The 57,187-nt window shown below is 67.8% G+C and carries 52 protein-coding genes (2 of these 52 running past the window's edge); 28 read left to right on the top strand and 24 right to left on the bottom strand.

Annotation, left to right across the window (positions count from 1 at the left end):
* Window positions 1-1,586, top strand: the 3' portion of a protein-coding gene (locus tag IM543_13610) for an EAL domain-containing protein (protein QOY92650.1). Its footprint begins 49 nt before the window's first position; 1,586 of the gene's 1,635 nt are visible here — the last part of the coding sequence; the start codon falls outside the window, past its left edge; its stop codon occupies window positions 1,584-1,586.
* Here IM543_13610 and IM543_13605 read toward each other — a convergent pair.
* From IM543_13605 to IM543_13560, 10 genes are all read right to left on the bottom strand, one after another.
* Complete coding sequence (locus IM543_13605; GenBank protein ID QOY92649.1) at window positions 1,583-1,858, bottom strand: hypothetical protein; 276 nt, start codon at window positions 1,856-1,858, stop codon at window positions 1,583-1,585. The two genes, IM543_13610 and IM543_13605, sit on opposite strands and share 4 nt — an antisense overlap.
* A 41-nt stretch (window positions 1,859-1,899) precedes the next feature.
* Window positions 1,900-3,807, bottom strand: coding sequence for a CocE/NonD family hydrolase (locus tag IM543_13600; protein QOY92648.1), 1,908 nt, complete (start codon window positions 3,805-3,807; stop codon window positions 1,900-1,902).
* 198 nt (window positions 3,808-4,005) lie between these two features.
* A complete protein-coding gene (locus IM543_13595) occupies window positions 4,006-5,394 on the bottom strand; it encodes an amino acid permease (GenBank protein QOY92647.1) in 1,389 nt (462 codons plus the stop codon).
* A gap of 302 nt (window positions 5,395-5,696) precedes the next feature.
* Window positions 5,697-6,062 carry a hypothetical protein gene (locus IM543_13590; GenBank protein ID QOY92646.1) on the bottom strand — a complete coding sequence of 122 codons (366 nt, stop codon included), beginning with the start codon at window positions 6,060-6,062 and terminating at the stop codon, window positions 5,697-5,699.
* A 248-nt stretch (window positions 6,063-6,310) separates the two neighbouring features.
* Complete coding sequence (locus IM543_13585; protein ID QOY92645.1) at window positions 6,311-6,721, bottom strand: YjbQ family protein; 411 nt, start codon at window positions 6,719-6,721, stop codon at window positions 6,311-6,313.
* A 43-nt stretch (window positions 6,722-6,764) separates the two neighbouring features.
* Window positions 6,765-9,068, bottom strand: coding sequence for an EAL domain-containing protein (locus IM543_13580; GenBank protein ID QOY92644.1), 2,304 nt, complete (start codon window positions 9,066-9,068; stop codon window positions 6,765-6,767).
* A gap of 147 nt (window positions 9,069-9,215) precedes the next feature.
* Window positions 9,216-9,917: an MBL fold metallo-hydrolase gene (locus IM543_13575; protein ID QOY92643.1), complete on the bottom strand. Its 702-nt coding sequence runs from the start codon at window positions 9,915-9,917 to the stop codon at window positions 9,216-9,218.
* A 76-nt stretch (window positions 9,918-9,993) separates the two neighbouring features.
* Window positions 9,994-10,800, bottom strand: coding sequence for a TlpA family protein disulfide reductase (locus tag IM543_13570; protein ID QOY92642.1), 807 nt, complete (start codon window positions 10,798-10,800; stop codon window positions 9,994-9,996).
* A 57-nt stretch (window positions 10,801-10,857) separates the two neighbouring features.
* Window positions 10,858-12,183: an HlyC/CorC family transporter gene (locus IM543_13565; GenBank protein QOY96677.1), complete on the bottom strand. Its 1,326-nt coding sequence runs from the start codon at window positions 12,181-12,183 to the stop codon at window positions 10,858-10,860.
* Window positions 12,184-12,326: 143 nt separating this feature from the next.
* Entirely contained in the window at window positions 12,327-13,646 is a 1,320-nt protein-coding gene (locus tag IM543_13560) for a homogentisate 1,2-dioxygenase (protein QOY92641.1), read from the bottom strand.
* Between the two features lie 153 nt (window positions 13,647-13,799).
* On the opposite strand from IM543_13560, the gene IM543_13555 reads away from it, so the two are divergent.
* The 4 genes from IM543_13555 (at window position 13,800) to IM543_13540 (ending at window position 17,093) form a co-directional block, all read left to right on the top strand.
* Window positions 13,800-14,705, top strand: a complete 906-nt coding sequence (locus IM543_13555; protein QOY92640.1) for a LysR family transcriptional regulator — start codon at window positions 13,800-13,802, stop codon at window positions 14,703-14,705.
* Between the two features lie 105 nt (window positions 14,706-14,810).
* Complete coding sequence (gene hppD / locus IM543_13550; GenBank protein ID QOY92639.1) at window positions 14,811-15,899, top strand: 4-hydroxyphenylpyruvate dioxygenase; 1,089 nt, start codon at window positions 14,811-14,813, stop codon at window positions 15,897-15,899.
* A gap of 89 nt (window positions 15,900-15,988) precedes the next feature.
* Complete coding sequence (locus IM543_13545; protein QOY92638.1) at window positions 15,989-16,354, top strand: CidA/LrgA family protein; 366 nt, start codon at window positions 15,989-15,991, stop codon at window positions 16,352-16,354.
* Entirely contained in the window at window positions 16,347-17,093 is a 747-nt protein-coding gene (locus tag IM543_13540; protein QOY92637.1) for an LrgB family protein, read from the top strand. The genes IM543_13545 and IM543_13540 overlap by 8 nt, the downstream gene beginning before the upstream one ends.
* A 118-nt stretch (window positions 17,094-17,211) precedes the next feature.
* Here the strand turns inward: IM543_13540 and IM543_13535 are convergent, their stop codons facing one another.
* Complete coding sequence (locus IM543_13535; protein QOY92636.1) at window positions 17,212-17,808, bottom strand: hemerythrin domain-containing protein; 597 nt, start codon at window positions 17,806-17,808, stop codon at window positions 17,212-17,214.
* 379 nt (window positions 17,809-18,187) lie between these two features.
* Between IM543_13535 and IM543_13530 the strand changes: the two genes are divergently transcribed.
* Together IM543_13530 and IM543_13525 are read left to right on the top strand one after the other, a co-directional pair.
* The gene (locus IM543_13530) at window positions 18,188-19,222 is read left to right on the top strand and encodes a manganese catalase family protein (GenBank protein ID QOY92635.1); all 1,035 of its coding nucleotides are present in this window, start codon (window positions 18,188-18,190) and stop codon (window positions 19,220-19,222) included.
* Between the two features lie 70 nt (window positions 19,223-19,292).
* A complete protein-coding gene (locus tag IM543_13525) occupies window positions 19,293-20,216 on the top strand; it encodes a ZIP family metal transporter (GenBank protein ID QOY92634.1) in 924 nt (307 codons plus the stop codon).
* On the opposite strand, the gene IM543_13520 is transcribed toward IM543_13525, so the two are convergent.
* Both IM543_13520 and IM543_13515 read right to left on the bottom strand, forming a co-directional pair.
* Window positions 20,213-21,235 (bottom strand): CapA family protein, encoded by a 1,023-nt coding sequence (locus IM543_13520; GenBank protein QOY92633.1) that lies wholly within the window; start codon window positions 21,233-21,235, stop codon window positions 20,213-20,215. The two genes, IM543_13525 and IM543_13520, sit on opposite strands and share 4 nt — an antisense overlap.
* Window positions 21,232-21,864, bottom strand: coding sequence for a dienelactone hydrolase family protein (locus IM543_13515; GenBank protein QOY92632.1), 633 nt, complete (start codon window positions 21,862-21,864; stop codon window positions 21,232-21,234). The genes IM543_13520 and IM543_13515 overlap by 4 nt, the downstream gene beginning before the upstream one ends.
* A 129-nt stretch (window positions 21,865-21,993) precedes the next feature.
* Between IM543_13515 and IM543_13510 the strand changes: the two genes are divergently transcribed.
* Window positions 21,994-22,590 (top strand): TetR/AcrR family transcriptional regulator, encoded by a 597-nt coding sequence (locus IM543_13510; protein QOY92631.1) that lies wholly within the window; start codon window positions 21,994-21,996, stop codon window positions 22,588-22,590.
* A gap of 93 nt (window positions 22,591-22,683) precedes the next feature.
* On the opposite strand, the gene IM543_13505 is transcribed toward IM543_13510, so the two are convergent.
* Complete coding sequence (locus IM543_13505; GenBank protein ID QOY92630.1) at window positions 22,684-22,839, bottom strand: hypothetical protein; 156 nt, start codon at window positions 22,837-22,839, stop codon at window positions 22,684-22,686.
* Between the two features lie 168 nt (window positions 22,840-23,007).
* Window positions 23,008-24,351, bottom strand: coding sequence for an MFS transporter (locus IM543_13500; protein ID QOY92629.1), 1,344 nt, complete (start codon window positions 24,349-24,351; stop codon window positions 23,008-23,010).
* A gap of 186 nt (window positions 24,352-24,537) precedes the next feature.
* On the opposite strand from IM543_13500, the gene cyoA reads away from it, so the two are divergent.
* Genes cyoA through IM543_13455 form a run of 9 tightly spaced genes read left to right on the top strand, consistent with a single transcriptional unit; the run spans window position 24,538 to window position 32,438 of the window.
* Entirely contained in the window at window positions 24,538-25,557 is a 1,020-nt protein-coding gene (gene cyoA, locus IM543_13495) for a ubiquinol oxidase subunit II (protein ID QOY92628.1), read from the top strand.
* A gap of 2 nt (window positions 25,558-25,559) precedes the next feature.
* On the top strand, window positions 25,560-27,563 hold the full coding sequence (gene cyoB / locus IM543_13490; GenBank protein ID QOY92627.1) for a cytochrome o ubiquinol oxidase subunit I: 2,004 nt from the start codon (window positions 25,560-25,562) through the stop codon (window positions 27,561-27,563).
* On the top strand, window positions 27,556-28,206 hold the full coding sequence (gene cyoC / locus IM543_13485) for a cytochrome o ubiquinol oxidase subunit III (GenBank protein QOY92626.1): 651 nt from the start codon (window positions 27,556-27,558) through the stop codon (window positions 28,204-28,206). The genes cyoB and cyoC overlap by 8 nt, the downstream gene beginning before the upstream one ends.
* Window positions 28,203-28,604 (top strand): cytochrome o ubiquinol oxidase subunit IV, encoded by a 402-nt coding sequence (cyoD, locus tag IM543_13480; GenBank protein ID QOY92625.1) that lies wholly within the window; start codon window positions 28,203-28,205, stop codon window positions 28,602-28,604. Before cyoC ends, cyoD begins: the two co-directional genes overlap by 4 nt.
* Window positions 28,605-28,610: 6 nt before the next feature.
* The gene (locus IM543_13475) at window positions 28,611-29,411 is read left to right on the top strand and encodes an SURF1 family protein (GenBank protein QOY92624.1); all 801 of its coding nucleotides are present in this window, start codon (window positions 28,611-28,613) and stop codon (window positions 29,409-29,411) included.
* 29 nt (window positions 29,412-29,440) lie between these two features.
* Complete coding sequence (locus IM543_13470) at window positions 29,441-30,793, top strand: HAMP domain-containing histidine kinase (GenBank protein ID QOY92623.1); 1,353 nt, start codon at window positions 29,441-29,443, stop codon at window positions 30,791-30,793.
* Window positions 30,777-31,343: a response regulator transcription factor gene (locus IM543_13465; GenBank protein QOY92622.1), complete on the top strand. Its 567-nt coding sequence runs from the start codon at window positions 30,777-30,779 to the stop codon at window positions 31,341-31,343. Before IM543_13470 ends, IM543_13465 begins: the two co-directional genes overlap by 17 nt.
* A gap of 8 nt (window positions 31,344-31,351) precedes the next feature.
* On the top strand, window positions 31,352-31,738 hold the full coding sequence (locus IM543_13460) for a c-type cytochrome (protein ID QOY92621.1): 387 nt from the start codon (window positions 31,352-31,354) through the stop codon (window positions 31,736-31,738).
* A gap of 1 nt (window position 31,739) precedes the next feature.
* Window positions 31,740-32,438 carry a hypothetical protein gene (locus IM543_13455; GenBank protein ID QOY92620.1) on the top strand — a complete coding sequence of 233 codons (699 nt, stop codon included), beginning with the start codon at window positions 31,740-31,742 and terminating at the stop codon, window positions 32,436-32,438.
* Here the strand turns inward: IM543_13455 and IM543_13450 are convergent.
* Window positions 32,419-33,183, bottom strand: a complete 765-nt coding sequence (locus IM543_13450; protein QOY92619.1) for a ZIP family zinc transporter — start codon at window positions 33,181-33,183, stop codon at window positions 32,419-32,421. The genes IM543_13455 and IM543_13450 overlap by 20 nt on opposite strands.
* A 403-nt stretch (window positions 33,184-33,586) precedes the next feature.
* Here IM543_13450 and IM543_13445 point away from each other — a divergent pair, with 403 nt between their 5' ends.
* The 4 genes from IM543_13445 (at window position 33,587) to IM543_13430 (ending at window position 38,060) form a co-directional block, all read left to right on the top strand.
* Window positions 33,587-34,693: a hypothetical protein gene (locus IM543_13445; GenBank protein QOY92618.1), complete on the top strand. Its 1,107-nt coding sequence runs from the start codon at window positions 33,587-33,589 to the stop codon at window positions 34,691-34,693.
* Window positions 34,686-35,933: a cation:proton antiporter gene (locus IM543_13440; GenBank protein ID QOY92617.1), complete on the top strand. Its 1,248-nt coding sequence runs from the start codon at window positions 34,686-34,688 to the stop codon at window positions 35,931-35,933. The genes IM543_13445 and IM543_13440 overlap by 8 nt, the downstream gene beginning before the upstream one ends.
* Entirely contained in the window at window positions 35,930-37,141 is a 1,212-nt protein-coding gene (locus IM543_13435; GenBank protein QOY92616.1) for a YbdK family carboxylate-amine ligase, read from the top strand. The genes IM543_13440 and IM543_13435 overlap by 4 nt, the downstream gene beginning before the upstream one ends.
* 202 nt (window positions 37,142-37,343) lie before the next feature.
* The gene (locus IM543_13430) at window positions 37,344-38,060 is read left to right on the top strand and encodes a class I SAM-dependent methyltransferase (GenBank protein ID QOY92615.1); all 717 of its coding nucleotides are present in this window, start codon (window positions 37,344-37,346) and stop codon (window positions 38,058-38,060) included.
* A 135-nt stretch (window positions 38,061-38,195) separates the two neighbouring features.
* Here IM543_13430 and IM543_13425 read toward each other — a convergent pair whose 3' ends face one another.
* Window positions 38,196-38,642 carry a MarR family transcriptional regulator gene (locus IM543_13425; GenBank protein ID QOY96676.1) on the bottom strand — a complete coding sequence of 149 codons (447 nt, stop codon included), beginning with the start codon at window positions 38,640-38,642 and terminating at the stop codon, window positions 38,196-38,198.
* Window positions 38,643-38,859: 217 nt separating this feature from the next.
* Between IM543_13425 and IM543_13420 the strand changes: the two genes are divergently transcribed.
* Together IM543_13420 and IM543_13415 are read left to right on the top strand one after the other, a co-directional pair.
* Window positions 38,860-41,673, top strand: a complete 2,814-nt coding sequence (locus IM543_13420) for an EAL domain-containing protein (protein ID QOY92614.1) — start codon at window positions 38,860-38,862, stop codon at window positions 41,671-41,673.
* Between the two features lie 323 nt (window positions 41,674-41,996).
* The gene (locus IM543_13415) at window positions 41,997-44,363 is read left to right on the top strand and encodes a PBP1A family penicillin-binding protein (protein QOY96675.1); all 2,367 of its coding nucleotides are present in this window, start codon (window positions 41,997-41,999) and stop codon (window positions 44,361-44,363) included.
* Here the strand turns inward: IM543_13415 and IM543_13410 are convergent.
* The 3 genes from IM543_13410 to IM543_13400 all read right to left on the bottom strand — a co-directional run bounded on the left by IM543_13410 (window position 44,356) and on the right by IM543_13400 (window position 47,219).
* Complete coding sequence (locus IM543_13410) at window positions 44,356-44,892, bottom strand: M23 family metallopeptidase (protein ID QOY92613.1); 537 nt, start codon at window positions 44,890-44,892, stop codon at window positions 44,356-44,358. The two genes, IM543_13415 and IM543_13410, sit on opposite strands and share 8 nt — an antisense overlap.
* A 61-nt stretch (window positions 44,893-44,953) precedes the next feature.
* Complete coding sequence (locus IM543_13405) at window positions 44,954-46,816, bottom strand: sensor histidine kinase (protein QOY92612.1); 1,863 nt, start codon at window positions 46,814-46,816, stop codon at window positions 44,954-44,956.
* Between the two features lie 223 nt (window positions 46,817-47,039).
* Entirely contained in the window at window positions 47,040-47,219 is a 180-nt protein-coding gene (locus IM543_13400; GenBank protein ID QOY92611.1) for a DUF3606 domain-containing protein, read from the bottom strand.
* Between the two features lie 184 nt (window positions 47,220-47,403).
* On the opposite strand from IM543_13400, the gene IM543_13395 reads away from it, so the two are divergent.
* Both IM543_13395 and IM543_13390 read left to right on the top strand, forming a co-directional pair.
* On the top strand, window positions 47,404-47,727 hold the full coding sequence (locus IM543_13395) for a thioredoxin family protein (GenBank protein QOY92610.1): 324 nt from the start codon (window positions 47,404-47,406) through the stop codon (window positions 47,725-47,727).
* On the top strand, window positions 47,724-49,040 hold the full coding sequence (locus IM543_13390) for an MHS family MFS transporter (GenBank protein ID QOY92609.1): 1,317 nt from the start codon (window positions 47,724-47,726) through the stop codon (window positions 49,038-49,040). The genes IM543_13395 and IM543_13390 overlap by 4 nt, the downstream gene beginning before the upstream one ends.
* Before the next feature lie 73 nt (window positions 49,041-49,113).
* Here IM543_13390 and IM543_13385 read toward each other — a convergent pair whose 3' ends face one another.
* A complete protein-coding gene (locus IM543_13385) occupies window positions 49,114-49,923 on the bottom strand; it encodes a DUF481 domain-containing protein (protein ID QOY92608.1) in 810 nt (269 codons plus the stop codon).
* Between the two features lie 134 nt (window positions 49,924-50,057).
* Complete coding sequence (locus tag IM543_13380; GenBank protein QOY92607.1) at window positions 50,058-51,383, bottom strand: NCS2 family permease; 1,326 nt, start codon at window positions 51,381-51,383, stop codon at window positions 50,058-50,060.
* Between the two features lie 163 nt (window positions 51,384-51,546).
* Between IM543_13380 and IM543_13375 the strand changes: the two genes are divergently transcribed.
* Together IM543_13375 and IM543_13370 are read left to right on the top strand one after the other, a co-directional pair.
* Entirely contained in the window at window positions 51,547-52,755 is a 1,209-nt protein-coding gene (locus IM543_13375; protein ID QOY92606.1) for a hypothetical protein, read from the top strand.
* A 409-nt stretch (window positions 52,756-53,164) separates the two neighbouring features.
* A complete protein-coding gene (locus IM543_13370) occupies window positions 53,165-54,346 on the top strand; it encodes a glycosyltransferase family 1 protein (GenBank protein ID QOY92605.1) in 1,182 nt (393 codons plus the stop codon).
* Between the two features lie 193 nt (window positions 54,347-54,539).
* Here the strand turns inward: IM543_13370 and IM543_13365 are convergent, their stop codons facing one another.
* Both IM543_13365 and IM543_13360 read right to left on the bottom strand, forming a co-directional pair.
* On the bottom strand, window positions 54,540-54,770 hold the full coding sequence (locus tag IM543_13365; protein QOY92604.1) for a hypothetical protein: 231 nt from the start codon (window positions 54,768-54,770) through the stop codon (window positions 54,540-54,542).
* A gap of 183 nt (window positions 54,771-54,953) precedes the next feature.
* The gene (locus tag IM543_13360) at window positions 54,954-56,048 is read right to left on the bottom strand and encodes a mechanosensitive ion channel family protein (protein QOY92603.1); all 1,095 of its coding nucleotides are present in this window, start codon (window positions 56,046-56,048) and stop codon (window positions 54,954-54,956) included.
* A 406-nt stretch (window positions 56,049-56,454) separates the two neighbouring features.
* Between IM543_13360 and IM543_13355 the strand changes: the two genes are divergently transcribed.
* Window positions 56,455-57,187, top strand: the 5' portion of a protein-coding gene (locus IM543_13355; protein ID QOY92602.1) for a phytanoyl-CoA dioxygenase family protein. It continues 110 nt past the right edge of the window; 733 of the gene's 843 nt are visible here — the first part of the coding sequence; it begins with the start codon at window positions 56,455-56,457; its stop codon lies beyond the right edge, outside the window.

The raw sequence follows: 57,187 nt of genomic DNA, 5'->3' as shown, positions 1-57,187 counted from the left end.
AAAAAACCGCCATCGTTCTGCTGACCCTGCTGGTTGCGATCGCCGGTATCGGGCTGCCGATCTGGCTCGCGGTCGAAGAGGCCGGGCGCCAGGCGCTCAGGGCGGAAAGCGCCCATGCGCTGGGCTATGCGCGCGACGTGGTGCTTCGCGCCGACGAGACCGGCAGGCAGGTGCAGGCCGCCGCGCGCCGGCTGGCGCCCTATCGCAAGGCGCCGTGCGCCGCCAAGGCCACCGCGCTGATGCGCGAGATCGACCTCGCATCGAGCTATGTGCAGGCGGTCGGCCATGTCAGCGGCAATCGCATGCCGTGCTCATCGATCGGCGGTGCGATGCACGGCATCGCGCTGGGCCCGCCCACCTACCGGAACCGGGCCGGCGCCGTGGTCCGCACCGACGTGCGCTTCCCCTTCGCACCGCAACAAAGTTTCCTTGTCGTGCAATACGACAGTTTCGCCGTGATCCTGCATGCGCAGCTGCCGATCGATACCGCCAAGAGCGAGCCGGACGTGTCGCTGGCGGTGCTGGCGCTGGATTCGAGGGCAACGGTGAGCGTGCGCGGACTGGTCGACCCCGCCTGGCTGGAGCGCCTGGGCGAGCAGCCCGAAGTGGTGTTCGTCGACCGCGATCACGTGGTCGCCGTGGTGCGCTCGTCGGCTTTCAGGGCGGCCGGGGTGGCCGCGGTGCCGCTGCACTACCTGCGCGGGCGTTCGCAGGAAGTGGCCACGCGCCTGGTGCCGGTCGGACTGGTGACCGGCGTCGTGCTGGTCCTGGCCATCGTGTATCTGGCGCGCATGCAAATGGCCTTGCCGTATGCCGTCAAGGTGGCGCTGCGGCGCAAGGAATTCTTCATGGAATACCAGCCGATCGTCGACCTGCGCAGCGGCCGCTGGATCGGGGTCGAGGCGCTGGTGCGCTGGCGCCGTCCCACCGGCGAGCTCTTGATGCCGGACATGTTCATCCCGATTGCCGAGGAGAACACGCTGATCGTCAAACTGACCCAGCAGGTGCTGGACAGGGTCTGCGAGGATGCCGGCGCCTTCCTCAAGTCGCACCCGGACTTCCACATCGGCATCAACGTGGCGCCGGCGGACTTCCATTCGCCCGACTTCCACGACAGCCTGCGGCGCGCGCTGGTCCACACGGGCGCCCAGCCCGGCAACCTGCTGCTGGAAGTGACCGAGCGCGGCCTGCTCGACCCGGTGGTCGCCCGCGAAACCTCGGGTTTGCTGCGGCGCCATGGCTTCGCGATCGCGATCGACGATTTCGGTACCGGCTACTCGAGCCTGTCCTACCTGGAATCGCTCGAACTCGACTACCTGAAGATCGACCGCAGCTTCATCGAGGCGATCGGCACCGGCGCGCCGACCAGCCAGGTGGTCGGCCACATCATCGGCATGGCGCGCGACCTCGGCCTGCGCATGATCGCCGAAGGGGTGGAAACCCCGGCCCAGGCGGAGTTCCTGAGCAAGCACGGGGTGCAGTACGGGCAGGGCTGGCTGTTCGGGCGGCCCAAGCCCTTCGCCGAGATCGTGCGCCGGATGGACGAGATGGCGGAGGACGAAGCCGCCGCCCAGGCCACCGGCTAGGCGGGCGGCGCACGGTTCAGGCCGCGACCGTCGAGGTGCCGTAGCGCTTGGCCTTGCTTTCCTGCACCAAAGACCACCAGCACGATCCAGCCGATCAGCGGCACCAGGGTCGCCAGGTTGAACAGCACCGCGAGGTTCTCGCTGAACCAGCCGAGTACCAGGGCGACGACCACCAGGAACAGCCAGAACCACCGGTACTCGGAGCGCGGCGCGGTGCCGTCGAAGCTGGCGTACTTGCGCAAGCAGGTCGAGACCGATTCGGTAAAGCGCATGGGATCCCCGTCGGCTGGCGCCGCCCCGCCAGCCTGTCGCTTCAGCGCACCACCGGCAGTTCGATGTAGCTCTGGTTGCCGGCATCGTGGTGCAGCGCGTTGTCCGCCACCACGCCCGTCTTCTCGCTCTCGTTCGGCCCGCCCGTGTTGAGGTTGCGCACGAACTTCGGGAAGTTCGAGGAGGTCACCTCGACCCGGATGCGGTGGCCGGCGCCGAACTGGAGCGCGGTGGCGATCGGGGTCGGCCGGATCGTCACCACTTCACCGGGACTGAGCATGGCCGGCTGGTCGAAACCGTTGCGGTAACGGGCGCGGAAGATCGTGTCGCCGATGATCCAGGCGGTGCCGTCGGGCGCGACATCGACCAGCTTCACGGCGAAGTCGGTGTCTTTCGCGTTCGACGAGACCTTCAGCACGGCATCCACGAAACCGGCCACGCTGAGCGGCTTGGGCAGCGGATCGCTGGTGTAGACCAGCACGTCTTGCCTGGCCTCGACCGGGCGCTGGTCGAAGGCGCCGGGCACCACGATGCCGCCGTTGCAGCAGTCGCCGCCGCCGAGGGTCGGCACCGGATTCATCGGATCGTAGCGGTAGCGGTCGGCCTGCTCGCCGGCAGCCGGGGCCTGGGGCAGCAGGCGGCCGTCGCCGAACAGCGAATTGGCGCGGCCACCCGAGCGCAGGTAGAGGCGCATCGGCTGGGCCTTGGCCGGCGGCCACTGCTCGGCGCTGCGCCAGCGGTTGGCGCCCATCTCGAAATAGCGCACGTGCGGCGTATCGGCCGGGAAGGCCTTGGGCTGGTCTTTCAGCCAGCGGTCGAACCAGCCGTAGATGGCGCCGTCGACGTCGAAACTGGTGTCGCCCATGGCGCGCTCGCCGACCGTGGTGTCCGGGCCGAGCCGGGCGTACTGGCAGTGCGGCACCGGCGCGACCACGGCGTACTGGTTGGCGCTGGCTTCCTTGTCGGTGCCCGCCGCGCGGGCATGATTGAACAACTCCAGGTTCGGGCCGATCGACACGTCATACCAGCTGTTGAACCACAGCGCCGGCACGCCCCAGCCCATGCCCTCGTGGTACAGGCCGCCCTGGCGCCAGGCCGGATCGGCCGGGCTGCGCTGGATGAGCTGCTCGAAGGTGCCCGCCGGTTCGCCCAGCGAGGACAGCAGCCCGTCCACCGGCAGGTGCTTGATCTGCTTGTTCCAGTCGACCTTCGGCTTGGCCGGATCGAGGTCGTTGTAGGCCTCGATGCGCGCGCGCAGCTTGTCGTCGGTGATCGAGGCCGGCAGCTGGGCGCGCAGCGGGTTGTCGACGCCGTACAGCCACACGAAGAACAGGTTGCGCGGCACGCCGCCGGTGTACCAGTTGCCCTGCTCCTGGAAGCGGCCGACCTTGCCGATGCCGGCGCCGGAGGCCATCGGCACCATCGCCGCGTGCGCCGGGTGGTTCAGGCCGGCCAGGGCCAGCTGCCATTCGGCCGACGAGGAGCAGCCGAGGGTGCCGACCTTGCCGTTCGACCAGGGCTGTTCGGCGATCCAGCTGAGGGTGTCGTAGCCGTCGGCCTGCGGCTTGCCCAGGATTTCCCATTTGCCTTCCGAGAAATAACGTCCGCGTTCGTTCTGGACGATGAACACGTAGCCGCGCTTGACCGATTCGAGCACGTAGCGCAGGGTGCCGCCCTTGAGCTTGCCCTCGTTGTAAGGGGTCTTCCACAGGATGACCGGCAGCTTGCCGCTGGCGTTCTTCGGCAGGTAGATGTCGGTGGAGAGCTTGACGCCGTCGCGCATGGGCACCATGACGCTCGGGCGCGCGGTGGCGATGCGCGCCAGTTCCTTGTCCAGGGCTTCCTGGCTGTACTTGGCGTAATCCTGGGCAGTGGCGAAGCGCGTGGCGTCGGCGGCGATCAGGGACACTGCGAGGGCGACGGTGGTGAGACTGGCGACGATCTTCTTCAAGCTGGCTCCTTCGGCTCATGGTGGTCAAGGGCCGGGCGGCGGATCGCCGGCCGGGCAAGCGTATGGGCACGGCGGGCGCCGGATCGACGCCTGCCTTCCCATGCCGCTGGAATAGTACTTTATCAACAGCTTGCCTGTTGAGCTAGCGCAACACGAGAATTCGGACCGCCAGGCATGAAACCCCGGCCGGATGTCGCTTTATGGCGTCTTTACGGCGCCGGGCGCGGCAGGGCCGGTTGCGGCCACATTGCGCTGCCGCAGCCAATAGCCGAAGGCCAGCAGCGCCAGCCAGGCCGGAATCAGCCACACCGACATCCGCAGGCCCGGCGTCAGGTACATCACCACCACGATGCCGAGCAGGAAGGCCATGCACAGGTAATTGGTGAGCGGGAAGATCGGGCTCGGGAAGGCGGTCGCCTGGCCGGCTGCCCGCTTGGCGCGGCGAAAGCGCAGGTGGCTCCAGCACACCATGCCCCAGTTGATCACCAGGGCGGCCACGGCCAGGCCCATCAGCATGCCGAAGGCCGACTTCGGCAAGAAGTAATTGATGCAGATGCAGATGCCGGTGGCCACCGCCGACACGCCCAGCGCGGCCAGCGGCACGCCGCGGCGCGAGACGGCGAGCAGGGCGCGCGGCGCGTTGCCCTGTTCGGCCAGGCCGAACAGCATGCGGCTGTTGGCGTAGACGCAGCCGTTGTAGACCGACAGCGCGGCGGTCAGCACCACCAGGTTGAGCACATTGGCAACCAGCTTGCTGTCCAGGGCCGCGAAGATCAGCACGAAGGGGCTGCCGCCCAGGACGACCTTCTGCCACGGGTAGAGCATCAGGAGCACGGCCAGCGCGCCGACGTAGAAGATGGCGATGCGCCAGATGGCCTGGTTGACGGCGCGCGGGATGGTGTAGCCCGGGTTGTCGGCTTCGGCCGCGGTGATGCCAATCATTTCCAGGCCGCCGAAGGAGAACATGATCACCGCCATCGACAGCGCCAGCCCGGCGAACCCGTTCGGGAAGAAGCCGCCGTGCTGCCACAGATTGGCCACGCCGGCCTGCGGCCCGGCGGTGTCGCTGATCAGGAGGTAGCAGCCGAACACGATCATGCCGACCACGGCCGCCACCTTGATGATCGCGAACCAGAATTCGAGCTCGCCGAAGGTTTTCACGTTGAGCAGGCTGAGCAGGTTGACGACGACGAAGAAACCCAGCGCCGAGACCCAGGTCGGGATCTCCGGGAACCAGTACTGGACGTAGATGCCGAGCGCGGACAGCTCGGCCATGCTGACGAGGATGTACATCACCCAGTAGTTCCAGCCCGAGACGAAGCCGGTCATCGGGCCGCAATACTTGCTGGCGAAATAGCCGAACGAGCCGGCCACGGGTTCGTCGACGATCATCTCGCCGAGCTGGCGCATGATCAGGAAGGCGACCAGGCCGGCAATCGCATAGCCGAGCAGGGCGGAGGGGCCGGCCTGCTGGATGGTCTGGGCCACGCCCAGGAACAGTCCGGTGCCGATCGCGCCGCCGAGGGCGATCAGCTGGATGTGGCGGTTTTTCAGTCCGCGTTTGAGTTGGTGCTTGGCGTCGTCCATCGTCGGCCCTAAGGTGATTGCTAAAGTTGCCTTAAAGCCAGCGATTCTACTGCAAGGAAGGCGCGCCGGGCGAAACTTCGCCGGCGCCCGTCCCGGGGGTTCAGAAGCGGCGGTAGCCGCGGCGCCCCATCGGATAGCGTTGCGCCATCTTGCCGCCGAATTTCTTCCAGAGCAGGCCTGCAAGGGCCATCATGATCATCTTGCGCATACTGTCCTCCGTTCGTGATGGTGAAAGGCTGGCCGCGCGGCGCGCGGCATCGCGTTCACCATAGCAAAAACCGGCCGTGTATGGCGCAGCAATGTCAGCCGGGCATCATGAGGAAGGAGAATGCGCCCGCGCCGGTAGCGCCCAGCAGCATCACCACGAAGACCGACATGCGCGCGAGCGAACCCAGCCGGTTGCCGCGGGGCCGGCTGCGCAGCAGGTAGAGCGTAATGCCGAGCGGCGACAGGCCCACCACGGCCGAATTCATCCAGCGCGAGCGCCGGAACAGGCGCGCCTCGCTGTCGAGGCGATACCAGTAGTAGGGCAGGAAGTGCAGCAGGAAGCCGGACAGCAGCGCCCACCAGGCGGGCATGCGCATATGGGCGGCGCCGTACAGGGCAAGGGCCAGGCCGCAGGCAAACATGAGCGCCAGCAGCGCGCACAAGGTATTCTTGGGTGTCATCAGCTTGTAACCAGAAGCAAGGATGCGAGAATACCATCGCGGCGGGGCCGGAAAATTCAACAAATCTCACCAGCGGCCCATATTCTGCTGCCGGTCCCCGGTGCGGTTCGCTGACTTGTTGGCTGCGCCGGCATGCGACGGGCGGAAATGGGGGGGCCGTTTCCGCTGCGCCACGCAGGTGCAGCGTCACGGCCTGCATGCAGTGTAGGGAAATGCGCGCCGGCGGTCCGCCCCCACGGCGGGGGGAATCAGAGCACGGTCACCACCACCCGCCGCCGGTACGGGGCGCTGCGGTGTTCGTAGAGGTAGATGCCCTGCCAGGTGCCGAGCAGCAGGCGGCCGTCGGCCACCGGCACGCTCAGCCCGGCGCCGGTGAGCATGGTGCGCACGTGGGCGGCCATGTCGTCCGGCCCTTCGGCATCGTGGCGGTTGGCCGGGTCGCCGTCCGGCGCCAGCCGGCGCAGCACGGTCTCGAGGTCGCGCCGCACGTCCGGGTCGGCGTTCTCGGTAATCAGGAGCGAACAGCTGGTGTGCTGGGCGAACACGTGCGCCAGGCCGCAGCGCGGCGCGCATCCGCGCACCACGGCGGCGACCGCATCGGTGATGTCGTGCGTGCCGCGTCCCGCGGTGGCAATCTCGAGGATGGCCTGGTGCGCCATGGCGTGCTCCCGTGCTGGTATGGTCTGGCGCAGCTTAGCAGAATCAGGCCGGGGCGCGTCCGTCCGCCGCGCGCGCCAGCGTGGCCAGGACCTCGTCGAGCGGCGCCGGCCGCGAGAACAGGAAGCCCTGCATGCAGGGTCCGCCCTGCGCGGCCAGGTACTGGGCCTGTTGCGCGGTCTCGATGCCCTCGGCCACCACGCGGATGCCAAGGTGCTCGGCCATCGACAGGATCGACTGCACGATCGCGGTGCCGTTGACGTCGTTGGGCGTGTCGCGGATGAAGCTCTTGTCGATCTTGAGCTCGTACAGCGGCATCTTGCGCAGGTAGGCCAGGTTCGAGTAACCGGTGCCGAAGTCGTCCACCGAGAAGCGGATGCCGAGCGTGGTGAGCGCGTGCATGCGGGCGATGGTCTGCTCCTGGTCTTCCATCAGCAGGCCTTCGGTGACCTCGAACACCAGCTGCCCGCCCGGCACGCCGGTGTCGTTCAGCGCCGCGCGCACCTCGTCGACGAAGTCCGGCTGGCGGAACTGCACCGGGCTGACGTTGATCGACAGCGGCAAGGCATGGCCGGCCGCTTGCAGGCGCAGCCAGGCCTCGCAGGCCTGGCGCAGCACCCAGTTGCCGAGCGGGACGATCAGGCCGCTGGCTTCGGCGATCGGAATGAACACCTCCGGCGGCACCAGGATGCCGTCGGCGCGGTGCCAGCGCATCAGGAGCTCGGCGCCGCTCGGGCGCTGGTTCTGGTCGACCTGCAGCTGCAGGTGCATCGCCAGCTCGCCCTTCTCGAGCGCCATGGCGAGGTCGCGCTCGAGCGTGAGCTTCTGCTCGGCCTCGGCCAGCATCGTGGTCTCGAACAGCGCCACGCCATTGCGGCCGGCGGCCTTGGCCTCGTACATCGCGACGTCGGCCTCGCGCAGCAGGTCGTTCCCGGTCAGGCCGGCGCGCAATGGCAGCGCGACGCCGACGCTGCCGGTCGAGCGGTACAACTGCTCGTCGATCGCGACGTCCTCGCCGAGGGCGGCGAGCACCTTGTGGGCGACCTTGACCGCCGCTTCGGTCGCGGCGTCGGGTTCGTGGCCGAGGTCCTGCAGCAGGATCACGAACTCGTCGCCGCCCAGGCGCGCCACGGTGTCGCGCGCGCGCACCGCCGACACCAGGCGCTCGGCGACGCTGCGCAGCAGTGCGTCGCCGGTGGCGTGCCCGCGCGCGTCGTTGACATGCTTGAAGTTGTCCAGGTCGATGAACAGCACGGCGCCCAGCGCGCCGCCGGCCTGGCAGCCCGCGACCAGCGCGTCCAGGCGCTCGCTCAGCAGGCGGCGGTTGGGCAGGCCGGTGAGCACGTCGTAGAAGGCGAGATGGTGGATCGCCCGGGCCGAATTGCGGCGCTCGGTGATGTCGCGCCCCACCACGACCCAGTGCGTGTTGCGGCCGTCCTCGCTGGCGAAGGGCACCATCTCCATCTCCACCCAGTAGGGATCGCCGCCCTTGGTGTAGTTCAGCAGCTCGGACTTGACCGCCTCGTTGCGCGCAACCGCCCACAGGATGCGCGAGACCTCGTCAGGATCGGTCTCCGGCCCGTGCAGCAGGCGCATGCTTTGCCCGATGATCTCGGCGCGCTGGTAGCCGGTGCGGCGCTCGAACGCCTCGTTGGCGAAGATGATCGGCTGGTGCGCTCCGGGCGCATCCACCGCGCGCGCGATCAGGACCATGTCGTTCAGGCGCGCGACCGCGGCCGAGGTCAGGCGCAGCTCGGCGTTCAGTTCGTGCAGGCGGGCCTGCTTGTTCTCGAGGGAGTCGGCAAAGCCCTGCATCTCACCCATGGTGGTGGTCAAGCCCTTGACCAGGGCGCCGCAGGTGATGGTGATGACGGCGCCGACGCACAGGTAGTTGAGGGTCACCACCAGCGACGCGAGCAGCGGGTGGTCGAGGCCCGCGACGAACAGCTTGGCGTGGCCGGCCAGCCCGAGGCCCAGGATCGTGGCGCCGCTCAGGGCGAGCGCGCCCAAGGCTTGGCGGGTGCCCAGGAACACCACCGCCAGCACGGGTGGCGCCATCAGGAAGATCTGGCTGACCGGCCCGACAGCCAGCATCAGGCCCACCCCCACCAGGAACAGGACCGCGAGGAAGTTCAGCACCCGCAGCGTGTACGGCAGCCGGTCGAACCACCAGATGGCGCAGATCCAGCCCAGCGCCACCGTGTCCATCAGCGCGATCGGCCACATGCCGTCGGCCACGGCCAGCAGGATGCTGGGAATTGCCGCGACCGTGCCGACGATCAGGACGATCGACATCAGCTTCGAAAAGATGCGGGCGCGCCAGTGCGCTAGTTGGTGGAACTGTGTCATGCGGCTGCCGAGAGACTCCTCTTGCGATGTTGCTTTCGAGTACTATAAATTGCCCAAAGGAAAAATTGTACCGGAATGCGCCGGGAGCGTCATGCGGGCGTTTCGAGGCTTCCCACTAAAAGAACAGCGCGCGCGCCTGCGCGCCGCTCACACGCTGTGCGCCAGGCCGAGCATGCGATTGGCCGGCACCGCCACGTCCATCAGCTTCGGGCGCGGCAGGTCGAGCGCGGCCATCAGCGCGACGAACTCGGCGCGCGAACGCTGCGCCAGGCGCGCATTGTGGCGCTTTTCCCAGCCGATGGTGGAGACCGACTGGCCCCGGTAGTCGTGACCGGGCCAGACCCGGGTCGCGTCGTCCAGCGCGAACAGCTTGCGGGTGACGCTGTCGTAGAGCGCGGCGGCGCAGCCGCCCTGGAAATCGGTGCGCCCGCAGCCGTCCACCAGCAGGGTGTCGCCGCTGAACAGGTTGCCGCGCCACAGGTAGCACATGCTGCCGGCGGTGTGGCCGGGGGTGTGGATCACGGCGATGTGCTCGCGCCATCCGAATGGAATCAGGTCGCCGTCCTGCAGCTGCACTTCGGCCGGCGGGATGCCGCAGCCGCTCGGCACGCAGGCCTTGGCGCCGGTCAGGGCGCGCAGCCGGCCGGCCGAGGTGACGTGATCGGCGTGGGCATGGGTCTCCAGCACGTGGGTGAGGGTCAGTCCGAGGCGTTCGATGTGGGCCAGGTCGCGCTGCCAGTGGCGGTCGACCGGGTCGATGATCACCGCGTCGGCGCTGTCCGGAGCGGACAGGATGTAGGTAAAGGTCGAGGACTCGGCGTCGAACAGCTGGATCGGATTGACTTGCATTGGCTCTCCTGTGTGCGGCGCATGTTGTACCACAGCTTGCCCGCGGGGGGAAGCGCAAGGGGGAGGCGGGCGAAAACTAACGGGGCAATTGCGCCAGCTTCTCGGCGAGGCTCGCTTCCGACAGCTCGCCCACGTGCCGCAAGCGCAGCGTCCCGCGCGCGTCGTAGAACAGGGTGGTCGGGAAGCCCGGCGACCCGGTGCGCTTGGACAGTTGTCCGGCGGCGTCGAGCACCACATTGTCCATCCGCAGTCCCTGCGACTGCATGTAGGCGCGCACCGCCGCCGCCGATTCGCCCTGGTTGACGAACACGAAGCCGACATCCGGCCTGGCGGCCTGCATCCTGCCCAGCGCCGGCATCTCGCGCCGGCATGGCGGGCACCAGGTGGCCCACAGGTTGACCACCAGCGGCCTGCCGACGAAGCCGCGCAGGGGCAGTTCGGCGCCGTCGAGAGCGCGCACCTGCAGCGCCGGCAGCGGCGCATGCGCCGGCGCGAAGGCCTGCAGCATCAGGGTGCCGCCCAGCCAGAGCGCGATGCCGGCCAGGCTGGCGGCCAGCAGCGGCCGCCGCAGGGCCGCATGGCGGCGGGTCAGCTCGGCGCCCACCACGCAGGCGACCAGCAGCCCGGCGCCGGCGTCGAAGCCGCCGTCCCGGAAGTCGAAGGCGGTCCAGGGGCGCTCGGCGAACAGCGCGTGGTGGCGCAGCACGAACACGGCGCGCGCGGCCACGAAGCCGGCCAGGATCATCTTCCACAGCACGGCGCCGGGATCGATGCCGCGCCGCCGGCGGAACCATTCGGCCAGCAGGGTGGCCGCCAGGATCGCGGCCAGGACCAGCAGCACCCGGGTGGGAAAGACCAGCGGGCCGAGTGTGACGACATCCATCGTGCGTTTCTCCTTGTTGAGTTGGCACGACGATAACGCACGCGGCTTAACAGAAGATTAATCGCGCTCCGGCTCGGCCTGCGCCACTTCGTAGCGCGACACCAGGATGCGGTCGATGCGGTTGCCGTCCATGTCCATGACCTCGAAGCGGAAGCCTTGCCACTCGACCGCGTCGGACGGCTTGGGGATGTAGCCCAGCTGGTACAGCAGGAAGCCGGCCAGCGTATGGTAGGCGCCTTCGACCTCGCCGGGGAAGCCGAGTCCGGTCTCGAGCAGGTCGCGGAAGCGGTCGAGCGACACGCCGCCGTCCAGCAGCCAGCTGCCGTCGGGACGCTGCACGGCATCGACGTCGTGGTCTTCGCCGGCCACGGTGACGTCGCCCACCAGCGCGCTCATCACGTCGCTCAGGGTGACCATGCCCTGGATGTCGCCGTATTCGTCGACGATCAGGGCCAATTCGGCGCGGTGTTTCTTGAACATCTCGAGCAGGGCCATGGCGCTCACGGTCTCCGGCACGTACAGCAGTTCCTGCACCGCGCCTTCGAGGTCGACCGTGTCCACCGAGCCGGTGCGCACCGCCTGGGCCAGCAGGTCGCGCGCCATCACGTAGCCGACGATGTGCGAGCGGTCGCCGCGGCACACCGGATAGCGGCTGTAGCGGCTGGCGGCGATGGTCTCGAGGTTGCCGGCGCGGTTTTCCTCGAGGTCGATGATGACCAGGTCGACCCGCGGCGTCATCAGCGATTTCAGGTGCTGGTCGTCCAGGCGCAGGGCGCGCTGGACGATGTCGTACTCGGTCTTCTCGAACACGCCGGTGTCGGCGCCTTCCTTGATGATGCCGGCGATGTCTTCCTCGGTCGGGGCTTCTTCCTTGACCTGATGGATGCCGAGCAGGCGCACGATGGCGTTCGTGACCAGCGACAGGAAGGCGACGAAGGGCGACATCAGCTTCGAGAGCAGGCGCAGCGGCGGCGCGATCAGGATCGCCATCGCTTCCGGATAGCGCATCGCGATCCGCTTCGGGACCAGTTCGCCGAAGATGATCGAGGCGACGGTGATCGAGGCGACCACCAGGCCGGTGGCGGTTTCTTGCGCGTAGGGCGCGACCCAGGGGATGGTCTGGAGTTCGGCGGTCAGGCTGCTGGCGAGCGAGGCCTCGCCGAAGGCGCCGTTGAAGATGCCGATGATGGTGATGCCGATCTGGACCGTGGAGAGGAAGTTGCTGGGGTCGTCGGCCAGCTTGAGCGCCGCGCGCGCGCCGCGGCTGCCTTCTTCGGCGCGCCGTTCGAGGCGCAGGTGCTTGGCCGAGACCAGTGCCAACTCGCTCATGGCGAACACTCCGTTCATCAGTATGAGGAAGGAGATGATCAATATGTCGGTCAGCACTGGCGCGGGGCCTTTCGTCGGACGATCCGGGCCGCGACCGGGCGCACCGGGAGCGGCGCACGCCACATCATCGCATGCCGCCCCCGGTTTTCGCCACACGAATTATCAGCATGGCACGTTTCCGGGGAAGCGCCCTTGGCTCAGGGCGTCGGCCGGAAATGCTTGCCGATACCCGCCCAGCATTGCTGGTAGTCGGCCTGCAGCTGGGGCGAGGACAGGGCCTGGGCCGTCGGTACGATCACGTTGCGGGTCTCGAACATGAAGGCCATGGTGTCCGCCACCTTGTGCGGCCGGCCGGTGTCGGCGCTGCTGGCCTTGTCGAAGGTGGCGGCGTCGGGTCCGTGCCCGCTCATGCAGTTGTGCAGGCTGGCGCCGCCCGGCACGAAGCCGTCGGCCTTGGCGTCGTAGGCGCCGTGGATCAGCCCCATGAATTCGCTGGCCACGTTGCGGTGGAACCAGGGCGGGCGGAAGGTGTCTTCGCCCACCAGCCAGCGCGGCGGGAAGATCACGAAGTCGAGCGTGTCCACGCCCGGGGTGTCGCTGGGCGACTGCAGCACCAGGAAGATCGAGGGATCCGGGTGGTCGTAGCTGATCGAGCCGATGGTGTTGAAGTGGCGCAGGTCGTACTTGTAGGGCGCGTAGTTGCCGTGCCAGGCGACCACGTCGAGCGGCGAATGGCCGATCGGTGCGCGCCACAGGCCGCCGCAGAACTTGGTGACCAGTTCGAAGTCGCCCTCGAGGTCCTCGTAGCGCGCGCTCGGGCTCAGGAAGTCGCGCGGGTTGGCCAGGCCGTTCGAGCCGATCGGACCCATGTCGGGCAGTTGCAGGAGGGCGCCGAAATTCTCGCAGATGTAGCCGCGCGCCGCGCCGTCCGGCAAGCTGACCTGGAAACGCAGGCCGCGCGGAATCACCGCGATCTCCTGCGGTTCGATCTCGATCAGCCCGAGTTCGGTGGCGATCGCCAGCCGGCCCTGCTGCGGCACCACCAGCAGCTCGCCGTCGGCATTGTAGAAGTAGCGGCCGTCCATGTCGCGGTTGGCGGCGTACAGGTGGATCGCGCAGCCGTTCATGGCTTCCGGCGAACCGTTGCCGGCCATGGTGACCCAGCCGTCGATGAAATCGGTCGGCGCGTCCGGCATCGGTAGCGGGCTCCAACGCAGCTGGTTGGGCGGGGCCGGGGTGTCGAAGCGCGACACGATGCGGCCCGCGTCGATCGGCGTGAAGCTGCCGTGCACCGCCGCGGGGCGAATCCGGTACAGCCAGGAGCGGCGGTTGTGGCTGCGCGGCGCGGTGAAGGCGGTGCCGGACAGCTGCTCGGCATACAGGCCGTAGGCCACGCGCTGGGGCGAATTGCGGTGCTGCGGCAGGGCGCCGGGCAGGGCTTCGGTGGCGAATTCGTTGCCGAAGCCGCTCATGTAGGCGCCGGGGGGAGCGGATGCGCGGTCGACGGAAAAGGACATGGGGTTCTCCTGGCGAGGGGACACGAATGGGAATCGCCGCCACTGTAGAAGAATTCAGCATGTTTTACGAGATGAATAGAAAAATGTAGACTATTCACCACCTAAATATTGCTATTCTCGCGCCCGCGCCGGGCCGACAATGCAGCCCACGCCATGATCGAACCGCACACCATCGACCTGAACCTGCTGTCGGTATTCCAGGAAGTCTACCGGGAGCGCCAGATTTCCTCGGCCGCGCGCAGGCTGGGATTGAGCCAGTCGGCAGTGAGCAACGCGCTGGCGCGCCTGCGCCGCGCGTTCGGCGACGAACTGTTCGTGCGCACCGCCAGCGGCATGCAGCCGACGCCGCTGGCCACGCAGATGGCCGAACCGATCGGCGTGGCGATGGCCCAGGTGGCCCTCGCGCTGAACCAGCGCAGCCGCTTCGACCCGGCCACCAGCACCCGCCGCTTCGTGCTGGCGATGACGGACGTGGGCGAGATCTACTTCATGCCGGCGCTGATCGAGCGCTGCCGTGTGCTGGCGCCGCAGGTCGAGATCAGCTCGGTGCGCGCCGGCGCGCTGGCGCTGAAAGAGGAAATGGAAGGCGGGCGGGTCGACCTGGCGGTGGGGCCGTTCGAGGACATCTCGGAAGCGCTGTACCAGCGCCAGTTGTTCCGCCAGCCCTATGTGACGATGATGCGCAAGGGGCACCCCCTGGCCAGGGGCGAGATGAGCCTGGCGCGCTTCGTGAAGGCCGAGCACATGCTGGTCGATGCGAGCGAAAGCCCGTACGACCGCATCAACGCGCTGCTGGCGCGGGCCGGGGTCGGACCGTCGGTGCGCTTCCGGGTGCCGCACTTCACGGCGGTGCCCTACATGGTGGCGACCTCCGACCTGGTGGTCACGGTGCCGCAGAAGCTGGCGGAGCGGGCCGCGACGCCGTTCGGCCTGGAATGGATCGTGCCGCCGCTCGAGTTGCCGTCGCTGCAGACCAACGTGTTCTGGCACCGGCGCTATGGCCAGGACCCGGGCAACCAGTGGCTGCGCGGCCTGCTGGCCGAGGTATTCGCGGAATGAATGCGCGGAATGAATGTGCTGAACGAATGTGCCGCATGAGCGGCTTTGAACATCCGCGGCCGTGCAGACGGCTGCTCACCAACGACATCTGGAAGGAAGAGAAAAATGGCAGACCTGTTTGAGAACCCCATGGGCCTGATGGGCTTCGAGTTCGTCGAGTTCGCGTCGCCCACCCCGGGCGTGCTGGAGCCGGTCTTCGAAGCGCTCGGCTTCACCAAGGTGGCGGTGCACCGCTCGAAGGCGGTGAGCCTGTACCGCCAGGGCGGCATCAACTTCATCATCAACAACGAGCCGAAGAGCTACGCCGCCTACTTCGCCGCCGAACACGGCCCCTCGGCCTGCGGCATGGCCTTCCGCGTCAAGGACGCGCACAAGGCCTACGCGCGCGCGCTGGAACTGGGCGCGCAGGCGGTCGAGATCCCGACCGGCCCGATGGAATTGCGCCTGCCCGCCATCAAGGGCATCGGCGGCGCGCCGCTGTACCTGATCGACCGCTTCGAAGAGGGCAAGTCGATCTATGACATCGACTTCGAATTCCTGGAGGGCGTGGACCGCCATCCGGCCGGCCAGGGCCTGAAGATCATCGACCACCTGACCCACAACGTCTACCGGGGCCGCATGAGCTTCTGGGCCAATTTCTACGAAAAGCTGTTCAACTTCCGCGAGATCCGCTACTTCGACATCAAGGGCGAGTACACCGGCCTGACCTCGAAGGCGCTGACCGCGCCGGACGGCATGATCCGCATTCCGCTCAACGAGGAAGGCAAGCAGGGCGGCGGCCAGATCGAGGAATTCCTGATGAAGTTCAACGGCGAAGGCATCCAGCACATCGCGCTCCTGAGCGAAGACCTGATCAAGACGGTGGACGGCCTGCGCGCGGCCGGCGTGCCCCTGATGAGCGCGCCGCCCGCGACCTATTACGAAATGCTCGAAGAGCGCGTGCCGGGCCACGGCGAAAACCCCGAGGAACTCAAGGCGCGCGGCCTGCTGCTGGACGGCAGCGTGGTCGACGGCAGGCCGCGCCTGCTGCTGCAGATCTTCTCGGAGACCCAGCTCGGACCGGTGTTCTTCGAGTTCATCCAGCGCAAGGGCGACGACGGTTTCGGCGAAGGCAACTTCAAGGCGTTGTTCGAGTCGATCGAGCGCGACCAGGTGCGCCGCGGCGCGATTGCCGGGGCCACCGCGGAGGCCTGAAACCGGGACCGGCGGGCCCGACCGCTGGCAAGGCGGCGCACGCCGCCGCCCGATTTGCTATCCTGAGCGCTTTATTCTCGAAGCGCTCCATGCTCGCCGCCTTTACCATCCTGCTGCTGTTCCAGTGCCTCGGCGAAGGCCTGGTGTTCCTGCTGGCGCTTCCGATTCCCGGTCCGGTGGCGGGCATGCTGCTCCTGATGGCCGCCCTGCTGGCCTGGCCGCGCCTGCAGCAATCTGTCGAGGAGGCGGCCAACACCCTGCTGGCCCACCTGTCGCTGCTCTTCGTTCCGGCCGGCGTCGGCATCGTGGCCACCGCCGCCAGCGGCAGCGGCCACTGGCTGGCGATCCTGGTGTCGCTGGTCGCCAGCACCCTACTGACGCTCGCGCTCACCGGCCTGCTGCTGCGGCGGCTGGGAGAAGGGGGCGCTGACGCAGGAGGGGCCGGCGATGCCTGAGCCGGCCCAATTCGGGGATTTCGGCCGCTTCTGGGTCTACCTGTCGGCTTCGCCGCTGCTGGGGCTGACCATGACCCTGTGCGCCTACCTGGCCGCCCACCGCATCGCGCGCCTGTGCAAGGGCGCGCCGCTGGCCAATCCGGTGGCGATCTCGATCGCCCTGGTCGCGGCGGCCTTGCTGCTCTCCGGCATGTCCTACCAGCGCTATTTTGCCGGCGCCCAGTTCGTCCACTTCCTGCTCGGCCCGGCCACGGTGGCCCTGGCCCTGCCGCTGGTGCGCCAGCTGCCGCGCCTGCGCCGTGCTTTCCTGCCGCTGGCCTGCGCACTGCTGCTCGGCTGTGTCACGGCCATCGTGTCGAGTGTCGCGATCGCGCTCCTGATGGGCGCCGGCCCGGTGCTGGCCGCCACCCTGGGCCCGAAGTCGGCGACCTCGCCGATCGCCATGGCGGTGTCGGAACGCCTGGGCGGCATTCCGGCCCTGACCGCGGCGATGGTGATCGGCACCGGCATCTTCGGCGCGATTGCCGGCCCCTGGCTGTTCGACCGGTTGCGCATCGCCTCGCCGGCGGCGCGCGGCTTCGCGCTGGGCCTGGCCGCGCACGGCATCGGCACCGCGCGCGCCTTCCAGTCGGGCGCCGAGATGGGTGCGTTTGCGGGCCTGGCGATGGGATTGAACGGGGCGCTGACCGCGCTGCTCGCGCCCTGGCTGGTGCCGGTGCTGGTGCGCTGGCTTGCTTGAGGAGATTGCCGGCGGAGGGCGCATTGCGCGATCCGCCGCTTTTTCGCGCCGCCGATGGCGTGCCTGCGGCGAAGCCGGCCGCAGCATGCCGCGGCCGGGGAGGGGGGGCAAGGCGGCCTCAGGCCGGGTTGGACTTCCAGGTCTTCTTCGGACCGAAGGCCTTGGCCGCGAACACGGCGCTGGCCAGGCCGACCACCAGGGCCGCGCCGCTGCCGCCGAAGCCGACCGCATGTTCCTTGGCCAGCTTGCCGGCCTTCGGCCCCACCAGTTCCAGGCGGCGACGGGTCATCCTGGCGCCCAGCTCCGAGAGCATCTCGCGGCTCAGCTTGGCCTCGGCATGCGGCAGCAGGGTGGTTTCCTCGTCGGCCACGTGGTGCATCACGTCGCGCATCAGTTCCATCACCAGCTTGTCGTGGCGCGGATCGGCGCCGCTGGTGCGGCGCAGTTCGGCGATCAGGCGGCGCATCTCCATGTGCTCCGGCTCGGCCTTGTGCATGAACGGCTCGCCGGCGTCGCGCTCGCGCATCACCGGGTAGAAAATCTCTTCCTCGAGCGTCGCGTGGATTTCCAGCGCGTCGCAGATGGTGTCGGCCAGCGCCTTCTTCACGCGCGCCGGCTTGTCCCTCTCGTACTGGTGGAAGGTCACCATCACGTGCGAATGGTCGAAGCGGATCATGTTGGTGATCGTCGGGCTCAGCTTATTCAGGTTAAACATCGTTACCCCCTTTGTGGTCATGTATTCAACATGGTAGTTCGTCAACATAGTAGTTAGTCAACATGGTAGTGCGGCGCCGCTCGTCTTTACTGTAGGAGTACGCGCCGCGCGAATGTCGGTGTGAATCGCTGGGCGGGGCGTGTCCAGGCCGTCGCACGGCGGCGGCAGCCGAAAAACGGCCTGCGAAACCCTGAATTTATCAATTCCAATATTTCCATCAAGTTTGTGTATGTCGCCGCAGTCCTACACAAGCGCGCGCGAACACCTGATCCACACTGCCGTGCCACCCTGCCAACATGAGATACACGCGTTGCCGGTCGTGGCCGGCATCACCCGAAGGCGCTGCTACGGCGCCGATACTCATCATCGGAGGACGTCCATGTTTGCACATAACAAACGCCTGCAATACACAGTCCGCGTCAGCGAGCCGAATCCGGCCCTGGCCAACCTCATGCTGGAGCAATTCGGCGGCCCGCAGGGTGAACTGGCCGCAGCGATGCGCTACTTCACGCAGGCGGTATCGGAAGACGACCCGGGCCGCAAGGACATGCTGTTCGACATCGCCACCGAGGAACTGAGCCACCTCGAAGTGATCGGGCACATCGTCGCCATGCTCAACAAGGGCGCCAAGGGCCGCCTGGCCGAGGCCGTCGACAGCGAAGCCGACCTGTTCAAGTCCATCACCGGGGCGGGCAACGACAGTCACCTGACCCAGGTGCTGTACGGCGGCGGCACCCCGCTGGTGAACTCGGCCGGCGTGCCCTGGACCGCGGCCTACATCGACTCGATCACCGAGCCGACCGCCGACCTGCGCTCGAACATCGCGGCCGAGGCGCGCGCGAAGATCGTGTACGAGCGCCTGATTGCGCTGACCGACGACCCGGGCGTGAAGGAAGCGTTGGGCTTCCTGATGACGCGTGAGGTGGCGCACCAGAAGTCCTTCGAGAAGGCGCTGTATGCCATCGAGCCGAACTTCCCGCCGGGCAAAATGCCGGCCGACCCGCGCTTCGCCAGCGTGTACTACAACATGTCGCAGGGCGAGGGCGAGATGCGCGGCCCCTGGAACCAGGGCGCCGACTGGGACTTCGTCACCGACCGCGAGAAGCAGATGGCGGTGGACGGCGGCTCGGGCGAGGCCGAGGTGGCGCTGCCCAGCGGCGACATCGACGTGCTCAAGCAGATGGCGATGCGCACCATGTCCGACCCGATGTCCTCGCCGCGCACCGGCGCCGAACTCGGTATGAGCATGCAGTCGGCCGGCGGTGGTACGATGGCGGGACAGTCCGGCACCGCGTCCGGCAGCGCGATGGGTAGCGCCGAGCTGGGCTCGAAGGGCGGGCAGCTCGACGACACCGGCATGAGCAAGCCGCAGGACAAAGGCACGGCCAAGGGCATGAAGGCGATGAAGAAGTAGCCCCCCGCGGCATGCCGGCGACTGCCCCCCAGGGGCGGCCGACGGCATGCCGCATACGTTCGGGTATTGCATGGACTCTCACACATCCAAGACGCACGATAAGCGGCTGCTCGCGGCCCGCGGCCTGCTGCGCGCACTGACGCTGCGGCATGTCGTCGGCTTCCTCATCTGCGGCGTCGGCTGCATCCTGTTGCTGGGCAGCCTGGCCGAGCAGGTCATGAACGCGGACCCCAAGATGCACCGTGCCCTGCTGGGCGGCGCCACCGCCGCGGCCGCCACCGCGCTGGGCACCTTGCCGGTCCTGTTCGCACAGAATTTCTCCAAGCGCACTTACGATTGCTTCCTGGGGTTCGGCGCCGGCGTGATGCTCGGCGCCACCGCGTTCTCGCTCGTCATCCCAGCCATTGCCGCCGCCAAGGGCGCCGGTTCGGGCAACTGGGAGGCCAGCCTGATGGCCGGCGCCGGGATCATGGCCGGCGCCGGCGCCATCCTGCTCCTGACCCGCGCCGTGCACTCGGAAGCGATCCTCGAGCAGGGCGACGCCGGCATCTCGCTGCGGCGCGCCTGGCTGTTCGTGTGGGCCGTGGCGCTGCACAACCTCCCGGAAGGCATGGCGATCGGCGTCGGCTACGCCGGTATCGACATCGAGAAGGCGAATGCGCTCACCACCGGTATTTCGATCCAGGACGTGCCGGAAGGCCTGGTGGTGGCCCTGGCGCTGCGCACGGTCGGCTATGGCCGCCTGACTTCGGTCGGGCTGGGGATCGTCTCCGGCCTGATCGAGCCGGTGGCGGCCGCCTTCGGCGTGGCCCTGATCGGTATCGCGGCCGGCTTCCTGCCGTTTGCGCTGGCGGCGGCGGGTGGGGCGATGCTGTTCGTGATCGTCAACGACGTGATCCCCGAATACCGCCAGAACGGCAACGGCACCTTTGCCGGCATCGCGCTCGTGTTCGGCTTCATCCTGATGACGGTGCTCGATACGGCCCTGGCCTAGGCCTGGCCGGGCGCGATGCGCCAGGGTCCGCCGGCGGTGTCGATTCGCGTGCCCAGTTGGTCGCACAGGGCGCCCATCCGGCCGGCGGTCCAGCGCGCCTGATCCGGCGCGGCCGGCCGGGTGCGGCAGCGCGCGATGAAGATCGGGTGCAGCAAGATGGCGCCGAGCCGGCCCGCCGCCAGTTCCAGCTCGAACAGCAATTGATGGTCGTTGCGAAAGGCCGGATCGACGGCGTAGTCGTCGACCAGGTCGCCTACGGCGTACAGGATCGGGAAGCCCCGGTAGAGCTCGATGCCCTGGAACACATGGGCGCTGTGGCCGAATACGATCTTCCAGCCCATGTCGACGGCGCCACGCGCCAGGCGGCGAAACCTCGGCCGCGGCTGCCATACCATGTTCGGCCCCCAGTGCAGCGACAGGATCGGCCAGTCGGCCCCGGCCTCGCGCAGCGCCGCGAGCGCCTGCGCGAACGCGGCCAGCGCTGCCGGCTCATCGTGCAGGTCGAGCCAGGCGATGCCGGGATGGCCTGGCGCGGCGGCAAAATCCGCCTGGTGATCGCAGAAGGCGGCCATGCCGATGCGCACGCCCCTGCAGTCGACCAGCGCCGGCCGCCGCGCGGCAGCGATACCGTCGCCGGCACCGGCACCGGCGTGCGCGATGCCATGCCGCTCGAGCGCGGCCAGCGTATCGTGCAGGCCCTCCACGCCGAAATCGAGCACATGGTTGTTGGCCAGGCTGGCCAGCCGGATCCCGGCGCCGGCCAGCGTCTGGGCCGCCTCGGGCGGGGCGCCGAAATAAAAGGCTTTCGGGGCCCCGCTCCAGTGTCGCGAGCGCCGCGTGAGCGCGCATTCGAGATTGGCGATGACGAGATCCGGCGCTTCGAGCAGGCCGCCCAGCGCACCGAGCGGATAAGCTGGCCCGCAGCGCCGAATCCAGGTCGCCACGCCGCGCCCCAGCATGGCGTCGCCGGCCAGCAGCAGGCGCAGCGGCGCTGCGCGCGCGGTCGCGGTCACGGTCACGGTGCGACCAGGTGGCGCACGAACCAGTCGCAGGCGGCCTGCGCCACTTCCTCGAGCTTGCCGGCTTCCTCGAACAGGTGGGTGGCGCCGGGAACGACCAGCAGGCGCTTGTCGCAGCGCAGTGCAGCCAGCGCCTGGCGGTTCAGGTCGACGACCGCGCCATCGGCGCCGCCCACGGTCAAGAGGGTCGGCGCGATCACGGCCTTCAGGGCGTCGGCTCCGGCCAGGTCGGGCCGCCCGCCGCGCGACACCACCGCGGCGATGCCCGAGCCGTCGCGCGCCGCCAGTTGCAGCGCCGCGGCGGCGCCGGTGCTGGCGCCGAACAGGCCGAGCGGGAGCGGCTCGGTGCCCAGCCAGGCGGCCGCGAGCGCCAGGCGCGCCGTCAGCAGGGGAATGTCGAAGCGCTTGCCGGCATCGCGGTCCTCGTCGGGACCTAGCAGGTCGATCAGCAGGGTGGCGATGCCGGCTTCGCGCAGCCGGGCAGCCACCAGCTTGTTGCGCGGACTGTGGCGGCTGCTGCCGCTGCCATGGGCGAACAGTACCACGCCGATCGGTGTGGCCGGCAGTTCGAGCATGCCTTCGAGAAGCGCCGCCCCGGCGGCGATCCTGGCGGGTTCCCTGCGCGTCATGAATGCTCCTCCTCGACCTCGGTCTCCGCTTTTGACCGGCGTGCGCCCGGAAGATTCACGCGGCGATAAGGCTTGACGAGAAAAATATGATCATCGTAATATGACCTGCATCATATTCAGGGGTCCATCATGTCCGCATCGGCCAAGTCCAGCAAGCGCGAGCAGTCCCACCATCGCATCGTCGAGGCGGCCAGCCGGGCGGTGCGGCGCCATGGCTATGCCGGGGTCGGCGTGGCCGAGGTGATGAAGGAGGCCGGCCTGACCCACGGCGGCTTCTACGCCCATTTCGATTCGCGCGACGCCCTGCTGGTGGCGGCGATCGAGCACGCCGGCGCCATCAGCAGCGCGGAACTCGACGAGGGCATCGCCGCGCGCACGCGCGACACCGGCAGCGCCCTGCGGGCGCTGATCGAACTGTATCTGTCCGATGAGCAGCTCGCCGATCCGGAGCGCGGCTGCGTGGTCGGCGCGCTCGCCAGCGAGATGCCGCGCCAGGAAGAAGCGGTGCGCAATGCCTCGGCGCAGCGCGCCGACCGCCTGGTGCGCAGGGTGGCATCGGCCTTGCCCGAAGGCGCCGACCCGGCGCAGGCCGGGGTGATCGCCGGGGCGCTGGTGGGTAACCTGCAACTGGCCCGGATTCATGGCGATCGTGCCGAGGGCAGGGCGGCGCTGGCTGCCGCGCGCCAGGTCCTGGTGTCGCTGTTCGTGCCTTCCCGGCCGGAGTGAGGCCGGCGGATGGCGGCAGCGGCTGTCCATTCGATGAAAATAGGATACGAAGAATATGATTCAGATCATATGACGAGCATCATATGACGATCTTCATATGATGATTGTCATATCACGTGACCGAAGCGGTGGCGTCAGTGTGTCCAGCCCATCGCGCCATTTTTCGCGCAGGCGCAGCCGCGCCGAAGGCGTGCCGCTCAGGCAGCACGGGGAGTCGTGCGAACCATTTTTGAAGCTGGGTGTTTTCATGGCCGCTTCCTGTCGATGGAGACAGGTGTTCGACCAGGGGGGGGCTCAGCAGTTCCGGCCTCATCCATAGTGAGCGCTGACAGCACCACAAAGAAAACGCCCCGGGCGCGCAGCGCTGCGGGGCGTTTCGCGTGCGCGGCCGGGCCGCGCACCTGGTATTGAAACGACTTAGTCGCGGATCTCGAGCGCCCGGTTCAGGCTCAGTGCCGCCAGCGAGCCGACCGCACCCGACAGCAGGTAGAGGCTGACGTAGCCCAGTCCGAAGTGCGCCGACAGGCCCAGGGCGACCAGCGGCGCGAAGGCGGCGCCGACCAGCCAGGCGAGGTCCGAGGTCAGGGCGGCGCCGGTGTAGCGGTACTGCTGCTTGAAGTTCGCGGTCACCGCGCCGGCGGCCTGGCCGTACGACAGGCCCAGCAAGGCGAAGCCGACCAGGATGAAGGTGTTCTGGCCGGCCTCGCCGCCATCCATCAGGGTCGGTACGGCCAGCGAGAACAGGCCGATCAGGACCGCCAGGGTGCCCAGCGTGGTGCGGCGGCCGACCTTGTCGGCGATCAGGCCCGAGACCAGGATCGCCACTGCCGCCAGCACCGCGCCCCACATCTGGATGTGCAGGAACTCGTCCATCGGACGGGTATCGTAGAGCTGGATCCAGGACAGCGGGAACACCGTCACCAGGTGGAACAGGGCGTAGCTGGCCAGGGCGGCCAGCGCGCCGATGGCGATGTTGCTGCCTTGCGACTTGACCAGTTCACCGACCGGTGCCGGGTCGAGTTCATGCGCGTCCAGCAGGCGCGAGTACTCGCTGGTCGAGACCAGGCGCAGCCGGGCGAACAGCGCCACGACGTTGATCGTGAAGGCGCAGAAGAATGGATAGCGCCAGCCCCAGACCAGGAAATCGTCCTGCGACAGGTTGGCCAGCAGGTAGGCGAACAGGCCGGCCGCGATCAGGAAGCCGAGCGGTGCGGCAAGCTGGCCCAGCATCGCGTACCAGCCGCGCTTGTGCTCCGGTGCGCTCAGGGCCAGCAGCGAGGGCAGGCCGTCCCAGGAGCCGCCCTGGGCGATGCCCTGGCCGATGCGCATCAGCGAAAGGATCACGATCGAGGCGGCGCCGATGCGGCTGTAGGTGGGCAGGAAGGAAATCACCACGGTGCAGGTGCCCATCAGGAGCAGCGCGATGGTCAGCTTCATTTCGCGGCTGAAGCGGGTCTGCAGCCACATGAAGATCATCGTGCCGAAGGGGCGCGCGATAAATGCGAACGAAAAAATGATAAACGAGTAGAGTGTCGCTTCAAGCCGGTCAGCCCACGGGAAAAAGACTGCGGGGAATACCAGTACCGAAGCGATTGCGTAGACGAAGAATTCGAAATATTCCGAGGCGCGGCCGATGACCACGCCGACGGCGATTTCGCCCGGGTGGATTTCGCCGTCCCGGGCATTGATGTTGCGAGCCCCGCTGGTGGGGTGGGTAATGGGCGCGGCACTTGCGCCGCCGTACGTCGTCGTGCTTTGCATATCTTCGTCTCCTAGGGGGTCAGCCCGGCCTGCGACAGCCTCAACGTATCACCCTGTTTTCATTGTTTTTGCGGCAATGCCGCAGTTGCAATATAGCAAGGGTGGGACAAAGTGTCCAATGGTTGCCGTAGGCCGTTGGCGTTACAGTAGCATGTTCTTATTCCCATGTAACGTTAGATACCTAGCATGATTCCTAAAATTGTCCGCCGCGGACTGCCATTACTCCTGCTTGCGCTGCTTTCCGGCTGCAATACGGTGGTAATGAATCCCACCGGCGATATTGCAAAACAACAGGCAGACCTGATCACGATCTCGGTGCTGCTCATGTTGATCATCATCGTCCCGGTGATGATCCTGACGGTCCTGTTCGCGTGGCGCTATCGCAAGAACGCCAATGCGAAATACGAACCGGACTGGGATCACTCGACCAAGCTCGAACTCGTGATCTGGGGCGCGCCGCTCCTGATCATCATCGTGCTGGGCCTGATCACCTGGGTCTCGACCCACAAGCTGGATCCGTACCGCCCGCTCGACCGGCTGGATGCGAACCGCCCGATCCCGGCCTCGACCAAGCCGCTCGAGGTGCAGGTCGTCGCCCTCGACTGGAAATGGCTGTTCATCTATCCGGAGCAGGGCATCGCTTCGGTGAACGAACTGGTCACCCCGGTGGACGTGCCGATCCGCTTCAAGATCACCTCGTCGACCGTGATGAACACCTTCTACATCCCGACGCTGGCCGGCATGATCTACGCGATGCCGGGCATGGAGACCACCCTGAACGCCGTGCTGAACAAGGCCGGCGACTACAAGGGCCTGTCCGCCAACTTCAGCGGCGAAGGCTTTTCGCACATGCACTTCGCCTACAAGGGCGTGAGCAATGGCGAATTCGACGCCTGGGTCCAGAAGATGAAGAGCAATCCGGGCGTGCTGAACCGCGCCGGTTACCTGAGCCTGGAAAAGCCGTCCGTGCGCGAGCCGGTGGCTTACTACGGCCAGGTCGAACCGGCCCTGTTCAACCGTGTCCTGAACCGTTGCGTGGCCGAAGGCAGCGTCTGCATGAACCAGCAGATGAGCGCCGACCACAAGCGCAACCAGGTCGCCGCCGCGATCCGCCAGCTGCCGAAGGCGCCCGTCGCCCAGGTGGCCGACGCGGAAGTGTGCGAAACGCCTGAAGCCGGCACCAACAACAAACCTGTGAAGAAGTAATCATGCAAGACTCTCTCGACTTGACGAAGCTTATCTTCGGTCGGCTCAGCTGGGACGCGATTCCGTTCCACGAGCCGATCCTGCTAGCGACCTTCGCCGGCGTCATCGTAGGCGGCCTGGCCCTGATGGCCCTGATCACCTACTTCCGCCAATGGGGTAACTTGTGGAACAACTGGTTCACCAGTATCGACCACAAGAAGATCGGTATCATGTACATGATCCTCGGCATCATCATGTTCCTGCGCGGCTTTGCCGACGCGCTCATGATGCGCGCCCAGCAGGCCTTCGCCTTCGGCTCCAACCATGGCTTCCTGCCGCCGGACCACTACGACCAGATCTTCACCGCCCATGGCGTGATCATGATCTTCTTCGTGGCGATGCCGTTCGTGACGGGCCTGATGAACTATGTCGTGCCGCTGCAGATCGGCGCGCGCGACGTGGCCTTCCCGTTCCTGAACAACTTCTCGTTCTGGATGACCACCATGGGCGCCGTGCTGGTCATGGCCTCGCTGTTCGTGGGTGAATTCGCACGCACCGGCTGGCTGGCCTATCCGCCGCTGTCGGGCATCCTGGCCAGTCCGGGCGTCGGCGTCGACTACTACATCTGGTCGCTGCAGATCGCGGGCGTCGGCACCTTGCTGTCCGGCGTGAACCTGATCGTCACCATCGTCAAGATGCGCGCGCCGGGCATGGGCCTGATGAAGATGCCGGTCTTCGTCTGGACCTCGCTGTGCACCAACATCCTGATCGTGATCACCTTCCCGATCCTGACCGCCGTGCTGGCCATGCTGGGCATGGACCGCCTGTTCGACACCGCGTTCTTCACCAACGACCGTGGCGGCAACGCGATGATGTACGTGAACCTGATCTGGATCTGGGGCCACCCGGAGGTGTACATCCTGATCCTGCCGGCCTTCGGCATCTTCTCGGAAGTCGTCTCGACCTTCTGCGGCAAGCGCCTGTTCGGCTATACCTCGATGGTCTACGCGACCTGCGTCATCATGGTGCTGTCCTACCTGGTGTGGCTGCACCACTTCTTCACCATGGGCAGCGGCGCGAGCGTCAACTCCTTCTTCGGCATCACCACGATGATCATCTCGATCCCGACCGGGGCCAAGATCTTCAACTGGCTGTTCACCATGTACCGCGGCCGCATCCGTTTCGAGCTGCCGATGATGTGGACCGTCTCGTTCATGCTGACCTTCGTTATCGGCGGCATGACCGGCGTGATGCTGGCCATCCCGGCGGCCGACTTCGTGCTGCACAACTCGCTGTTCCTGATCGCCCACTTCCACAACGTGATCATCGGCGGCGTGGTGTTCGGCCTGTTCGCCGGCTTCAACTACTGGGCGCCGAAGATGTTCGGCGTGAAGCTGAACCAGTTCTGGGGCAAGGTCTCGTTCTGGCTGTGGTCGATCGGCTTCTGGGTCGCCTTCACCCCGCCGTACATCCTGGGCTTCATGGGTTACACCCGCCGCATGAGCCACTTCGAAGACCAGTCGGTGCAATGGCTGTTCCAGATCTCGCTGGTCGGTACCCTGATGATCGCCGGCGGTATCGGTGCGCTGCTGCTGCAATGCTTCTTCACCTGGAAAGACCGCGCCAAGCTGCGTGACGTCACCGGTGACCCGTGGGATGGCCGTACCCTGGAGTGGTCGACCACGTCGCCGCCGCCGGACTACAACTTCGCGTTCACCCCGGTCGTGCACGACAACGATACCTTCGCCGACATGAAGAAGAACGGCTACCAGCGTCCTCTGGCGAACTTCGTCGCCATCCACATGCCCAAGAACACCTGGGCCGGCTTCGTCATCTCGGCACTGTCGATGGTGGTCGGCTTCGGCATCATCTGGCACATGTGGCTGCTGGTCGGCATCGCCTTCATCGCCATGATGGCCGCGATCATCGCCCACACGTTCAACTACAAGCGCGATTTCTACATCCCGGCGGAAGAAGTTGCCCGCACCGAGGAAGCGCATACCCGTCTGCTGAAGAGCTATGTCTAATACGAATATGTCAACTACGGCAACCATTCCCGGCGGCCTGTCCGCCGACGAGGTGACCGCGCGCTACCTGGTGCGCGAGCACCATCCGGAGCACGGCACCCTGCTGGGCTTCTGGATCTACCTGATGAGCGACTGCCTCATCTTCGCGTCCCTGTTCGCCACCTATGCGGTGCTGGGCCGTAACTACGCGGGCGGCCCGACCGGCGCCGAACTGTTCGACCTGACGCTGATCGCCATTAACACCGGCTTCCTGCTGCTGTCGTCGATCACCTTCGGCTTCGCGATGATCGCGGCGCAGGCCAAGAAGCTGGGCCCGACCCTGCTCTGGATGGGCGTCACCGGCCTTCTCGGCGCGGCCTTCCTGTCGCTCGAACTGTACGAGTTCTACCACCTGATCCATGAAGGCGCCGGCCCGCAGCGCAGTGGCTTCCTGACCGCGTTCTTCGCGCTGGTCGGCACCCACGGCCTGCACGTGTTCTTCGGCGCGATCTGGCTGGTGACCCTGATGATCCAGCTGTCCAAGCATGGCCTCACGGTCGAGAACTTCCGCCGCCTGCAGTGCCTGTCGCTGTTCTGGCACTTCCTGGACGTCGTCTGGATCGGCGTGTTCACCTTTGTCTACCTGATGGGAGTGCTGCCATGAGCGACCAGATGCACCACCACGAGATCGACCACGACGGTCATACCAGCTTCGTCACGCACTACGCCATGAAGGATTACGCGATCGGCTTCATGCTGTCGCTGATCCTGACCGCGATTCCGTTCTGGCTGGTCATGGGCAACGTGCTGCCGGCGGAAACGACGAAGTACGTGATCATGGGCTTCGCCGGCGTCCAGTTCGTCGTGCAGATGATGTACTTCCTGCACATGAACTCGAAGTCGGAAGGCGGCTGGAACATGATGGCGCTGATCCTCACCGTCGTGCTGCTGGTCATCGTGCTGGCCGGTTCGATCTGGGTCATGACCCACATGAACGCCAACATGATGCCGGCCATGGGGGGCGCAAGCGACACCACCCACGGCATGCACGACATGCAGTAAGCAGCAATGCAGGACGGCCGCGACCAGCATGCAGGACCCGTCTCCCATCCGCCGCGCAGCGCATTCGCGCGGCGGATGGTGGGGCTGGCGGCCCTGCTGCTGGTCGCGCTGTTCCTGGGTCTGGGCACCTGGCAGGTAGTGCGCCTGCAATGGAAGCTGGACCTGATCGCCCGCGTCGACGCACGCGTGCACGCGGCCCCGGTTGCGCCGCCCCCGCCGGCGCGCTGGGCGCACATCTCCAGGGAAGCCGACGAATACCGGCGTGTACACCTTGTCGGGCACTACCTCTACGAATTCACCACCCCGGTCCAGGCCGTATCCGAACTGGGCGCCGGCTTCTGGCTGCTCACGCCGCTCTGCACGGCCGACGGTCATGTCGTCTTCGTCAACCGCGGCTTCATTCCGGCATCGGGCAACAAGCCCGGCACCTATGCGGCCCGACGCGCCGGGCCGCATCCCTGCGCCGGCGCGGGCGGGCAGGTCGAGGTCACGGGCCTGCTGCGCATCAGCGAGCCGGGCGGCGGCTTCCTGCGCGATAACGACCCGGTGGGCAACCGCTGGTTCTCGCGCGACGTGCAGGCATTGGCCGCCGCACGCGGGCTGACGGCGGTTGCACCGTTCTTTGTCGATGCCGGCAAGGGCCAGGACCCGGCGGGCGCCCCCGAGCGCGCCGTGGGCGGCCTGACCGTGGTCTCCTTCGTCAACAACCATCTGGTCTATGCCCTGACCTGGTATGCGCTGGCCCTGATGGTGGCCGGCGCGTGGTGGTGGGTCAGGCGTCAAGGCGCCGCGCTTGCCGACGACTAGTGCCGGCCGACTGGCACTACAATAGCGGCATGATCCAGAACCCCCTCGATTTCTTCGCCAAGGCCGGCCGCAGCTCGCCCCAGGCGGCCGCCGCGAGCGTCGAATTCGCCGCCGGCCACAAGAACATGCTGCAGCTGATCGAGCTGCGCTGGATCGCCGTGATCGGCCAGGTGACCACCATCGCTTCCGCCATCCTGATCTTCGGCATCGCGCTGCCGCTGCTGCCGATGCTGCAGGTGCTGGCCTGCCTGATCGCCTTCAATGTCGCCAGCCACCTGCGCTGGCACGAGCGGCGGCCGGTCTCCAACACCGAGATGTTCATGGCCCTGCTGGTGGACGTCGCCAGCCTGACCGTGCTGCTCTACCTGTCCGGCGGGATCACCAATCCGTTCGCCTTCCTCTACCTGCTGCAGGTGATCCTGTCGGCGGTGCTGCTGGAGGCGATGTGGACCTGGACCATCGTCCTGATCACCATCGCCTGCATGGCCGGCCTGGCGATGTACGCGCAGCCGCTCGCGCTGCCCTTCGATCATGCGCGCGGCATCGCGAGCCTCTACATCCAGGGCCTGCTGGTGTGCTTCGCCCTGAACGCGGCGCTGCTGGTGATGTTCATCTCGCGCATTTCCGGCACCCTGCGCGACAAGGCGGCCCAACTGGCGTCGCTGCGCCAGCATGCGGCCGAAGAGGAGCACATCGTGCGCATGGGCCTGCTGGCCTCGGGCGCGGCCCACGAACTGGGCACACCGCTGGCCACGGTCTCGGTGATCCTGGGCGACTGGAAGCGCATGCCCCAGTTCCGCGACGATCCGGACCTGCTGGAAGAAATCACCGAAATGCAGACCCAGCTGAAACGCTGCAAGTCGATCGTCAGCGGCATCCTGCTGTCGGCCGGCGAGGCGCGCGGCGAGTCGGCGGTGCGCACCACGGTGCGCAGCTTCCTCGACGGCGTGGTCAATGGCTGGCGTGCGAGCCGCCAGGTTGCCGGCTTCCAGTACAATAACCGGATCCTGGAAGACCGGCCGGTGGCATCGGACTCGGCGCTCAAGCAGACCATCGACAACCTGCTCGACAACGCCCTGGAAGCCTCGCCGGACTGGGTCGGACTGGACGCCTGGATCGAGGGCGGCACGCTGTACGTGGCCGTCATCGATCGCGGGCCGGGCTTCGCGCCGAGCATGCTCGGCCAGATCGGCAAGCCCTACCAGTCGACCAAGGCCAAGCCGGGGGGCGGGCTGGGACTGTTCCTGGCCGTGAACGTGGTACGCAAGCTGGGCGGTTCGGTGAACGCCGTCAACCGGCAGGAGGGCGGCGCGCAGGTCGTGTTGACGCTGCCGCTGTCGAGCATCGAACTGGAAGAGGAAGGCATTGACGGAAAACACTGAGCGCCTGCTGCTCATCATCGAAGACGACGAGGCCTTCGCCCGCACCCTGAGCCGCTCCTTCGAGCGGCGCGGCTACCGGGTGCTGGTGGCGCCCGGCCAGGACGAAGCGGCCGCGCTGCTGGCCGCGCATTCGCCAACGGATGCGCCGGCCGATTCCCCGAAGTACGCGGTGGTCGACCTCAAGCTCAAGGGCAACGGCTCGGGCCTGGCCTGCGTGCAGCTGCTGCACGAACACGACCCGGACATGCTGATCGTGGTGCTGACCGGCTTCGCCAGCATCGCCACCGCGGTGGAAGCGATCAAGCTCGGCGCGGTGCAGTACCTGGCCAAGCCGTCGAACACCGACGACATCGAGGCCGCGTTCGGCCATATCGCGGGCAATACCGAGGTCGAGCTCACCAACCGTTCCACCTCGATCAAGACGCTCGAGTGGGAACGCATCCATGCGGTGCTGGCCGAAACCGACTTCAACATCTCCGAAGCGGCGCGCCGGCTCGGGCTGCACCGGCGCACGCTGGCGCGCAAGCTCGAGAAGCAGCGGGTGAAGTAGGGCGGCCCATGCGCAAGCTCGCCATCGCCATCGTCATCGTCCTTTCCTTCGGGGCCGGCGCCGCGCAGGCCGCCGACGCCCTCGCGGCCGGGCGCAGTGTCTTCAAGCGCTGCGCCAACTGCCACCAGGTCGGTCCGGGCGCGCGCAGCAGCTTCGGTCCTCAGCTCAATGGCATCATCGGCCGCCGCGCCGGCTCCTTGCCGGATTTCGCCTATTCGCCGGCGATGAAGGGGGCCGGCTTTGTCTGGGACGAGCGGCGCCTGGCCGCGTTCGTGCGCGATCCCGACGCGGTCGTGCCTGGCAACCGGATGCGCTTCTGGGGCTTCATGAGCGAGCGCCAGGCACGCGACCTGGTCGCCTACCTGCGTTCGATGCCGGCCGCGGCCGGGCAGTAGCATGGGGGCCGGCGCAGGCATCAGCGGCAAGCTGCTGGCGCTGGCCGTGCGCGCCGCCGGCACTGCCGCGCCGGCGCCGGTGGCCGCACTCGATGCGCTCGCCGGCGTGGGCCTGGCCGGCGACCGCCACGCCGACCCACGCTCGCCGCGCCAGGTGCTCCTGGCCGGCGCCGCCGTCTACCGCGAACTCGGGCTGGCGCCGCACGCCCTGCGCGAAAACCTGCTGGTCGATCTCGACACCGCGTCGCTGCGCTCCGGCACCCTGCTGCGCATCGGTAGCGAGGCGGTGCTGCGCATCAGCTTCCAGTGCGAGTCCTGCGGCGCGCTCGATCTTCGGCGTCCCGGGCTGGCGCGCGCCATCGGGGCGCGGCGCGGCGTGCTCGCCCGTGTCGTCGCCGGCGGCCTGATCCGCCGCGGCGATCGGGTGCGCGTGCTCGTGGACACGATGCCGGCGCTGCACGAGGACTGGCGCGAGCGGGTGGCCCGGGTACTGGAAGCCATGCCTGCCGGAATGGTGGTCGAGTACGGGATGCTGGCGCGCCTGGCCGGCATCCAGTCGAGCTACTGCCGCGCCTTTCCGCGCCTGCTGGCGGCCCGCGGACTGGGGCACAAGGCGGTCGCGGCGCGCTCCTGCTCCGGCGCACCGCGCTGGACCGGCGCCGGCCTGTTCGATGACGCGCTCAAGCCCCCAGCTTGCTGAGTGCGAACGCCGCCAGGAAGCCCGCCACCGTGATCAGGCCGGCGAAATCGTGGGTCTGCTCGAAGGCTTCGGGAATCATGGTGTCGACGATCATCGCCAGCACCGCGCCCGCCGCGATGGCGGTGGTGGCGGCGACGATCTGCGGCGAGAACTGGCGAAACACCGCGTAGCCGAGCAGGGCGGAAAGACCGGACACGAGCGTGATGCCGCCCCAGATGCCGAAGATATAGCCTGGCTTGCGGCCGGCCCGCTTCATGCCCGCGGCGCTCGACAGGCCTTCCGGGATATTGGACAGAAAGATCGCGGCCACGGCCACGGTGCTCACGCCGCCTCCGGCCAGCATCGACAGGCCGATCACGATCGATTCTGGAATACCGTCGAGCAATGCGCCGACGGCGATCGCCAGGCCGGTGCCGCCGTTCTCCTGCGCCGACGGCTGCTGGCCGCCCGAGCGCTTGCGATGCCGCGCACCGCGCCGTGACAGCCAGCGGTTGGCCAGGGTATAGACGGTGGCCCCGCCGAGAAAGCCGGCCGCCGTCGAAGCGAAGCCGCCGGTTTCGTAGGCGTGGTCCATCATTTCGAACGACAGGGCCGAGATCAGGACCCCGCTGCCGAAGGCCATGATGGCGGCGATCAGGCGCTGCGATACCCGCAAGCGGTATCCCGCCGCCGCGCCCAGCAGCAGGGCGCCTCCCGCCAGCAATCCCCACAAGCCCGCCTGCAGCCACATCGGTATTCCCGTCATCCGCGCTTCCTCTCTCTCATGGGCCCGATGATAAGCACAGCGCTGCTTCCATGAGGCACAATTGAGGTATATTCTATGCAACCGGACCGGGCCCGGCATCATGGCCGGCGTACGGGCATGGGCCGCATTCGGCGCGGCATGTCGATAAATACATTTGAACAAATTGGGTTGCTTTCCGACTATTTTTAGTCCATCATAGGCGGGTGGTGCCTGTCTGCAAGGACAGGGGCCCGATCAGCGATGAGGCGGTTGAGTCCGTTTCTTTTCGTCCCCCGCCACACGTGCCGGGGGACTTTTTTCGGTGCCGCGGCCCTGCCTGCCGTGGCTGGCGCCAAGCCTGCGCCTGCCGGCCCACCGCCTGGCTGTAGCCCCGGCTCGGCCCGCGCGACCCACCGGAGGAAACTTGAAAGCACTGCGCTTCCCGACGAGCCATGTTTCCGGCTCCGTCATCCCCTGCAAGCCCCGGCTTGGATCCGTTTTTGCTCCCGCCCTTGCTCCCACCCTGGCCTGTACGATGGCGCTGCTGGCGCTCCAGGCGTCGCCGGCACGGGCTGGCGCCGCACGGGCGGTACCGCCTCCCGCCGATTTCACCGCACTGAGCGGTTCGCGGGCCGGCACCTGCGCCGCCCTGGCCGATCCGGTCCTGTCCGCCATGGGCAGCCCGAGCTTGCGCCGTTGCGCCTGGAGCCAGCGCCTCGAGATGCTGTACTGGCACGACGTGCCCAGCGCCCCGAATACCTGCCTGCCGGCGCCCGCCATCGCCTGGCACCGCCTCGGCGCGGGCGCGCGCGCGGTGCTGCGGCCCTGGAGCGGCAGCTGGCGCGGCCAGTCGATGCTGGCACAGAACAATGGCGTGGAGCAGGCCGGCCTGGTCTGGCGCCAGGCCGACGGTCACTGGTCGGCGGTGTTGTGGCGCTGGCGCCCATCTGAACGGATTCCGACCCGCAACTGGCAGGCCCGCCACTGGAAAAACGTGGTCCAGGCGGTACGCGCGGTCGACGCCGCCAATCCGGCGCCGCCGCGCACGCCGCTGATGATGGCCTGGCTGGACGCCACCAACGGCAAGCCGCGCACGCTCGACGGCGACGCCTGGCGCTGGGTCAGCGAAGGAAGCTGCCTGGATATGCGCAGCGCCGGCCTGGGCCCGGCCCAGTTGCACCTGCCGTATTCGCGCGACGACGCCCGCCTGGAGCAGCGCAGCGCGATGCAGGTGATGCTGGCGCGGCGCTTTCCGGCGGCCGAGTGGATGCGCCCGTTTACCCTGGTCGAACCGGCGATCTCTGGCGACCGCACCGGCGCCAAGTTCCTGGCGGTCTGGAAGGAAGGGGCCGTCATGCAGGGCCAGTTGTGGATCCCGCTGCGCGACAAGGGCGGCATCGTGCGCGCGCGGATTGCCAGCGAACTGCCGGCTGCCGAAGGCGCGCAGGAGGAAGCCGCCAAGGCGCGCGCGGCCCTGATCGAACGCGAGCTCGGCGTGCTGGCCCATGCCTGGGAGGCCCGCCATGAATGAAGAACTGACGACGCCCCTGTGGCTGCTGTCGCCGCTGGCCGTGCTGGGGGCCGGGCTGATGCTGGCACTGGTGCTGGGCATGCTGCTGCAACGCTTCCGCGTTCCCAAGCTGTACGGGGCGGTGATCGCCGGCCTGCTGCTGGGCGCCACCGGCGGCAACCTGATCGACCGGCCGCTGCTGGCCCAGTTCCAGGAACTGCTCAACGCCGCCTCGGCCCTGGTGCTGTTCGAGGTCGGCCGCAAGATGGACCTGGCCTGGCTGCTGCGCAGCGGGCGCCAGGGCGGCAGCCTGCTGCTGGCCACGCTGGCGCGCCTGCTGGCGGTGGCGATCACGCTGGGTCTGCTCGGCCTGCCGTGGGCCGCGGCGATCTTCATCGCCTCGATCCTGATCGCGGTGAACCCGGTGATCGTCAACTCCATGGTGGCCGACGAAAACGCCAGCGGCACCAGCACCTTCGCCACCGCCAACATGGTCGGCCTGAGCAGCCTGGTGGCCTTGCTGGTGCTGGCCGTCACCATGGCCTGGACCCGCAGCCAGGGCGTCGACGCCAACGGCTTCGGCGAGGAGCTGTTGCGCCAGGGCGGCAAGCTGGTGCTGGGAGCGGCGATCGCCTTGCTGTCCTATGGCCTGTACGCGGCCGCCACCCGGCTGTGCAAGGTGCCGGCGACGATGCGTCCCGGCATGCTGCTGGCCGCGCTGCTGATCGACCTGGGCCTGTGCTCGATCTCGGCGTCGAGCGCGCTGCTCTCCCTGCTGCTGATGGGTCTGCTGTTGCGCAACGTGGAGCGGCGCGACAACGTGTTCCAGGCCCAGCTCAAGACCGCCCAGGACATCGGCTACGTGCTGCTGTTCCTGATGTCGGCGGCGCTGGTCGACCTGCAGCAGCTGGCGCAGGGCTGGACCCTGCTGGCGGCGCTGCTCGTGTTCACCGTGCGCATCGTCGCAACGCGCGCGGCGCTGGTGCCGGGCACGGCCTGGGACCGCAACAAGAAGCATGCGATGGCATTGTCGATGTGCTCGCTGGTCAGCTACGGCGGGCTGGTGGTCGACACGACGCTCAACGCCTACACCGGCCTGGATGCGGCTTCGACCGAGTTGATGGGTGCGCTACTGGCGCTGAACGTGCTGCTGGCGCCCGGCCTGACCTGGCTCGGCCTGCGGATGGCCGGCGAAACCTACCGCCAGGGCGCGCCGAACGAAGGACGCGGCCTGAGCAATAAAAAGGAGGTGAATGCATGAACGCACCCGTGAGCAAGGCGCAGGGCGCGCCGGCGGAGGATGCCCAGGCCCAGGCCCAGGCGCTGGCAAATTCCGGCCAGGGCCCGGCCTTCCTGCCCGACTTCACGGCCTCGACCGTGGGCACCATGGGCATCGAGCTGGAACTGATGGTGCTCGACCGCCTGACTTACGACCTGTTTCCGGCCGCGCCCGATATCCTGCGGGTGCTCGACACGCACGACAAGCCCTGGGTCCATACGCCCGAGATCACGACCTCGATGCTGGAAGTGGCGACCTCGATCCTGCAATCCTTCGGCGAGGCGCGCGAACAGCTCGAGCACATCCGCAGCACCGTGCAGCGCGCGGCCTTCGAGGTCGGCGCCTCGGTCTCCGGCGGCGGCGCCCATCCGTTCCAGCGCTGGAACGAGCAGCGCATCTTTCCGAAGGCGCGCTATTTCGAGTCCGAGCGCAAATACGGTTACCTGGCCAAGCTGTTCACGGTGTTCGGCATGCACGTACACATCGGCGCCGGCACGGCGGACGAGGCGGTGCGCCTGTGCGCCTGGCTGACCCAGCGCTCGCCGCTGTTCATCGCATTGTCGAGCAATTCGGTGTGCTGGCAAGGCGAGGTATCCGGCTTCTGCAGCTCGCGCAGCAATGTGGTCGGCGCCTTCCCGATGAGCGGGATCCAGCCGCACGATTTCCGCAGCTGGCAGGATTTCCGGGACTATTTCGCGCGCCTGGCCGGTTTCGGCATCGTCAACAGCATCAAGGATTTCTACTGGGACGTGCGGCCCAAGCCGGAATACGGCACGATCGAACTGCGGGTGCTGGATACCCCGCTGAAACCCGTGTATGCCGCCGCGCTGGCCTGCTACGCGCGCGAGCTGTGCCTCGAGTTCGCCGACCAGCCGGGCGCCTGGCCCTCGAACGGCAGCCGCGAGCTGTACACCTGGAACCGCTTCAATGCCGCCCGCGACGGCGTCGACGCCAGCTGGATCGACCCGGAAACCGGGATCTCGCGGCCGGTGGCGGAAGTCATCCGCGCCGACCTCGCGCGCCTTGCGCGGCGGTCGGCCGACCCCGGCTTTCCGCAGGCATGCGCGGTGATCGAGGACCTGATGAAGGAGGGCGGGCAGGCCGGCCTGCTGCGCCGCCACCTGGCGGCGGGCGGCGGCATGAACGACCTGGCGCGTTTCGCCAGCGAGATCTTCGAAGCCAAGGCCTGAATACCGCCGTTCAGTCAATGGCTTGACCCGGCCGCCGGCAACGCGCAGTGCGTGCCTGTCGCGTCCCCGGGTCCGCGAGGCGTGCAGTGTAAATTCTTGTAAAGGTTCCCGGTTTATTTCCGGCGCCTGCCGCGGCGCAAACGCGGCCGCGAGGGCTTTACGCACAATCACCCCGACGGGAACATGAGCGGCAGCCGAGGCGATGACACGCGAACATGAGCACGAGCGTATTGCACGAATCTATCGTCAGTGGAGCGGTGGCCGCGCGCTGCGCCGCTACGAACGGCTTCGTCCGGAAGTCCTGCAGCAATCGGCGGACCGCACCCGCGCGCTCGGCGCCATGCTGCGCAAGACGGTCGGGCCGAACCTGGCCGCGCTCCGGGTACTGGACGTCGGCTGCGGCACCGGCAGTTTCCTGCGCCAGCTCATCGACTGGGGCGCCAGCCCGCACAAGCTGACCGGCACCGAGCTGCTGCCGGAACGGCTGGAACTGGCCCGCCTCAGGACCGCGCAGGGCGTCCACTGGCATCTCGGCGGGCTCGACAGCCTGGCGGACGGCAGCGTCGACCTGGTCACCGCACACACGGTGTTTTCATCGATCCTGGACGAAGCCACACGGCAGGCGCTGGCCGGCGACATGTGGCGCATGCTCCGGCCCGGCGGCTGGTGCATGGTGTTCGACTTCCGCTACAACAATCCGCGCAACCGCAACGTACGCAAGCTGACCCGAGCGGAGCTCGACCGTCTCTGGCCGGCGCGCGAACGCCATTACCGTACCTTGCTGCTTGCGCCGCCGCTCGCGCGCGCGCTCGCCGGCCTGCCTGGCCTCGTGCACGAGGGGCTCGCGGCGCTGCTGCCGCCGCTACGCTCCCACTTCGTCTACATGGTCCGCAAGGACTGCCAGGGTCTGACTGACTGAATACGGCGTCGCGACAAGGACATTCTTGTCATGGCTCGTGGGGGCGGCCGGGACGCGCGGTCGGCCGAGCCGACCACCCGACGGAAAGTCGCTGTCCCGTGCCGGGGACGCCTCAGACAGACCCTGGCACCGGCCTCAGAGCTGGGAGAGCGGCAACTGCCCGGCCTCGTCGTCCACGTCGAGTCGGGCGATCAGGCAGGAGAGATTGCCTTCCAGTTGCGCCAGGGTGGCGAGGTCCAGGCTGGCGAGCGCGTCCGGCAGCACGCCGGCAAAGGGCATCGGGGCGCGCTGCAGCACCTCGAGCCCGGGCGGCTGCACATGCAGCGCGACGGTGCGCCGGTCCGCCCCTTCGCGGCTGCCGGTCACGTAGCCACGCTCGACCAGGCCGCGTACCAGGTTGCTGGCAGTCGACTGGTGGATGTCGAGCTCGCGCGCCAGACCGGTGGCCCCGATGCCGGGATGGCGCTCGATCACCGACAGCGCCCACAACTGGGCGCCGCCCAGGCCGGCTTCGCGCTCGACCTGGCGGAAATGGCTCTTGACCGCGTTGAACACGATACGGAACTGCCGCAGCACCCGCATCGGCTGTTCGCTGTCGGGCTGCGAGCTGGACTGTGAGGCGGGCTGCAAAGTGGGCTGCGAGGCGGGCTGCCCCGGCGAAGGGTTCCCGGCAGAAATGGAGGAATTTTCAGACATGGCGCGATCATAGCCGAAAACCATGCCGGCCGGATGGCGACCCCGGCCTTTGCGCAGCCGAAACGTGGCGCGGCGCCGGACCGCATGCGCTAGGATAGGCCATATGAATCGGCTGCTCGCCCTCCCGCTGTTCCAGCGGCGGCGCATCGTCTCCCGCGCTGCCGTGGCGACCTCCCTGGCCGGGTTCGCGCTGACGGCTGTGCTGTTCGGCGTGGCGCGCGCGCTGGAGGCGGACAGTGCGCGCGCCGACTTCGCGCAGCGGGCAGCCGTGCGCGCCGCTGCCGTCACGCGCGCCTTTGCCGATGCCGTGCACGACCTGCACGCGCTGAACCTGCTGTTCACGGCCGGCGGCGGCGCGGTCTCGCGCGAGGCCTTCGATGCCTTTGCGCAGCCGCTCGCCAGCAGCAACGGCTACCTGGCGGCGCTCGAATACCAGCGCTACGTCGGCGCCGCCGAGCGCCCGGCCTTCGAAGCCGAGCGCCGTCGCTTCTGGCCCGGATTCGCGATCCGCGAGCGCGGCCCGGACGGCGCCCTGCTGCCTGCGGCCCCGCGCCCGCGCTATCTGGTCATCGACTACGTGGTGCCGGTCGTCAACAACGCCCAGGTGTTCGGCTTCGACGCCTGGTCGCGGCCCGAACAGCGCGACTTCACCCAGCGCGCGGTCGACTCGGGAGAACCGACCGCCAGCCCGGTGCTGCGCCTGCTGGCGGGCGACGGCGCGCTGCGCGGCATGCTGGTGGCGATGCCGGTCTACCGGGCCGGTGCCGAGCTCTCGAGCGTGGCGGCGCGGCGCGCGGCGGTACTCGGCATCACGGTCGTGGTCATCGACACCGGCCTGCTGATCGGCGGCAGCCTGCACGCGGCGCGCCTGCTGGACAATGCGGGGTTTGCGCTGACGCTGTACGGGCGCACCCGCAGCGGCGAACGCGTGGCGGTGTTCAACCACCCCGCCGAGCCGGCGCCGCGCACGCTCTGGGAGCGCTGGCTGGGCGGCGCGCCGACCGTCCTCACGCGCGCGTTCGAGGTTTCCGGTTCGCACTGGGAGATGCGGGCGGTGCAGCGCGGCCACGGCCTCGATGGCCAGGTCGGCTCGCTGTCGATCCTCGGCTACGGCTGCGTGCTGACGCTGGCGGCCGCCGCGCTGGTGCAGCAGCGCAGCGCCCGGACCCGCCGCATCGAATCCCTGGTCGAGCGCCGCACCGCCGACCTGGCCATGACCGCCGGAGCGCTGCGCCTGCACCAGCGCGCCATCGAGTCGGCCGCCAATCCGATCCTCCTGATCAGCGCGTCCCGCCACGGCTACCCGATCGAATACGCGAATCCGTCCTGCGAGCGCACGCTCGGCTACGGACCGGGCGGGCTCACCGGCAAGCCGCTGGCCAGCCTGGCGCGCGCCGACAGCGACGAGCCGGGTCTGGAAGAACTGCGCCAGGCGCTCCACGAGGGCCGCAAGGGCCACGCACTGGTGCACCAGGCGACCCGCGACGGCCGTGAACTGGTCAGCGAGGTCTACATCGCCCCGGTCAGCAACGCGCAGGGCGCCACCGAGCACTTCGTGGTGACCACCTATGACGTCACCGTGGCCAAGCGCTACGAGGCCGAACTGGCGCACCGGGCGCGCTACGACACGCTCACCGGGCTGGCCAATTCCGCGCTGCTGGCCGACCGTATCGAGCGCGCCATCGCGAATGCGGGCGGCGTCCCGGTGTGGGTGGTGGCGCTCGACATCGACCACTTCAAACTGGTCAACGACACGCTCGGACGCCGGCTTGGCGATGATGCCCTGCGCGCGATCGCGAACCGGATCGCGGGCGCGATCCGGCAGGCCGATACCGCCGCCCGCGCCGGCGGCGACAATTTCGTGCTGGTGCTGGTCGGCTACGCGGACGAGCGCCAGGCGGCGGCGCGGGTGCAGGCGGTGCGCGACGCCATCGCCGAACCGCTGTGCTGCGAGGATCACACGCTGGTGTTCGGTTCGAGTGCGGGCGTGGCGGGCTATCCGGTCGATGGACAGGATCCGGACACCCTCGTGAAGCACGCCGAAGTAGCGATGTACCGCACCAAGCAGACCGGGCGCAACGCGGTCCAGTTCTATGCGCCGCACATGAACGCGCACGCCAGCGACCGCCTGGCCCTGGAAGCTGCCCTGCGCGGCGCGCTGCGCGACGACCAGTTCGAATTGGTTTTCCAGCCGCAGGTCGAGCTCGGCAGCGGCCGCGTGGTCGGTACCGAGGCGCTGATCCGCTGGCGCCACCCGCAGCTCGGCACCGTGCTCCCGGAGCGCTTCATTGCGCTGGCCGAGGAAACCGGCCTGATCGTGCCGATCGGCGCCTGGGTGCTGCGCACGGCCTGCCGCCAGAACTGCCACTGGCAGCGCTCCGGGCTCGGACCGCTGCGCATCGGGGTCAACCTGTCGGCGCGCCAGTTCGCCGAGCCCGACCTGGTGCAGACCGTGCGCCAGGTGCTGGAGGAGACCGGCATGGAGGCCGACTCGCTCGAGATCGAACTGACCGAAAGCATGATGATGGCCGATGTCGAAGCCGCGATCGAGACCATGCGCTGCCTGAAGGCGATGGGGGTGAAGCTGTCGATCGACGACTTCGGCACCGGCTATTCCAGCCTGGCCTACCTGAAGCGCTTCCCGGTGGATGTGCTCAAGATCGACCGCTCCTTCGTCCACGACATCGTGCTCAGCCCCGACGGCGCCGCGATGGTCGACGCCATCATCTCGCTGGCGCACGGCCTGCGCATGCAGGTGATCGCCGAGGGCGTCGAAACCATCGAGCAGCTCGACTACCTGCGCGGGCGCGGCTGCGACGAAGTGCAGGGACATATCTTTGCCCGGCCCGAACCGGTGCAACAGGTCGAGGCCTTGCTGCGCAAGGGCAGGGTGGAACCCGACCCGGCGCATGGCTGAGCGCAGCGATCCGGCCCGCGGCCTGCCGCCAGCGGCGCCGGGCGAAGCGGACCGTGGGTTCGGTCGCGGTCGGCTATACTTGCCGCATTAACAAGGCGCGCAATGTCCCCGACACCGCGCGTTCGCACAAGAGCATGGCGCGCTGCGCGCGCGCCCAGCCGCCATTTGCAGCAAGGATTCGTATCGTGGACCAGGAAGAAAAAATCGAACCCCATTCGGGACCGGAGGGCAGCGCATCCGATCGCACGCGCCGCGCCGCCTTCGGCCGGCAGGGCCGGCGCCTGTTCGACCGCGCCCGTGGGCGCGCCCGGGCCGGGTATGCGATGGCGCTGGCGCGCCTGCGCGACCGCCCGCGCGCCGAGCAGGCCCTGCTCATCGGGCTGTGGGCAACGGCGGCCGGCCTGATGGCCTTCTTCCTCTACCTGGTGATCCTGATTCCGCTCACCCCCGGCATCGACGACCTGCGCCAGGCCAACACCGCGCGCCCGAGCGTGATCCTGTCGGCCGATGGCAAGGAGCTGGGCAGCTTCGAGAAGGGCCTGCAGGAACGGGTCAGGCTGTCGCAGATTTCCCCGCACGTGGTCAAGGCGCTGATTTCCACCGAAGACCACCGCTTCTACGACCACCACGGCATCGACTTCCGGCGCGTGGCCGGCGCCCTGGTCGCGACGCTCAAGGGCGACGCCCAGGGCGGCTCGACCATTACCCAGCAGCTGGCGCGCAATATGTTCCCCGAAGCGATCGGGCGTTCGCGCAACCTGAACCGCAAGATGAAGGAACTGATCACCGCGATCAAGATCGAGAACACCTACAGCAAGACCGAAATCCTCGAAGCCTACCTGAACACGGTGCCCTTCCTGTACAACGCCTACGGCATCGAGATGGCGGCGCGCACCTATTTCGGCAAGCCGGCCGCCAGGCTCGACGTGCTGGAAGCGGCGACCCTGGTGGGCATGCTCAAGGGTACCCATTACTATAACCCGGTGGCCAATCCGGAACGCTCCAAGAAGCGCCGCAACGTGGTGCTGTCGCAGATGGCCAAGCACGGGGCCTTCAGCGAGGCGCGCTACCGCGCGCTGGCCAAGCGCCCGCTGCGGGTACGTTTCGCGCGCCTGAACGACCGCAGCGGCAAGGACGACCATTTCACCGCCTACGTGCGCAAGTGGCTGCTCGACTGGGCCGAGGAGAACGACTACGACCTGCAGCTCGACGGCCTGGTGGTACACACCACGCTCGACCAGGAACTGCAGGCGGCGGCGGTACGCGCGGTGGCGCGCCAGACCAATACGCTGCAGGCCATCGCCGACGTCGAATGGGCCTACCGGGGAATGCCGCGCTCGACCTCGACCGGCATGTATACGTCGATGCGCGACGACGTCGATCCGTTCTCGTATTACTGGGCCTCGCATGCACGCGAACTGGACGCATTCGTGCGCGAGAGCGGCGAGTACCGCGGCGCCGTCGAGGACGGCGAAGCCCCGGCCGGCGCCCTTGAGCGCCTGAAGGCCGACCGCGCATTCATGCGCGGGCTGAAGGCGGCCAAGTCGCGCCTGGAGGCGGGTTTCGTGGCGATGGACCCGCATACCGGCGAGGTCCGGGCCTGGGTCGGCAGCCGCAGCTTCGAGCGCGACCAGTTCGACCACGTGGTGCAGGCGTCGCGCCAGCCCGGCTCGACCTTCAAGCCGATCGTCTACGCGGCCGCGCTCGAAAGCGGCATCCCGCCCGACCAGCGCTACCGCGACGTGGTGCAGGACATCCGCATCGGCGGCACGGTCTGGCGCCCCACCGACATGGCGGGCAGCAGCGGCGCCATGATGAGCATGCGCGACGGCCTGGTCTACTCGAAGAACACCATCACCGCGCAGGTGATGCAGCAGGTCGGCGTGAGCCCGGTGGTGCGGCTGGCCCGGAACATGGGCATCCGCGAGAGCAAGTTGTCGGCCGTGCCTTCGCTGGCCCTCGGCACCAGTCCGGTGACCCTGCTCGAGATGGTCAGCGCCTACAGCACCATCGCGGCGCAGGGCGAGTACCGCAAGCCGGTGTTCGTGCGCCGCATCACCGACCGCGACGGCAAGACCATCGCCGACTTCGCGCCCGATGCCCCCGAACGCGTGCTGTCGCAGGAGGCTGCGGTGACCCTGATCGATATCCTGCGCGGGGTGGTCAGCCGCGGCACCGGCGGCGGGGTACGCTACCGCTTCGGCATCGACGGCGACGTGGCCGGCAAGACCGGCACCACCCAGAACAATACCGACGGTTGGTTCATCCTGATGCACCCGAACCTGGTAACGGGCGCCTGGGTGGGCTTCAACGACAACCGGGTGAGCATGCGCAGCAGTTACTGGGGGCAGGGCGGTCACAACGCGCTGCTGCTGGTGGGCGACTTCATGCGCTCGGCCCTCGACAGCGGCAAGCTGGACCCGGATGCGATGCTGCCGGGCGGGCGTCCGGCGCCGCCGCGCCAGGTGGAGGAGCCCGAATACGTCGAAGAGGGACCGGGCGAGCTCGAACTCGAGGGCGAGATGCCGGCGGAAGACGCCGAGATGCCCGACCCGGCGCCGATCGAGGACGAGGATGTGCCGGCGCCGCAGCCGTTCCAGCCGGCGCCGGTGCAGACGGCGCCGCCCCCGGCCGGCTTGCCCGAGCTTCGGCCGCCGGCGCCGGCCGCCGGCGACGAAGACATCATCTAGGCGCGGCCTTGAGCAAGGGATAGGGATTGAGCGGCCCATCCCTGCCATACACGCCGTAGTGCAGGTGTGGCGGCGTGGTCTTCGCATTCCCGCTATTGCCGACATAGCCGAGCAGGCGGCCTTGCTCGACCCGCATGCCCGGCGCCACGTCCGAGAAACGGTCGAGGTGGGCATAGTAATGCCGTTGCCCGCCCGGCCCCAGCACCCATACCACCTCGCCGCCGAGGCGGTTGGTCCCGACCCGCAAGACGATGCCCTCGGTGGCCGAGCGCACCGCGGTCCCGCGCCTGGCGAAGATGTCGATCCCTTCGTGCTTGCGGCCCTCGCTGCGGGCCGCATGCCAGGTATCGCGCAGTGCTTTCGGCCGCACCCCGCTTACCGGCATCGCCAGCGTGCCCGGGACCGGCATGGCCTGCAGGCGCATCGCGTACACGGCATGACGCAGCCAGGGGCCGAGCAGGCCCCAGATGGCGAGCAGCACGATGGCAATGATCGCGGCCCGCAGCAGGCCGCCCAGAAAGCTTCGCATGTGGCGCTCCATGAAGTGTCCGATACCGGACAGGTATGGGCGGCAGCGTCGATTTACAGGTTCAGGCAGGGTCGAGGCTTGGACGCGGGAGGCCCGATGCGCGCGCCGAGGCCGGGTCGGCGTCGAATCCCGTTGCCGCGCGCAGCGGGAGCACCAGGGTGAAGGTGCAGCCCAGGCCGACGCCGGCGCTATGCACCGACACCCGGCCGCCGTGCAGGGCGCTGAGTTCCTTCACCAGTGCCAGGCCGAGGCCCAGGCCGCCCTGGGCACGGTCGATGCTCGTCGGCCCCTGGACCAGCACGTCGAAGATCACCGGCAGCAGATCGGGCGCGAGCCCGACGCCGCTGTCGCGGACCTCGACCACCGCCTCCTGGTCTCGCACACTGCAACTGACGGCGATGCCGCCGCCGGCCGGCGTGTACTTGATGGCGTTGTGCAGCAGGTTGTCGACGATCTGCTCGAGGCGGGTGCGGTCGCCGTCGACCCAGGCCGGCGCCAGTGCGACCTCCCAGGCGTGCTTGCCGGCGTCCACCAGGCGCTTGGCCTCGACGCAGGAACGCAGCACCTCGCCCAGGTCCACGGGCCCGCGCCGCAGCACGATCTTGCCGGACAGGATGCGCTGGACGTCCAGCAGGTCGTCCACGATCCGGGTCAGGTGGCGCATCTGGCGCCGGCTGATCTCGCGGGCATTGTCCGCCAGTTCCGGCTTCACGTTCGGCATGTCGAGCACGCTCATGGCGCCGGAGATTGCCGCCAGCGGGTTGCGCAGTTCGTGCCCGAGCATCGCCAGGAAGCCGTCCTTGGCCCGGCTTTGCGCTTCGGCCACGCGGCGTGCGCGCTGTTCGCTGATCAGCAACTGCTCGCGCTCGTGCTGCAGGGCCTGGCGCGCCGCGCTTTCGCGCGACAGGGCTTCGCTGGTGAAATGCAGGCCGTCGAGCAGGGCGTCGACCTCGTCGACCCGGGTCGGGCGCGGCTTGGCGATCGCGCCGCGCGCCAGGGAATTGGCGACGCTGCCGGCCCGTTGCAGGGCGTTGGTGAGCTTGTTGCCGAAATAGACGGCGATCAGCAGGGCGATGCCCATCAGGACGAGCAGGGCGACCGTCGCGTACAGGGCGGCGGCGCGCGCGGCCGATTCGACGGCGGCCACCGGCACCCCGATCACGATGGTCCAGCCACTGACGGCTGCGCGCGTATAGACCCCGTACACCTCGGTGCCTTCGTGCGTGACGTGGCGCAGCACGCCGCTCCCCGCATGCTGGACGGCCAGGCGCATCTCCGGGTGCATCGGCTTGCCGGCCGACCGGGCGCCATTGTGGTTGCGGGCGATGGTGACGCCGTTCGCATCGAAGATGCCGACCAGCCAGCTGGCTTCGAGGGCACTGCCGGCAAATACTCGCTCAAAATAGCGTGCGTCGAACACCTGGCTGACCACGAAGCGTACCGGATGCCCGGGCGGCGTGGGCACATCCACCGAGACGACGGCCCGTTTCGAGGCACTGCCGATGAAATAGCCCGAGACCCGCGTCTTGCCGCTGGCCAGCACCTCGGCGGCGTAGCGGTTCTTCGTGCCCGGCAGTTCGGCGCCGTACGGGCGCAGCGTATTGAAGATCGGCCGGGTGTGCTCGTCCACCATGGTGGTCCAGGACAGCGGATCGGCAGCGTTCAGGCGCGCGGCCAGGCGGTACACACGCGGAAGATTCCCCTCGCCCAGGCTTTCCGAATTGGCGATGACGCGCAGCAGGGCTTCCTTGACGGCGATCTCGCGGTCGACCAGCAGGGCGGTGGCGCGTGCGGTTTCCTGCACCCGTTGGATGCGCGATTCGCGTTCCCAGTCGAGCAGCATCGACACCCCGATCCAGAACGCCAGGGCAACCGGAATCAGGATGGCGGCAGCCATCAGGAACAGATGGGTGCGCGTCTTCATGTGGATGGGCGGGGCGGAGTGGTGTGTTGCACGGGCAGAATTATTGTGTTATAGCAAGCCCCTGAAGCTTAACAGGTTTGCCCGTATCTCTGAATTGTTTTTCGTGGCGTGCTTGCCGGTCGGGCCCGGGCTGCAGCGGGCGTTCCAGAATAGCCATCCACCCATGCGCGCGCGGCGGCCGTGCCGGCGCCGCGGGCAGCGCGGTTGCCGCCCGCGGCGTGGATCAGTGGCGCTTCAGGTGTTCGCGCACGGCGTCGGCGCTCGGGCCCACCTGTTGCACGGCGCGCTCGAGCTCTTCCTTGCTCACGCCCAGCGCCTCGGTCCAGTGACGCACCTCCCAATCCTCGTGCACGTTGATGCGGGCGCGGTCCTGGGCGCCGCGATTTTGCAGGTTGTCGGACATGATTGTCTCCTTGATTACATTTGCCTGAGGCCAGAGTGCCAGTCGCAGCAGATGTGTTCCGTACGGTATTTCACCAACGGGGAGGTGGCAGTACCGGAATCGTCCGGCCGGCCGTGCCAGTGGCAACTTTTTGAGGTACGCTTGCCATATCAACAGCAATCCGGCACAAGAACAGGAGACCCGCATGTCCGCACCCTACGAAACCACCCAGCCAGAACGCAGCGCCGTCGACGCCATGACGGGCACCGTGATGCTCGATTTCGGCGCCAACTGGTGCGGCTATTGCCGCGCCGCCGAGCCGCTCATCGACGAGGCGGTGGGGGACAGCGCGTCGGTGCGCCACCTGAAGGTGGAGGACGGCCCGGGACGGCCGCTGGGACGCTCGTTCCGCATCAAGTTGTGGCCGACCGTGGTCGTGCTCAAGGATGGCCAGGAGGTCGCCCGCGTGGTGCGCCCGGTATCGAGCGACGAAGTGCGCGTGGCGCTCGCCCAGGCAGGTAGAGCATGAGCGCTGCGGCAGCATTCGCATCCGGCAACACCCCCGCCAACAAGCCGCGCACCGTTCTGTTCGCGAGCCTGATCGGCACCACCATCGAGTTCTACGACTTTTATATCTATGCCACCGCCGCGGTGCTGGTATTCCCGCGCCTGTTCTTTCCGACTGCCGATCCGGCCGCCGCCACCCTGCAGTCGCTGGCCACCTTCGCGATCGCTTTTTTCGCACGTCCGGTCGGCTCGGCCGTGTTCGGGCATTTCGGCGACCGCATCGGGCGCAAGGCCACGCTGGTGGCAGCCCTGCTGACCATGGGCGTGTCCACCGTGCTGATCGGCCTGCTGCCCACCTACGCGAGTATCGGCACGCTGGCGCCGCTGCTGCTGGCCCTGTGCCGTTTCGGCCAGGGGCTGGGACTGGGCGGCGAGTGGGGCGGGGCGGTGCTGCTGGCCACCGAGAACGCGCCGCCGGGCAAGCGTGCCTGGTACGGCATGTTTCCGCAGCTGGGCGCGCCGATCGGCTTCTTCCTGTCGGGCGGCACCTTCCTGCTGCTGGACCGGTTCATGACCGATGCCGACTTTTTCAGCTATGGCTGGCGCATCCCCTTCCTGGCCAGCGCACTGCTGGTGATCGTCGGGCTGTACGTGCGCCTGAAGATCACCGAGACGCCCGACTTCCAGAAGGTACTGGACCGCAACGAGCGGGTCGCGCTGCCGGCGCTCGCGGTGCTGACGGTCCACACCCGCGCGCTGCTGCTGGGCACGGTCGTCGCGCTGGCGACCTTCGTGGTGTTCTACCTGATGACCGTGTTCGCGCTGAGCTGGGGCACGAGCCAACTGGGCTTTTCGCGCCAGCAATTCCTTAGCCTGCAATTGGTGGCGGTGGTGTTCTTCGGCCTCACCATCCCGCCCTCGGCGCTGCTGGCCGACCGCCATGGCCGGCGCACGGCGATGATCCTGGTCAGCGCGGCGATCGCCCTGTTCGGCCTGCTGTTCGGCCCCTTGTTCGGCGCGGGGACCTTGCTGGCGGTAGGCGGCTTCATGGTGCTCGGCATGTGCCTGGTCGGCTTTACCTACGGGCCACTGGGCACCCTGCTGGCCGAGATGTTTCCGCCCGAGGTGCGCTATACCGGCGCCTCGCTCACCTTCAACCTGGCCGGCATCCTGGGCGCCTCCCTGGCGCCGTATATCGCCACCTGGCTGGCGATCAACTACGGCCTCGCCTACGTCGGTTACTACCTGTCGGCCGCCGCATTGCTCAGCCTGGCCGCGCTGCTGGCGGTCGGCGGATCGCGGCCGGGCACGCCGCTGCGGGCCGCGCCGCGCTGAACCCGCCCTGGTCACGGCGCCGGCGTCGGCGCCGCATGCCTTCAGCCAGGATGCCGAAGGCGACGGGCTGTGATCAGAACGAGTAGACCATCGTCAGCGAGGTCTGGGTGTCGGTGTTCTTCTTGCCGTCCGGGACGCTGGTGTCGTTGCGGGCGCTGAAGCCCGCCTTCATCTGCATGGTGGAATTGATCTTGGTGCTGAGCGAGGTCTCGGCCACCGAACGGGTGTTCGAGGTGCCTTTCTCGACGCTGACCGTCTGGGCGAAGAAGGCCGAGGGGCTGACCCGCCAGCGGAACTGGGCCGCGCCGCGTACGGTCAGGCCGCTTTCGTCCTCGCCGGTGGCGCGTTCGCCGGTGAAATAGCCGGGACCGATCTCCACGTCGAGCGACTTGTCCTCGGCGTTCAGCCAGCGCGAACCGTGGCCGACCGCGATCGAGGAATAACGGGTATAGGCGCCGAACTTGTCGTTGACGTGCGAGCCCAGGATGAAGGCGCGCTTGCCTTCGCCCAGGAGCTTGAACGAGGCCTTGGCCGAAGCGGCGAAGCGTTCCGCCGATTTGCTGCGCTCGGTGTTGCCGTCCTCGTCCTCGTACTCGTCTTCCTTGAAGAAGCCGCTGACGATGAATTCATGGCTCCATTTCTCGGTCTCGTGACGCGCCTCGATCTTGCCGGTCACCGAGGTGCCGGTCGTATTGCCCGAGGTGGCGATCGCCCCCAGTTCGGCCGAGGTAAACCAGCCGCCTTCGGGGATCTCGGGCTTTGCGATCGTGAGGGGGCCGTGGACGTTGCCCACGGCGGGCAGGTCGATGTCGGCCAGGGCCGGAGCGTGGACGGCGCACAGGGCGAGCGCCAGGGTAGCTGCAGGGAATGTGACGTGTTTCATAAGCACCGTATTGCCAGCAAGATGCCCGACATTGTAACGCAAAGGCGGCTGAATTCGATGCTTTGAGACACACTTACTGAACTTTAATCTTGTCCACTAGATATTCCCGACACGACGGCAGGACGCTGGTCGCCTCAGGTGCCGACCCACACGATCTTGAAGGTGAACAGGGCGGCGATCACCCACACCACCGGCGCCACCTCGCGGGCGCGTCCGGTGAGCAGCTTGAGCACCGCATAGCTGATGAAACCGAAGGCGATGCCTTCCGCGATCGAGAAGGTGAACGGCATGGCCAGGGCGGTGACAGCGGCCGGGATGCTCTCGGTGGAATCGCCCCATTCGACCTCGCCCAGGTCGGACAGCATCAGGCAGGCCACGAACAGCAGGGCCGGGGCGGTGGCGTAGGCCGGCACCACGCCGGCCAGCGGTGCGATGAACAGACAGGCCAGGAACAGCACCGCCACGGTGAGCGCGGTCAGGCCGGTGCGTCCGCCGGCCTGCACGCCGGAGGCGCTTTCCAGGTAGGCGGTGGTGCTCGAGGTGCCCAGGATGCTGCCGGCGACGATCGCGCCGCTGTCGGCCAGCAAGGCCTTGTTCAGGCGGTCCATCTTGCCGTCGACCAGCAGGCCGGCGCGGCGCGCCACGCCCATCAGGGTGCCGGTGGCGTCGAACAGCTCGACCAGGAAGAACACCAGCACCACGTTCAGGATGCCGACCGACAGGGCGCCCGGAATGTCGAGCTGGAACAGGGTGGGCGAGATCGAGGGCGGCGCCGAGAAGATGCCGCGATAGGTGTTCCCGCCGAAGAAGAAGGACAGCACCGTGACCAGCACGATGCCGATCAGGATCGCCCCCTTCACGCGCAGGCGGTCAAGCGCGACGATGGCGAAAAAGCCGACCACGGCCATGATGGCTTCCGGCTTGTGCAGGTCGCCGGCCTTGACCAGGGTGGGCTCGCTGGCCACCACGATGCCGGCGTTCTTCAGGGCGATCAGGGCCAGGAACATGCCCAGGCCGACCGTGATGGCCACCCGCATCGACTTGGGGATGCCGTTGACGATCATGCCGCGCAGGCCCAGCAGCGATACCAGGATGAACAGGCAGCCCGAAATGAAGACCGCGCCCAGCGCCGCCGGCCATGCCACCCCCATGCCGAGCACCACGGCATAGGCGAAGTAGGCGTTCAGGCCCATCCCCGGCGCCATCGCGATCGGGTAGTTCGCGTACAGGCCCATCACGGCGGTGCCGAGCGCCGCCACCAGGCAGGTGGCGACGAACACCGACTCCTTCGGCATGCCGGCGTCGCCCAGGATCGACGGGTTGACAAAGATGATGTAGACCATTGTCAGGAAGGTGGTCAGGCCGGCGACGAGTTCGGTGCGGACGTCGGTGCCGCTTTGGGTGAGCTTGAAGAATCGGTCGAGCATTGCTGCGCTCCATGGTTGTTTTTGCCGAAGCATAACACTCCTGGGGGCCTCGGCGCGAGTAAAGGAGTCGGGCAACGGACTCTGGCAAAGGAGGCGAGCAAATGCCGGGCGGCGCGGTGGCCGGGACCCGAAACGGCCCCGCACTCGCATGCCGATGCGCTAACATGGCATCTTCCTCATCTGCCCCTACCATGCCATGCCGAAGAATAAGCGCCCGCTGCCCCGCACCTCCAACAACCCGCGCGAGCCGGACAATGCCTCGCTGGCCCAGGAACTGGCCGACCTCGCCCTGGCCATCGCCGAGCGCGAGGAAGCGCCCGGTTTCGGTTCTGCCTCCGAGCGCGAGGAAGAGTTGCTGGCCGCCGTGCGCAGGCTGCTGCGCAAGAAACGCGACGAAGCCCTGTACGAAGCGATCGAAGTGGCGCGCTACACCGACCCGGAAGCCTGTCGCCTGCTGCGCGGCCGCATCGAGGAGGAAGCCGCCAACCTGCGCCTGCGCAGGGACGACGGCAGCGAGTACGAGATCGATGCCTTCCTGATTCCGCTGTTCGTGCGCAGCGCCGGAGGCCTGCAGGCTGCCGAGACCTTCCAGGATCCGGAAGCCTACGAGGCGCTCGCCAACAGCTTCCACCCGGCCGGGCTGGAAAGCGCCGGCGGCAAGCTGGTGCTGGTGCAGCACGCCTACGACCTGGCCGAGATCGATCACGTCGCCTATTCGACCCTGCAGGAAATGCTGCGCGAAGCCGCCGCTTCCCTGCTCGAGAAGAAGCTGCGGCCGGCGCCGACCATCGAGGCCAGCATCCGCGGCTGGACCGGCGAGCGCTTTGCACCGGACGAGTCGGCGCTCGAACTGCGCTTCCTGCTCGGCTTCTCACTCAAGCGCAGCGGCGACCCGTTCTATATGGTGCCGGCCGACGAGGAAGGCGCCGATGCCTGGTACGCCGGGCGCGAGGAGCGCTACCGCGCCTGGACCTTCCAGGTCGCGCCGCTGGTGCGGCGCCTGCTGGCGCGCGACCCGGAGGCCGTCCATGTCGACTTCCTCTACCAGGACCTGTTCTACGGCGCCAAGGAACAGGGCGTCAGCGAGCTGAGCACGCTGGGGGTCCTGTCCGACGTCGCGCGCACGCTGGCGGACAAGGACCTGGCGCCGGACCGGGTTCACGCGGCCGTCGCGCCGCTCGACGCGGGCGAGCACATCGTGCTTCGGATTAACCTGTATGCCCTCGACGGTGGAAGCCCCTGGGGCAGCATCGAGACCCCGGTCGATCTGGCCGCCGACCTCGGCGCCGAGATCGACAACCTGTGCGACGCGCTGCTCTCGCTCGGCCTGGAAGGCGTCTCGGTGGCCGAAGGCTTCAGCGAGGACGGGCATCCCGAAGGCGCGCAAGCCTACCAGCCGGGCTGACGACAGCTCGGCGGCGGCGTCGACCGCCGCCCGGCGACGCGCCCGGCCGTTCCCGCCAAATGAAAATCGGCCCGCCGGTCTCCCGGCAGCGCCTGTGCACGCCCGTGCCCGGTAAAAACGACCAATCCGCACCGTAGTGGATCTTCTTGTATGAATGTAGGAAGTGCCCTACACGAGTGTGCTCATCGGGAGGGCTCTCCTATGAGAGTCTCCAGTTGTGTCCGATTCCAATATTACATATTAACAATGTTGCAATGCATAAATGAAAATATTGGAAAATTTGCATGTTACGATAGCAAAGTCCGGAGCGAGATCGAACCGCGATTGACGCACCCGGGGACTGGCACAGAGAGAAAAACCGCCAGGCTTTACCAACAGAATAGCGCCACGAAGGCGAAAGGAAACGACTATGCCGACCTTGATCGTGTTTTGCCACCTGCGCTGGGACTTTGTATTCCAGCGTCCACAGCACCTGATGACCCGTCTGGCGGAACACTACGATATCCTGTTTGTCGAGGAACCGGTGTATAGCGAAGGGCAGGCATACCTGAAGAAGACGGCCGTCGCGCCGAATATCACGGTGTGCCAGCCGCATACCGCGATCCATGCACCAGGCTTCCATGACGACCAGATCCCGACCCTGCAGTCCCTGCTGGCCGATCTCGTGCCGGGCGGCGAACAGCCGGTGGTCTGGTTCTATACCCCGATGGCGCTGCCGCTGCTGCAGGGCCTGAACCCGTCCAAGGTGGTCTACGACTGCATGGACGAGCTGGCAATGTTCAAGAATGCGCCGAAACAGCTGTTGCAGCGCGAGAGCGCGCTGCTGAACATGGCCGACGTCGTCTTCACCGGCGGCCCCAGCCTGTACCAGTCCAAGCGCGATCGTCACGCCAATGCCCACTGCTTCTCGAGCAGCGTCGACGCCAAGCACTTCCACCAGGCGCGGGACCGCGACATCTCGCATCCTGACCAGGCCGGCATCCCGCATCCGCGCCTCGGCTTCTACGGCGTGATCGACGAGCGCCTCGACGTCGACCTGGTGTCGGCGCTGGCCGACGCGCACCCGGAATGGCAGATCGTGATGGTCGGCCCGGTCGTGAAGATCGATCCGGCGACCCTGCCGAAGCAGCCGAATGTCCACTACATGGGCCAGCGCACCTATGACCAGCTGCCGCAGTTCCTGGCCGGCTGGGACGTCTGCCTGCTGCCGTTCGCGATGAACGATTCGACCAAGTTCATCAGCCCGACCAAGGTGCTCGAGTACATGGCGGCCGAACTGCCGGCGGTCTCGACGCCGATCACCGACGTCAAGGTACCGTATGGCGACGTTGTCGCGATCGCCGCGACCCAGCAAGAGTTCATTGCCGCCTGCGAACGCCAGCTGGCCTTGACCGAGAGCGAGCGCCAGGCCATGGCCAAGCGCATGCGCGAAGTGGTGGCGAACACCTCGTGGGACCTGACCGCGTCGCGCATGCACGAACTGATCGAAAGCGCCGTTGCGGGCCGCCATGCGCGCCTGTCGGCCACGCCGGAGGCCGTCAAGGCGATGCCGGTCAAGTCCACCCCGGTGCCGGTCGCGAAGACCGCCTGACAGGGTAAGCGGCCTGCGTTCCGGGAATCCGGCACGCAGGCTGGCGACGGCACGGCGGCGGACCCTTCGGGGTACCGCCGCCGTGTTTTTTTAGGCTCATCCATCGTGAAAGCCGACGGCGCCCAATAAAAACGGCGGGGCGTCCTGGACGTCCCGCCGGCTGTCGCGCTACCGTGAGGATCAGGGCATCCGCCTAGCGGTTGCCGCCGCGTCCGCTGCTGCCACTGCTGCCACTGCCGCTCTGCTGGTTGCCGTCATTCTTGTGGCTCATGCGGCCGGCTTCGCGTGCTTCCTGCGAGTTGAACTCGTGGGCATTGCCCGAGGCGTGGGCGGCGCGGCCGCCCTGCGCGGCGATTTCTCGCTGGCGTTGCGGGTCCATCGCAGCGAAGCCGCGCTTGCTGTTTCCCTGCTTGTTCGAGGCCATGATGATCTCCTTATCGATGACAGGGTTGGTTGGGGTCTCTCCCGGGCCGGTGCTCCGCGTCCTGCGGATGGCGTGTCCCGGAAGAGGTGAGTCCATCATAGGGCAGCGATCTCGGCTTCGAAATAGGACTGTCCGGCCCATCACTGTAGGACCGGTCCCGCGCATACCGCCGCGCTCGCGCGTTCAATGCTGCGCCGGGCCGCCGGGTGCCGCCGCGGCGGGCGGCCAGCCGTCGGCCGGGTCGTGCGAATCGGCCACCCGTATCACCGACAGCGGATGCGCGAACTGGATGCCTTCGCGCTGGAAGGCGCGGTAGATCTGCAGCAGGACGTCCTGCTGCGCATCCATGTGCAGGAGATAGTCCGGGCTCTTGAAGTGGTACACCACCTCGAAGTCGAGCGACCAGTCGCCATAGCGGAAGAAGTGGGCGCGTTCGAAGTCGACGTCGTCGCGCCGGCTGACGAGTTCGCGGATCATCGCCGGAATCGCCGTCACCTGCGCCTCGCTGGTGCCGTAGGCGATGCGCAGGACGAAGGCGACCCGGCGCGACGCCATGCGCTTGTGGTTATGGATCCTGCTCCTGAGCAGCTCGCCGTTGGAAAACACGATCTGTTCGCCGCCCAGGCCGCGCAGGCGGGTGGTTTTCAGGCCGATGTACTCGACCGCGCCCAGGGCATCGCCCACGATGATGAAGTCGCCTACCTCGAAGGGCTTGTCGAGCATGATGGACAGCGAAGCGAACAGGTCGCCGAGAATGTTCTGGGTGGCCAGGGCCACCGCGATGCCGCCGATGCCCAGGCTGGCGACCAGCGTGGTGATGTTGAAGCCGAAGTTATCCAGCAACATCAGGAAGGCCACGGTCCAGACGACCAGGCGCAGCATGAAGAACAGGATCGTGCTCGAGGCCTTGCGCGCGCCGTCGCCGGGCGTGGCCAGCAGCTGGCTGCGCCAGCCGCGCAGGGCGGTGTCGCCCCAGATGCCGAGCTGTACGACCAGCGAGGCCACCGCCACCCGCGACACCACCAGGCGCCAGCTGTCCGGCATCTGGAGGAAGATGCTGCCGAGGTAAACCCCGATGGCCAGCTGGAACACCAGGTAGCTCCGGTCGAGCATCAGGACCAGCAGGTCGTCGATCCGGGTCGCGGTGCGCCGCGCCCGGTTGCCCAGGCGGCGCACGACCAGGATGCGCAGGACGACCATCACGGCTGTCGTGCCGAGGCAGACGCCGACCGCCAGCATCCAGTTTTCCAGGTCATTATTGCTCAGCAAAAACTTCATCCATGCACTCCACCGCGCACCGCAGCAAAAGGCGACAGTGTGCGGTCCGGACGGCATGCGGCGCGCACAATTGGCCGCGGTGCGCGCGCTTGTGCCACCTGACGCACGGGCCGGCGCGGGTTACGCCGTCCGCGAGCAGCGCGTGCACGGCCGGGCGCTCGCAGATGCACAGCACGCCGGCCTGGTTCGCCGCCGTCACGGCCATCCCCTCGGAGCCGCTGGTAGTCCCATGCTTCGATCCTGTTGTCGTTGCGGGCACGATCCACGGTCCGGATGCCGTCCTGTCGACGCTCCCGGGCGGGTTCGCTGCGCTCGCGCCGCGGCTTGGCAATTGTCAGTAGTATTTGCGTTTCGGCCAGTACCGGTACGGCCCGGGGGCCTTGGCCAGGACAGAGGAGGAGGGAGCATGGACAGCGGAGCAAACACCGCACAATCTGCGGAATACGATGTCGCCGACATCATGCGCGGCATCTACGGCGACGGCATCATCGGCTGCCGCGGCGCCTTCAGCCGCGAGCTGGTCGGAGAGCTGCGCGCGGACATCGACATGCTGTTCGACGAGGCGATGGCGCGCGAAGGCGGCGCCCTGAACCGTGGCCCGAACCGTTTCTACGTCGAGGTGCACCCGGAGCGCCTGCGCGCCTTCGCGACGATCGCCGCCCACCCATGGGTGCGGGCGGTCTGCAGCGCCGTGCTCGGACCCGAGTGGCGCATCGTCGAGGTCGGCTTTGACGTGCCGGGCCCCGGCGCCATGCACCAGCCCTGGCACCGCGACTTCGCCTCGCCGCCGGAAACGGTGCAGGGCAGGCGCCTCAGTTCGCTGGCCTTCAACCTCACCACCGTCGACGTGACCGAAGAGATGGGTCCTTTCGAGATTGCGCCGGGCACCCAATGGGACCTGTTCGAGGGCGATCCGATGTTCCCGGACCAGTCCCTCTACCCACGCTACGAAGCCCGTGCTCAGCGCAAGCTGCCGAAGGTGGGCGATATCTCGGCGCGTTCGGCCCTGACCATCCACCGCGGCACCGCCAATCGTTCGAAGTTGTCGCGACCGGTGCTGGTGGTCGGCGCCGACGCGCCGGATGCCACCAACGCCATCAAGCACGACCTGCAGATGTCGCGCGCATACTACGAGCGCC

Source organism: Massilia sp. UMI-21 (genome assembly GCA_015277795.1).
Taxonomy (GTDB): domain Bacteria; phylum Pseudomonadota; class Gammaproteobacteria; order Burkholderiales; family Burkholderiaceae_D; genus Telluria.
Note: the sequence above shows the minus strand (reverse complement) of the source record. Positions and strands in the feature narration are given on the sequence as shown.

Coding starts and splice junctions, on each gene's coding strand:
- IM543_13605 (QOY92649.1), bottom strand. CDS start 1,858: ATGCGCTTTACCGAATCGGTCTCGACCTGCTTGCGCAAGTACGCCAGC.
- IM543_13595 (QOY92647.1), bottom strand. CDS start 5,394: ATGGACGACGCCAAGCACCAACTCAAACGCGGACTGAAAAACCGCCAC.
- IM543_13590 (QOY92646.1), bottom strand. CDS start 6,062: ATGACACCCAAGAATACCTTGTGCGCGCTGCTGGCGCTCATGTTTGCC.
- IM543_13585 (QOY92645.1), bottom strand. CDS start 6,721: ATGGCGCACCAGGCCATCCTCGAGATTGCCACCGCGGGACGCGGCACG.
- IM543_13580 (QOY92644.1), bottom strand. CDS start 9,068: ATGACACAGTTCCACCAACTAGCGCACTGGCGCGCCCGCATCTTTTCG.
- IM543_13575 (QOY92643.1), bottom strand. CDS start 9,917: ATGCAAGTCAATCCGATCCAGCTGTTCGACGCCGAGTCCTCGACCTTT.
- IM543_13570 (QOY92642.1), bottom strand. CDS start 10,800: ATGGATGTCGTCACACTCGGCCCGCTGGTCTTTCCCACCCGGGTGCTG.
- IM543_13560 (QOY92641.1), bottom strand. CDS start 13,646: ATGTCCTTTTCCGTCGACCGCGCATCCGCTCCCCCCGGCGCCTACATG.
- IM543_13555 (QOY92640.1), top strand. CDS start 13,800: ATGATCGAACCGCACACCATCGACCTGAACCTGCTGTCGGTATTCCAG.
- hppD (QOY92639.1), top strand. CDS start 14,811: ATGGCAGACCTGTTTGAGAACCCCATGGGCCTGATGGGCTTCGAGTTC.
- IM543_13545 (QOY92638.1), top strand. CDS start 15,989: ATGCTCGCCGCCTTTACCATCCTGCTGCTGTTCCAGTGCCTCGGCGAA.
- IM543_13540 (QOY92637.1), top strand. CDS start 16,347: ATGCCTGAGCCGGCCCAATTCGGGGATTTCGGCCGCTTCTGGGTCTAC.
- IM543_13535 (QOY92636.1), bottom strand. CDS start 17,808: ATGTTTAACCTGAATAAGCTGAGCCCGACGATCACCAACATGATCCGC.
- IM543_13530 (QOY92635.1), top strand. CDS start 18,188: ATGTTTGCACATAACAAACGCCTGCAATACACAGTCCGCGTCAGCGAG.
- IM543_13525 (QOY92634.1), top strand. CDS start 19,293: ATGGACTCTCACACATCCAAGACGCACGATAAGCGGCTGCTCGCGGCC.
- IM543_13515 (QOY92632.1), bottom strand. CDS start 21,864: ATGACGCGCAGGGAACCCGCCAGGATCGCCGCCGGGGCGGCGCTTCTC.
- IM543_13510 (QOY92631.1), top strand. CDS start 21,994: ATGTCCGCATCGGCCAAGTCCAGCAAGCGCGAGCAGTCCCACCATCGC.
- IM543_13505 (QOY92630.1), bottom strand. CDS start 22,839: ATGAAAACACCCAGCTTCAAAAATGGTTCGCACGACTCCCCGTGCTGC.
- IM543_13500 (QOY92629.1), bottom strand. CDS start 24,351: ATGCAAAGCACGACGACGTACGGCGGCGCAAGTGCCGCGCCCATTACC.
- cyoA (QOY92628.1), top strand. CDS start 24,538: ATGATTCCTAAAATTGTCCGCCGCGGACTGCCATTACTCCTGCTTGCG.
- cyoB (QOY92627.1), top strand. CDS start 25,560: ATGCAAGACTCTCTCGACTTGACGAAGCTTATCTTCGGTCGGCTCAGC.
- cyoC (QOY92626.1), top strand. CDS start 27,556: ATGTCTAATACGAATATGTCAACTACGGCAACCATTCCCGGCGGCCTG.
- cyoD (QOY92625.1), top strand. CDS start 28,203: ATGAGCGACCAGATGCACCACCACGAGATCGACCACGACGGTCATACC.
- IM543_13475 (QOY92624.1), top strand. CDS start 28,611: ATGCAGGACGGCCGCGACCAGCATGCAGGACCCGTCTCCCATCCGCCG.
- IM543_13470 (QOY92623.1), top strand. CDS start 29,441: ATGATCCAGAACCCCCTCGATTTCTTCGCCAAGGCCGGCCGCAGCTCG.
- IM543_13460 (QOY92621.1), top strand. CDS start 31,352: ATGCGCAAGCTCGCCATCGCCATCGTCATCGTCCTTTCCTTCGGGGCC.
- IM543_13455 (QOY92620.1), top strand. CDS start 31,740: ATGGGGGCCGGCGCAGGCATCAGCGGCAAGCTGCTGGCGCTGGCCGTG.
- IM543_13450 (QOY92619.1), bottom strand. CDS start 33,183: ATGACGGGAATACCGATGTGGCTGCAGGCGGGCTTGTGGGGATTGCTG.
- IM543_13440 (QOY92617.1), top strand. CDS start 34,686: ATGAATGAAGAACTGACGACGCCCCTGTGGCTGCTGTCGCCGCTGGCC.
- IM543_13435 (QOY92616.1), top strand. CDS start 35,930: ATGAACGCACCCGTGAGCAAGGCGCAGGGCGCGCCGGCGGAGGATGCC.
- IM543_13430 (QOY92615.1), top strand. CDS start 37,344: ATGACACGCGAACATGAGCACGAGCGTATTGCACGAATCTATCGTCAG.
- IM543_13425 (QOY96676.1), bottom strand. CDS start 38,642: ATGCGGGTGCTGCGGCAGTTCCGTATCGTGTTCAACGCGGTCAAGAGC.
- IM543_13420 (QOY92614.1), top strand. CDS start 38,860: ATGAATCGGCTGCTCGCCCTCCCGCTGTTCCAGCGGCGGCGCATCGTC.
- IM543_13415 (QOY96675.1), top strand. CDS start 41,997: ATGGCGCTGGCGCGCCTGCGCGACCGCCCGCGCGCCGAGCAGGCCCTG.
- IM543_13410 (QOY92613.1), bottom strand. CDS start 44,892: ATGCGAAGCTTTCTGGGCGGCCTGCTGCGGGCCGCGATCATTGCCATC.
- IM543_13405 (QOY92612.1), bottom strand. CDS start 46,816: ATGAAGACGCGCACCCATCTGTTCCTGATGGCTGCCGCCATCCTGATT.
- IM543_13400 (QOY92611.1), bottom strand. CDS start 47,219: ATGTCCGACAACCTGCAAAATCGCGGCGCCCAGGACCGCGCCCGCATC.
- IM543_13395 (QOY92610.1), top strand. CDS start 47,404: ATGTCCGCACCCTACGAAACCACCCAGCCAGAACGCAGCGCCGTCGAC.
- IM543_13390 (QOY92609.1), top strand. CDS start 47,724: ATGAGCGCTGCGGCAGCATTCGCATCCGGCAACACCCCCGCCAACAAG.
- IM543_13385 (QOY92608.1), bottom strand. CDS start 49,923: ATGAAACACGTCACATTCCCTGCAGCTACCCTGGCGCTCGCCCTGTGC.
- IM543_13380 (QOY92607.1), bottom strand. CDS start 51,383: ATGCTTCGGCAAAAACAACCATGGAGCGCAGCAATGCTCGACCGATTC.
- IM543_13375 (QOY92606.1), top strand. CDS start 51,547: ATGCCGAAGAATAAGCGCCCGCTGCCCCGCACCTCCAACAACCCGCGC.
- IM543_13370 (QOY92605.1), top strand. CDS start 53,165: ATGCCGACCTTGATCGTGTTTTGCCACCTGCGCTGGGACTTTGTATTC.
- IM543_13365 (QOY92604.1), bottom strand. CDS start 54,770: ATGGCCTCGAACAAGCAGGGAAACAGCAAGCGCGGCTTCGCTGCGATG.
- IM543_13360 (QOY92603.1), bottom strand. CDS start 56,048: ATGAAGTTTTTGCTGAGCAATAATGACCTGGAAAACTGGATGCTGGCG.